At 71.7% G+C, this 57671-nt stretch carries 34 protein-coding genes and 31 pseudogenes (1 of these 65 cut by a window edge); 28 read left to right on the top strand and 37 right to left on the bottom strand.

Going from position 1 to position 57671, the window contains the following annotated elements:
• Positions 1 to 335, top strand: the 3' end of a protein-coding gene (locus FF86_RS16180) for an ABC transporter ATP-binding protein (RefSeq protein WP_052680868.1). The gene continues 844 nt to the left of window position 1, outside the view; the window shows 335 of its 1179 coding nt (coding positions 845–1179); the start codon falls outside the window, past its left edge; it ends in the stop codon at positions 333 to 335.
• Complete coding sequence (locus tag FF86_RS16175; protein ID WP_044882898.1) at positions 332 to 1117, top strand: ABC transporter permease subunit; 786 nt, start codon at positions 332 to 334, stop codon at positions 1115 to 1117. Before FF86_RS16180 ends, FF86_RS16175 begins: the two co-directional genes overlap by 4 nt.
• 20 nt (positions 1118 to 1137) lie before the next feature.
• On the opposite strand, the gene FF86_RS16170 is transcribed toward FF86_RS16175, so the two are convergent.
• Complete coding sequence (locus FF86_RS16170; protein ID WP_044882897.1) at positions 1138 to 1983, bottom strand: aldo/keto reductase; 846 nt, start codon at positions 1981 to 1983, stop codon at positions 1138 to 1140.
• Positions 1984 to 2058: 75 nt separating this feature from the next.
• Between FF86_RS16170 and FF86_RS16165 the strand changes: the two genes are divergently transcribed.
• Positions 2059 to 2328: a DUF1778 domain-containing protein gene (locus FF86_RS16165; protein WP_044882896.1), complete on the top strand. Its 270-nt coding sequence runs from the start codon at positions 2059 to 2061 to the stop codon at positions 2326 to 2328.
• Between the two features lie 60 nt (positions 2329 to 2388).
• Complete coding sequence (locus tag FF86_RS16160) at positions 2389 to 2877, top strand: GNAT family N-acetyltransferase (RefSeq protein WP_173667257.1); 489 nt, start codon at positions 2389 to 2391, stop codon at positions 2875 to 2877.
• 2745 nt (positions 2878 to 5622) lie between these two features.
• Here FF86_RS16160 and FF86_RS16150 read toward each other — a convergent pair.
• Positions 5623 to 7071 carry a lipopolysaccharide biosynthesis protein gene (locus tag FF86_RS16150; protein WP_044882894.1) on the bottom strand — a complete coding sequence of 483 codons (1449 nt, stop codon included), beginning with the start codon at positions 7069 to 7071 and terminating at the stop codon, positions 5623 to 5625.
• A 143-nt stretch (positions 7072 to 7214) separates the two neighbouring features.
• On the opposite strand from FF86_RS16150, the gene FF86_RS16145 reads away from it, so the two are divergent.
• Entirely contained in the window at positions 7215 to 8948 is a 1734-nt protein-coding gene (locus tag FF86_RS16145; RefSeq protein ID WP_044882893.1) for a glycosyltransferase family 4 protein, read from the top strand.
• Between the two features lie 56 nt (positions 8949 to 9004).
• Here FF86_RS16145 and FF86_RS16140 read toward each other — a convergent pair whose 3' ends face one another.
• Positions 9005 to 10450, bottom strand: coding sequence for a condensation domain-containing protein (locus FF86_RS16140; RefSeq protein ID WP_242418861.1), 1446 nt, complete (start codon positions 10448 to 10450; stop codon positions 9005 to 9007).
• 539 nt (positions 10451 to 10989) lie between these two features.
• Here FF86_RS16140 and FF86_RS16135 point away from each other — a divergent pair.
• Complete coding sequence (locus tag FF86_RS16135; protein WP_236705696.1) at positions 10990 to 11637, top strand: hypothetical protein; 648 nt, start codon at positions 10990 to 10992, stop codon at positions 11635 to 11637.
• 12 nt (positions 11638 to 11649) lie between these two features.
• On the opposite strand, the gene FF86_RS16130 is transcribed toward FF86_RS16135, so the two are convergent.
• The 7 genes and pseudogenes from FF86_RS16130 to FF86_RS49955 all read right to left on the bottom strand — a co-directional run.
• Complete coding sequence (locus FF86_RS16130; RefSeq protein WP_055867241.1) at positions 11650 to 12216, bottom strand: RyR domain-containing protein; 567 nt, start codon at positions 12214 to 12216, stop codon at positions 11650 to 11652.
• A gap of 1674 nt (positions 12217 to 13890) precedes the next feature.
• A pseudogene (locus FF86_RS49980) lies at positions 13891 to 14501 on the bottom strand (alpha-(1->3)-arabinofuranosyltransferase family protein); the annotation flags it as partial.
• Between the two features lies 1 nt (position 14502).
• Positions 14503 to 15442, bottom strand: a pseudogene (locus FF86_RS49975) (alpha-(1->3)-arabinofuranosyltransferase family protein); the annotation flags it as partial.
• A 1-nt stretch (position 15443) separates the two neighbouring features.
• Positions 15444 to 16002 (bottom strand): annotated as a pseudogene (locus FF86_RS49970) (alpha-(1->3)-arabinofuranosyltransferase family protein); the annotation flags it as partial.
• A 1-nt stretch (position 16003) separates the two neighbouring features.
• A pseudogene (locus FF86_RS49965) lies at positions 16004 to 16065 on the bottom strand (hypothetical protein); the annotation flags it as partial.
• 1 nt (position 16066) lies between these two features.
• Positions 16067 to 16152 (bottom strand): annotated as a pseudogene (locus tag FF86_RS49960) (alpha-(1->3)-arabinofuranosyltransferase family protein); the annotation flags it as partial.
• A 1-nt stretch (position 16153) separates the two neighbouring features.
• A partial coding sequence (locus FF86_RS49955) for an alpha-(1->3)-arabinofuranosyltransferase family protein (protein ID WP_242418875.1) occupies positions 16154 to 16240 on the bottom strand: 87 nt, incomplete at its 3' end.
• A 1-nt stretch (position 16241) separates the two neighbouring features.
• On the opposite strand from FF86_RS49955, the gene FF86_RS35990 reads away from it, so the two are divergent.
• Positions 16242 to 16472: hypothetical protein (locus FF86_RS35990; protein ID WP_206778958.1), on the top strand; the 231-nt coding region annotated here is incomplete at its 5' end.
• Between the two features lie 985 nt (positions 16473 to 17457).
• Here the strand turns inward: FF86_RS35990 and FF86_RS49950 are convergent.
• The 5 genes and pseudogenes from FF86_RS49950 to FF86_RS16100 form a co-directional block, all read right to left on the bottom strand.
• A partial coding sequence (locus FF86_RS49950) for a glycosyltransferase family 2 protein (RefSeq protein ID WP_396229909.1) occupies positions 17458 to 17934 on the bottom strand: 477 nt, incomplete at its 3' end.
• Between the two features lie 1376 nt (positions 17935 to 19310).
• A pseudogene (locus tag FF86_RS49945) lies at positions 19311 to 19381 on the bottom strand (ribose-5-phosphate isomerase); the annotation flags it as partial.
• Position 19382: 1 nt separating this feature from the next.
• On the bottom strand, positions 19383 to 19799 hold a 417-nt coding region (locus tag FF86_RS16110), incomplete at its 3' end, for a ribose-5-phosphate isomerase (protein WP_242418860.1).
• Between the two features lie 19 nt (positions 19800 to 19818).
• A complete protein-coding gene (locus FF86_RS16105; RefSeq protein ID WP_044882886.1) occupies positions 19819 to 20469 on the bottom strand; it encodes a DsbA family protein in 651 nt (216 codons plus the stop codon).
• A gap of 46 nt (positions 20470 to 20515) precedes the next feature.
• Positions 20516 to 21673, bottom strand: coding sequence for an AI-2E family transporter (locus FF86_RS16100; RefSeq protein ID WP_370657225.1), 1158 nt, complete (start codon positions 21671 to 21673; stop codon positions 20516 to 20518).
• Between the two features lie 1084 nt (positions 21674 to 22757).
• On the opposite strand from FF86_RS16100, the pseudogene FF86_RS49940 reads away from it, so the two are divergent.
• The 4 genes and pseudogenes from FF86_RS49940 to FF86_RS49925 form a co-directional block, all read left to right on the top strand.
• Positions 22758 to 23152: pseudogene (locus FF86_RS49940) on the top strand (aminopeptidase N); the annotation flags it as partial.
• A gap of 1 nt (position 23153) precedes the next feature.
• A pseudogene (locus FF86_RS49935) lies at positions 23154 to 23897 on the top strand (M1 family aminopeptidase); the annotation flags it as partial.
• Between the two features lies 1 nt (position 23898).
• A pseudogene (locus tag FF86_RS49930) lies at positions 23899 to 25049 on the top strand (ERAP1-like C-terminal domain-containing protein); the annotation flags it as partial.
• 1 nt (position 25050) lies between these two features.
• Positions 25051 to 25307: ERAP1-like C-terminal domain-containing protein (locus FF86_RS49925; protein ID WP_242418859.1), on the top strand; the 257-nt coding region annotated here is incomplete at its 5' end.
• Between the two features lie 326 nt (positions 25308 to 25633).
• Here the strand turns inward: FF86_RS49925 and FF86_RS16090 are convergent.
• The 11 genes and pseudogenes from FF86_RS16090 to FF86_RS49875 all read right to left on the bottom strand — a co-directional run.
• Positions 25634 to 26008: pseudogene (locus FF86_RS16090) on the bottom strand (DUF5130 family protein); the annotation flags it as partial.
• Between the two features lies 1 nt (position 26009).
• Positions 26010 to 26080, bottom strand: a pseudogene (locus FF86_RS49920) (DUF5130 domain-containing protein); the annotation flags it as partial.
• 437 nt (positions 26081 to 26517) lie between these two features.
• Positions 26518 to 28989, bottom strand: a complete 2472-nt coding sequence (gene malQ / locus FF86_RS16080) for a 4-alpha-glucanotransferase (protein ID WP_082121573.1) — start codon at positions 28987 to 28989, stop codon at positions 26518 to 26520.
• Positions 28986 to 29345, bottom strand: a pseudogene (locus FF86_RS49910) (sensor histidine kinase); the annotation flags it as partial. The gene malQ and the pseudogene FF86_RS49910, both read right to left, overlap by 4 nt.
• 1 nt (position 29346) lies before the next feature.
• A pseudogene (locus FF86_RS49905) lies at positions 29347 to 29688 on the bottom strand (sensor histidine kinase); the annotation flags it as partial.
• Between the two features lies 1 nt (position 29689).
• Positions 29690 to 29953, bottom strand: a pseudogene (locus tag FF86_RS49900) (histidine kinase dimerization/phospho-acceptor domain-containing protein); the annotation flags it as partial.
• Positions 29954 to 30095: 142 nt separating this feature from the next.
• Positions 30096 to 30734 (bottom strand): annotated as a pseudogene (locus FF86_RS49895) (sensor histidine kinase); the annotation flags it as partial.
• A gap of 59 nt (positions 30735 to 30793) precedes the next feature.
• Positions 30794 to 31525: a response regulator transcription factor gene (locus FF86_RS16070; RefSeq protein WP_044882882.1), complete on the bottom strand. Its 732-nt coding sequence runs from the start codon at positions 31523 to 31525 to the stop codon at positions 30794 to 30796.
• A 179-nt stretch (positions 31526 to 31704) separates the two neighbouring features.
• Positions 31705 to 32082, bottom strand: a pseudogene (locus FF86_RS49890) (mechanosensitive ion channel family protein); the annotation flags it as partial.
• Positions 32083 to 32203: 121 nt separating this feature from the next.
• Positions 32204 to 32369: pseudogene (locus FF86_RS49880) on the bottom strand (mechanosensitive ion channel domain-containing protein); the annotation flags it as partial.
• 1 nt (position 32370) lies between these two features.
• Positions 32371 to 32994: pseudogene (locus FF86_RS49875) on the bottom strand (mechanosensitive ion channel family protein); the annotation flags it as partial.
• Between the two features lie 402 nt (positions 32995 to 33396).
• Here FF86_RS49875 and FF86_RS32070 point away from each other — a divergent pair.
• From FF86_RS32070 to FF86_RS49865, 4 genes and pseudogenes are all read left to right on the top strand, one after another.
• A complete protein-coding gene (locus FF86_RS32070; RefSeq protein WP_009739884.1) occupies positions 33397 to 33912 on the top strand; it encodes an HNH endonuclease in 516 nt (171 codons plus the stop codon).
• A gap of 53 nt (positions 33913 to 33965) precedes the next feature.
• Positions 33966 to 34134 (top strand): annotated as a pseudogene (locus FF86_RS49870) (NAD(P)H-binding protein); the annotation flags it as partial.
• A 1-nt stretch (position 34135) separates the two neighbouring features.
• A pseudogene (locus tag FF86_RS16060) lies at positions 34136 to 35443 on the top strand (DUF2867 domain-containing protein); the annotation flags it as partial.
• Position 35444: 1 nt separating this feature from the next.
• Positions 35445 to 35612: DUF2867 domain-containing protein (locus FF86_RS49865; RefSeq protein WP_242418873.1), on the top strand; the 168-nt coding region annotated here is incomplete at its 5' end.
• 79 nt (positions 35613 to 35691) lie between these two features.
• Here FF86_RS49865 and FF86_RS49860 read toward each other — a convergent pair.
• Both FF86_RS49860 and FF86_RS49850 read right to left on the bottom strand, forming a co-directional pair.
• Positions 35692 to 36981, bottom strand: a complete 1290-nt coding sequence (locus FF86_RS49860; RefSeq protein WP_313954343.1) for an ATP-binding SpoIIE family protein phosphatase — start codon at positions 36979 to 36981, stop codon at positions 35692 to 35694.
• Positions 36982 to 37021: 40 nt separating this feature from the next.
• The coding region (locus FF86_RS49850) for a GAF domain-containing protein (RefSeq protein WP_313954346.1) at positions 37022 to 37593 on the bottom strand (572 nt) is incomplete at its 3' end.
• Positions 37594 to 38441: 848 nt separating this feature from the next.
• On the opposite strand from FF86_RS49850, the pseudogene FF86_RS49845 reads away from it, so the two are divergent.
• The 5 pseudogenes from FF86_RS49845 to FF86_RS49825 form a co-directional block, all read left to right on the top strand.
• Positions 38442 to 39283: pseudogene (locus FF86_RS49845) on the top strand (alpha-amylase family glycosyl hydrolase); the annotation flags it as partial.
• 1 nt (position 39284) lies between these two features.
• A pseudogene (locus tag FF86_RS49840) lies at positions 39285 to 40197 on the top strand (alpha-amylase family glycosyl hydrolase); the annotation flags it as partial.
• Between the two features lie 24 nt (positions 40198 to 40221).
• Positions 40222 to 40357: pseudogene (locus tag FF86_RS49835) on the top strand (globin); the annotation flags it as partial.
• A gap of 1 nt (position 40358) precedes the next feature.
• Positions 40359 to 40402: pseudogene (locus tag FF86_RS49830) on the top strand (globin); the annotation flags it as partial.
• A 1-nt stretch (position 40403) separates the two neighbouring features.
• Positions 40404 to 40637, top strand: a pseudogene (locus tag FF86_RS49825) (globin); the annotation flags it as partial.
• Between the two features lie 129 nt (positions 40638 to 40766).
• Here FF86_RS49825 and FF86_RS49820 read toward each other — a convergent pair.
• From FF86_RS49820 to FF86_RS49810, 3 genes and pseudogenes are all read right to left on the bottom strand, one after another.
• Positions 40767 to 41082: pseudogene (locus FF86_RS49820) on the bottom strand (energy-dependent translational throttle protein EttA); the annotation flags it as partial.
• 1 nt (position 41083) lies between these two features.
• Positions 41084 to 41303, bottom strand: a pseudogene (locus tag FF86_RS49815) (energy-dependent translational throttle protein EttA); the annotation flags it as partial.
• A gap of 1 nt (position 41304) precedes the next feature.
• Positions 41305 to 42449, bottom strand: a 1145-nt coding sequence (locus FF86_RS49810; RefSeq protein WP_242418857.1) for an ATP-binding cassette domain-containing protein, incomplete at its 3' end; no start/stop codon positions are given.
• Positions 42450 to 42644: 195 nt separating this feature from the next.
• On the opposite strand from FF86_RS49810, the pseudogene FF86_RS49805 reads away from it, so the two are divergent.
• Both FF86_RS49805 and FF86_RS49800 read left to right on the top strand, forming a co-directional pair.
• A pseudogene (locus FF86_RS49805) lies at positions 42645 to 43173 on the top strand (DUF1254 domain-containing protein); the annotation flags it as partial.
• Between the two features lie 353 nt (positions 43174 to 43526).
• Positions 43527 to 43979, top strand: a complete 453-nt coding sequence (locus FF86_RS49800) for a DUF1214 domain-containing protein (RefSeq protein ID WP_313954345.1) — start codon at positions 43527 to 43529, stop codon at positions 43977 to 43979.
• On the opposite strand, the gene FF86_RS16030 is transcribed toward FF86_RS49800, so the two are convergent.
• Entirely contained in the window at positions 43913 to 46264 is a 2352-nt protein-coding gene (locus FF86_RS16030) for a hypothetical protein (protein WP_206778957.1), read from the bottom strand. The genes FF86_RS49800 and FF86_RS16030 overlap by 67 nt on opposite strands.
• A 423-nt stretch (positions 46265 to 46687) precedes the next feature.
• Positions 46688 to 46854 (bottom strand): single-stranded DNA-binding protein (locus tag FF86_RS49795; RefSeq protein WP_396229908.1); only part of this gene is annotated, 167 nt, incomplete at its 3' end.
• Between the two features lie 48 nt (positions 46855 to 46902).
• Between FF86_RS49795 and FF86_RS16020 the strand changes: the two genes are divergently transcribed.
• From FF86_RS16020 to FF86_RS16010, 5 genes and pseudogenes are all read left to right on the top strand, one after another.
• Positions 46903 to 48372 carry a recombinase family protein gene (locus FF86_RS16020; RefSeq protein ID WP_199865291.1) on the top strand — a complete coding sequence of 490 codons (1470 nt, stop codon included), beginning with the start codon at positions 46903 to 46905 and terminating at the stop codon, positions 48370 to 48372.
• A gap of 868 nt (positions 48373 to 49240) precedes the next feature.
• Positions 49241 to 49537: a hypothetical protein gene (locus tag FF86_RS33360; RefSeq protein ID WP_128423232.1), complete on the top strand. Its 297-nt coding sequence runs from the start codon at positions 49241 to 49243 to the stop codon at positions 49535 to 49537.
• Between the two features lie 575 nt (positions 49538 to 50112).
• Positions 50113 to 50692: pseudogene (locus FF86_RS66625) on the top strand (DNA-primase RepB domain-containing protein); the annotation flags it as partial.
• Between the two features lie 470 nt (positions 50693 to 51162).
• Positions 51163 to 51716 (top strand): annotated as a pseudogene (locus tag FF86_RS66620) (DUF3987 domain-containing protein); the annotation flags it as partial.
• Positions 51717 to 52770: 1054 nt separating this feature from the next.
• A complete protein-coding gene (locus FF86_RS16010; protein WP_044882873.1) occupies positions 52771 to 53253 on the top strand; it encodes a hypothetical protein in 483 nt (160 codons plus the stop codon).
• A 69-nt stretch (positions 53254 to 53322) separates the two neighbouring features.
• Here FF86_RS16010 and FF86_RS35975 read toward each other — a convergent pair.
• Positions 53323 to 53508 (bottom strand): hypothetical protein (locus FF86_RS35975; RefSeq protein ID WP_206778956.1); only part of this gene is annotated, 186 nt, incomplete at its 3' end.
• 454 nt (positions 53509 to 53962) lie between these two features.
• A pseudogene (locus FF86_RS66615) lies at positions 53963 to 54206 on the bottom strand (PadR family transcriptional regulator); the annotation flags it as partial.
• Between the two features lie 238 nt (positions 54207 to 54444).
• Between FF86_RS66615 and FF86_RS34260 the strand changes: the two are divergent.
• On the top strand, positions 54445 to 54729 hold the full coding sequence (locus tag FF86_RS34260) for a hypothetical protein (protein WP_157866953.1): 285 nt from the start codon (positions 54445 to 54447) through the stop codon (positions 54727 to 54729).
• Positions 54730 to 56539: 1810 nt separating this feature from the next.
• Here the strand turns inward: FF86_RS34260 and FF86_RS33355 are convergent.
• On the bottom strand, positions 56540 to 57163 hold the full coding sequence (locus FF86_RS33355) for an endonuclease VII domain-containing protein (RefSeq protein WP_082121553.1): 624 nt from the start codon (positions 57161 to 57163) through the stop codon (positions 56540 to 56542).
• A gap of 118 nt (positions 57164 to 57281) precedes the next feature.
• On the bottom strand, positions 57282 to 57671 hold a 390-nt coding region (locus tag FF86_RS32060), incomplete at its 5' end, for a pentapeptide repeat-containing protein (protein WP_199865743.1).

Here is a 57671-nt window from a genome sequence, read left to right as displayed (position 1 = left end):
GGCTGCTCGGCGACGAGGGACTGCGCGTCGAGATCGATCTGCGCAACGGTCCTCCGGACGCCTCGGCCACCCGGGGCCGCCGGCCGGTCGTCACCGCGCACGCCCCGGAGGGACTGGCCGCCCACCTCAACCGGCTCGCGATGCGCGCCGGCATCACCCTGCGCTCGCTGCGCACCCACCGACCCAACCTGGAGGAGACTTTTCTGCGCGTCACCGGAGAGATCGACGGCGACCTGGTCCGTACCGCCCAGGCCGGGCAGGAGCCGGATGGGAGCGTGCCGCCGCCCGTGGGCGCCGGGCTCGACCCGGCCCACAGCCGCGGGGGTGCCACATGATCGCGGCATTTCGGGCCGAATGGGTGCCCCTGCTGCGGCCCCGGTTCCTGCTGGGCACGCTCGGTGCCGTGGTCGCGTGCGCCCTCCTCGGCACCGTGCTGACCTTCTTCTCGGTCGGGCACCGGGACTTCGACGGCGATCCGGTCACCGCCGCCGCCCTGTCCCGGCCGGACGGCCTGCTCCAGGGCGTGCAGGCCGTCAGCATCCTGCTGGGGGTGGTGGCGCTGTCGGTCGTCGCCGCCTCGCTGGCCGGTGACCACAGTCACGGCACCCTGCGCAACCAGCTCGTCGCCCGGCCCCACCGGGCCCGGCTGCTCGCCGGGAAGCTGCTCGCCCTGGCGGCCTTCGTCGTCCTGATCGTCGCAGCGGCCACGGCCGTCTCGGTGGGGCTGTCGTTCCTGCTCGCGCCGACCCGGGGGGTGTCCACCGCCGCCTGGAGCAGTGGGGCGGGACTGGTCGAGCTCGGCACCGGCTTCGTCAACCTGTGCCTCGGCTCGCTGGGGTACGCGGCGATCGGGGCGTTGGCCGCGATCCTGCTACGCGGGCCGGCGGCCGCGATCGCCGTCGCGCTCGCCTACGCGCTTCCGGTGGAGATGCTGATCGCGCGCATCTACCGCCCGGCGCGCTCGTGGCTGCCGGTGCAGCTCATGCAGGAGATAGCCACCGGCGGCGCCGCCGACCCCATGCCCTACGCCGACGCCCTGCTGCGCGGGGTGGTCTACGCCGGCGTCATGGTGCTGCTCGCCCTGATGGTCTTCCGGCGGCGAGACATGACCGCCTGAGACGTCAGGGGCCGAAGACGTCAGTGGCCGAAGACGTCGGAGTCCAGGGCGTCGGCCTCGCCGGCGGCCCCGCGGTCCAGGCCGGAGATGGCCGCGATCTCCTCCGCGGTCAGGCTGAAGCCGAACACGTCGATGTTCTCGGCCAGCCGGGCCGGGCTGGCCGACTTCGGCACCGCCACCACGCCGAGCTCGACGTGCCAACGCAGCACGATCTGCGCGGGTGTGCGGCCGTGCGCGGCGGCGATCCGGGTGATGACGGGTTCGTCGAGCAGGCCGGTGCCGGCACCCAGCGGACTCCAGGCCTCGGTGACGATGCCGTGCTCGGCGTGGTAGGCGCGGACCGCGCCCCGACCCAGCCGCGGATCGAGCTGGATCTGGTTGACGTCCGGGGCCACCCCGGTCTCGGCCAGCAGCCGGTCCAGGTGGGTCGTCTTGAAGTTCGACACGCCGATGGCCCGCACCTGACCATCCTTCACCAGGTCGACGAGGCCCTTCCAGGCAGCGACGTACCGGTCCCGCCACGGGTTGGGCCAGTGGATGAGCAACAGGTCGACGTAGTCGAGGCCCATCCGCCGGGTGCTCTCCGCGGCCGCCCGGCGCACTCCCCGCACGCTGTGTGAGCGCTTGTTGAACTTCGTGGTGACGAACAGCTCCTCGCGGGCCACCCCGGCGGCGCGCAGGCCGGCGCCGACCCCCTTCTCGTTGCCGTAGTTGTGGGCGGTGTCGATCAGCCGGTAGCCCAGCCCGATCGCCTGTTCCACGACGCCCTGGACCGCGCGGTCGTCCAGCGGCCAGGTCCCGAGCCCGAGCTGGGGCATCCGGGCGCCGTGCGCGAGGGGGACGGTGGGAACGGGCGAAGGCGGCACGGCGCGCAGACCTTTCTGTCACGATGAGGCAGACCCAGCGAGCGGGCCCGGACGCGCGGGGAGCAGACTGCCAGCATGAGTGCCGCCAGGGACGACAGACTCGCCGTACAGCTACCCGAGGACTCGGCGGGCGTCATCCGTTCCGCCGCGGAGGGTGAGGGCCTGTCCCTCGAGGACTTCGCCGTCGAGGCGATGAAGCGGTACGCCCAGGAGGTGCTGGCCGACCGGCGGCTGTTCCGCGTGCCGGACACGGACTGGGGCGCGTTCGAGGCGCTGCTCAACGAGCCGCCGGCCGACACCCCGAGGCTGCGCCGGCTGCTGGACGACGAGCCGGGCGCGGAGTAGTCCGCCACCGCCCACCGCCTCCCGACCGCGTCCCCGACCCGGCAAGAAGGATGTCACGCAGTGCCCCTGACCAAACCCGCGGCCCTGACCGAGGCCATGGATCGCACGACCTTCAACAGCGGGGACGACCTGCTTGACGGTTGGCTGCGGCATCGCGCCCTCGAACATCAGCAGGATCGGACCACGAACACGTTCGTGATCCTCGATGCCGACCGGATCGCCGGCTACTACTGCCTGGCGACGGCCGCCGTGGAACGCATCCCCGGCTCGCGCCGACGCTCGCGGCGGCCGACCGAGCCGGTCGCGGCGATGTTCGTCGGCCGGCTCGCCGTCGATCTGCGCTACCAGGGCCGTGGGATCGGCGCCCGGCTCGTCCGCGACGCGGTGATGCGCTCACTCACCGTACACCGGATGGTCGGGCTACCCCTGCTGCTCGCCCATGCGATGCGGGAACCCGGGCGCGCCTTCTACCGCCATGTCGGCTTCCGCGACGCCCGGTTCGATCCCTACCTGCTGGCGCTGCCGCTGCGCGCTGTGGCCGGCGGCTGAACCCTTGGCCGTCGCCCTCAGTCGTCGCCCAGCAGGACGTCCAGGTCGACCCGCATCAGCCACTGGTCGAGCTTGAACGGCGGGTACGGCCAGGGCAGACCGTCGAGCACCATCTGGTTGACGGGCAGCCACAGGCTGCGCCGCAGCGGGTCGACCGCGCCGCGGCGCACCCCGACGTAGCGGGTCGACGGACCGCGCAGCATGTTCAGGCCCACGTCGATGGGCGGCTCGGTGCGGAAGGTCATCCGTGCGCCGCGCCCCGCCGGCCGCACGACCTGCACCAGGCCGTCGAGGCCGGCGAGCAGGACGGCGCCGGTCCGCGGGTCGAGGGTGATGCTGCGGACCAGCCCGCCCTGGTCGGTGCCGGCCACCAGATAGTCGGGCTGGTTCGCGATGCCCCAGGTGTCCGTCGGCCAGTTGCCGGTCGCCGGCGCGCGGGTCACCAGGCCGCGCTCGCGGCCGAGCTTCGGGTAGACGGCCACGGTCTCGGCGTGCAGGCCGTCACTCTTCGTCCGCGCCACGTAGAGCGTGCCGTCCGCGCCGAAGACGGCGGATTCCATCCGGGAACCGTCCTGCACGGCGCGCACCGCGGTGCTGCACGGGGTGATGGTGCCGCGGGACGCCGAGTAGGAGAACTCCTGGATCGGGAACGGCTGCGTGCTGTAGTCCAGGCCCCGCACATCGCTGATCAGGACGAACCGCTCGTCGTCCGGTTCGCTGGTCGGATCTGCGACGACCTCCCGCGGGTTGACGACCAGCGCGATGCCCAACGGCCGGACCTGCGGATACTGCCAGTGCGCCAGGACCCGGCCGGCCGAGTCGACGACGAGCAGCGCCCCGTTGTCGGTTCCGCCGCCGCCGGCGCCCAGGTACTGGGCGATGACCAGGTGCCCGCTGCGTGGCAGGCGGGCGATGGACGCCGGCCCGCGCGAGGAACGCGGCTGCAACGGCGTGAGCGGCGGAAAGGCCTGTGCGGCGAGGGACGGCGAGGCCGTCGTGGCGAGCTGCTCCGCCGTCCAGGACACCTGCGGGTCATAGACCCACCGCGCGGTCGGCTGGTCCCGGCGGAGCTGGCCCACGCTCGGCAGCTCCCCGTCCACGGCCGTGTTCCAGCCGTAGTACGGCATCAGCGAGGTGAACAGCACCCGTTGGGCGCCGTCCGGGCCGGGCACGACGATCACGTCGGAGGTGTCCCCGCCGCCGACGCCGCGGTAGTTCGGATCGAGCCGGGGCAGGCTCAGGCGGCCCTTCGTCGAGGGGATCACCAGCCGGGTGAACCGCTCGATGTCCGGCTCGAAGATCTCGATCTCCATGTCGGTACCGGTCAGCTTCGACTGGTCGTCGGAGAACGGCGTGGTCGTCATGAACACGGTGCCGTCGGCCGACACCGCAGAATTGAACGCGGCCTGGCCGGGGCCGAAGCCCCACCCGGGCACCTCGGTGACCCGGACGGTCGTCTGGCCGCCGTCGAAGTTGCCGAAGCTGCCGGGCGCGCCGTAGATGGTCAGCAGGTTCTCGGGCAGCTTCGTCACCGAGCCGGCCTGCACGGAGGGGCCGGCGGTGACCCCGCCGACCGGGGTGGACGGCTGGCCCTGGGGCAGGCCGCCGGGCACCGACCCCTCCGACGACAGCAGCCGCCCGGCGATGAGCCCGCCACCCGCGGCCGCGCCCAGTCCCACGGCGGTCACGAGCAGCCGGCGGCGACTGAGCCGGGTGTGCTGCGCACCCGCGGCCCTGTCGTCCTCCGCGGCCGGCTTGGGGGGGGTCTCCGGCTGGTCGGCGCCGGGCAGGTCCGCGGCCCCGATCCAGGTGGCCTCGGCGGCACGGTCACGCCGGCCGGCGCGGTCCCGGCGGCGGGCACGGCGACCGCGTTCGGTCTGGTCGGTGTCCCCGCCGAGGAAGGCACCGGCACGACCCGGCAGGGTGTCGTGGTCGTCGCTGCTGGGGCCGCCGTCATCACCGTCGTTGGCGGTGTGGCTGCCGCGGGGGGCATGGCTGTCTCGGGGGGCATGGTTGTCGCGGGGGGCATGGCCGCCGTCGGGGGCATGGCCCTTTCCGAAGCGGACCTGCCTGCCGATCCGGACCTGCTTGCTGCGGCCAGGCAGAGTTTCATGATCATCAGTGCCGTCGCCGAGGGCACCGCCCCGACCGGTGAGGTCACCATCCCGGGTCGCGCCATCCCGGGTCGCGGGGTCCGGGGCCGCGCCGTCCCGGGTCGAGGGGTCCCGGGTCGCGGGGTCCGGGACGCCGGTGTCCNAGGCGCGCCTGTCCGGGGCCGCGGCACCCGCAAGAGTGGCACCNGAAACGGTGGCGTGCGAAACGGTGGCGCCTGGGGCAGCGGCGGCCGGGTCGTCAGATGCGTCCGGGTCAGATGCGTCCGGGTCAGGGGTGCCCGGGTCAGGGGTGCCCGGGTCGGGGGTGTACGGGTCAGGGGTGTACAAAGCGGCGGCGTCCGGGTCAGGGGCGTCCGGAGAAGCGGCGTCGGGACGGCTTGCTCGGTCATGACCGTCGGGGGTGTCCCTGCCGCGACGACGGCCATGTCTGCCGACTGTGGTGCGCCCGCGCTCACCGCCGTCGGCATCCGAACGGATCTTGGCTGGCATGTGCGGTGGCCTCGCCTCTCAACGCCGGTGGGCCCTCTCGAGGCCGGAGGGTGGGGGGCCCCGGCCGAGTAGGACGACCGTACCCGACGGATTAGAACGACATATCGGACAAGGCCTTTGGACCACGCCCGTCCGGGGGCGCCTAGACCGGCGCGGGGAAGCCCTCCTCGGGCCGCGCGTCGCTGATCGACGCGGCGCCGAGCGGCGGCGCGTCCCCGCCGCCGCGCCCGTCGTCCCTGACCCTCCTGCCCGCCGCCTGCCGGTCGGCGTGGTGGAGTTGGACCACGAGCAGCCCGACCGCGAGCGCGGTCACCGACTCGGCGGCGAGCGCCGCCGTGGCCGTCGCCATCGAGCCGCCGCCCGCCGAGACCAGCGCCGCCGCCGTCGCCACCGTGGCGACCGCCAGCACCCCGACCACCCGGCGGACCCCCGCGCCGAGCAGGTAGGTGGTGAACATGAGGGTGACGGCCAGCAGCGTCATGCTCAGCGCCAGCACCCACAGGGCGGGGGCCGCACCGGTCAGGTGGGGCCCGAATACCAGGCCCAGCAGCCACTTGGCCCCGACCAGGCCGATCGCGGCGAGAAACAGGCCGGGCGCGACGACGAACGCGAGGGCCACCGCCAGGGTCGCCCCGGCCGAGCGGCCCTCCTTGCGCCGCCGCGCCGCCTCGGGCAGCAGGAAGTTGGCCACCGCCAGCCCGATGAAGACCGGCACCTTGCAGGCTGTCGAGATCGCCGCGTAGCCGCCCACCCCGTCCGTGCCCAGCCAGCCGACGATGACGACGTCCATGTTCTGCAGCAGGGCCAGCGGGATGAGCGCACCGAGCGCCACGGTGGTGTCGGCGATGACACTCTGGCGGGCGCTGGCGCGCGGGGCCGGGATCGGAATCGGGATCGGGCCGGTGGCCGGCGGAGTGCCGTCGTCGGGCAGCGGCGCCGACCACGTGCGGACGGCGGCCGGACGGGGTAGCCGCGGGGTGCGGGCGACCGCCCAACGGGCATGCTCGGCGCCCACGATCACGCCGATGACGATGCCGAGCCCCGCGCCGTTGACCCCCATGCCCGAGACCACAAAGACGATCACCAGGCCGATCCGGACGAAGCCCTCGACCACGAAGTTCACGGCCAGCCGCTGATAGGCGCCACGGGCCTGCATCAGGCCGCGTTCCACGCACAGCAGCGTCCACAGCGCGGCCCCGATCGTGGCCTCGGCGATCGCCACCGGGTGAGGGTAGGACATCAGCGCCGCCGCCGGGCGGGACAGCGCCAGGGCGGCGACGGTGGCGACGACGATTCCGACGCCGCAGGCCCCGCGCAGCCGACGGATCCAGGACCACTGCTCGCGGCGGGTGTCCCCGGTCCCGGACGTCTCGTGCTGCACGACGGCGATGAGCAGGGCGTTCCCGGCGACCGACAGGATCAGAAAGATGCTCACCTGAACGGACACGGCGCCGTAGGAATCGGAATCGAGAGCGCGCGCGACGATCAGGTTCATCAGCAGGTTACAGCCGTTGACGAGCATGCCGGCGACCGCCAGGGCTGCCGGGCCGGCCAGCAGGCCGGACACAGCCTCTCGCGAGGGCTTCGCCATCAGTCTCCCCATCGGGAACGGAACACGTCGATCNCCCGTGGCGGAACACCGGCCATGGTATGTGCCCGCCGATTTTTCCGACATCTGTAGGTTGCAGGCGAACATGCTAAGCCCTGTCGATCGAACCGAGAGGAACGCCACCGGTGATCGGAAGCCCCAGCACGCCGCACCCCGCCGGGCTCGGGGAGCACCGGTACCTGCCCACCCTCGCCGGCCGGCACGTGGTGTTCCTCAACTGGCGTGATCAGGACCACCCGCAAGCCGGGGGGGCCGAGCTGTTCTGCCAGTCGATCGCCGAGCGGTTCGCCGCAGCCGGCGCGCGGGTGACGCTGCTGACCTCCCGGCCGGCCGGGGACGGGGGACAGGCGCTGCCGGTGGCCGAGCACGTGGCCGGGGTGGACGTCCGCCGTGGCGGTGGCACCTTCGGGGTCTATCCGTCCGTGCTGGGCCGGCTGGCGGGCCTCGGGCGGGGTGGACACCGCGTCGACGCGGTCGTCGACTGCCAGAACGGGATCCCGTTCTTCAGCCCGCTGGTGCTGCCGGCGTCCACACCGATCGTCCAGGTGCTGCACCATGTCCACCAGAAGCAGTTCCCGCTGTACTTCCCGGGTCCGGTGGCCAAGGTGGGGCAGTTGCTCGAGGCACCGGGCAGCCGGCTGGTCTACCGGCGCCGCCCGGTGGTCGTCGTCTCCCCCTCGACCCGGGCGCAGGCACGCGAGGTGCTGAGCCTGCCCGGCCCGCGCTTCCTCGTCCCCAACGGCGTGACCGCCGCCGTCCCCTCCCCCGCAACCACCGCCGTCCCCTCCCCCGCAACCGCCGCCGTCTCCTCCCCCATGACCGCCGCCGGCATGGCGTCCTCGGGGGATGCGGCGGACCCGGCGGCGGGGCGTCCGGCCGCGGCGCCGACGATCGTGTGCGTCGGTCGGCTCGTGCCGCACAAGCGGCTGCACCTGCTCCTGGACGCGCTGCCGACGCTGGTCGCCGCTCATCCAGGTCTCACCGTCCATGTCGTCGGCGACGGCCCCGATCGGCAGCGGCTGGTCGCCCGCGCGGTCGCGCTCGGCCTGACGACCGTCTCCGGGGACGGCCCCCTCGGGGAGGGCGGCCACGCCCGTGGCGGCGACTCCCGTGGCGGCGACGTGGTTCGGTGGCATGGTTACACCGACGCGGCCACCCGCGACCGGCTGCTCGCCTCGGCCTGGCTGACGGTGAACCCCTCGCACGGGGAGGGGTGGGGGCTGTCGGTGCTGGAGGCGGCCGCCCTCGGGGTGCCGGCGGTGGCGTTCCGGGTGCCGGGGCTGCGCGACGCGGTCCGGGACGGGACGACGGGCTGGCTCGTCGACGAGGGCGTGCCGCTGGCGGGAACGATCGGCAAGGCGCTGCGGACGCTGGCCGATCCGCCCGCCGCGGCCCGGCTGCGCGCGGCCGCGCGCGCCTGGGCGGCCGGATTCACCTGGGACGCCAGCGCCGAGCTGCTCGCCCGGGTGGTCACCGCCGAGATCGACCGGCTGGCGCGGCCGGTCGGCTCGGGCCGCGGAGGGAGGGCGGCGCGCGATCGCCGCCGAGTCGACGACGCGCTCACCCACGCCACGTTCACGCTGCCGGCCGGCGCGCCCCGCCCCGCCCTGCGCCGCACCGACCTGGTGTACCGGCCGGATCCCCACGGGGGCGAGGTGGTCGCCGTCCTCTACGGCGCCGGCGAGGCCGCCGCGCGGGCGGCGTTGGCTCGAGCGGGCGTGTCCGCCGAGCCTCGGCTGCGTCCCGGCACCGGAGAGGACCTGCTGCTCGCCACGAGCCGCGAGCTGGTGTCGGGGGCCGACGCGCCGCCGGCCCCCGGCTTCTCGCGGGTGGCCGCCGGGGTGCCCGCCCGCGGGTGAGGGCCCCGGGCGGGCGGTGCCTGCGGCGGCCCACCGGCGCGCCGCCCAGCCTCGCGTCAACGCGACGGAACGGCCCCGCCGCGGCGGGTGGTCACCGCGGGCGACGCCGCGCGGTCCGGCCGCGGGGCCCTGGCCACGGCGGGCGTGGGCACGGCGGGCGTGGGCACGGTCACCGGCGTCGGCACGGTGGCACCGGGGGCGCCGGTGGCGCCCAGCTCGACGAAGGCGGCTCGGAACAGATCCGCGAAGGCCGGCACCGAGCCGGGCCCGAGGAGATGGCGGTGGTAACCGAACGTGACGTTCAGGCTGTCGCCCATCCCGAGCACGCCGATGAACAGCCCCTGCGGCATCCCGGCCGTCCCGGTGAAGTACACGGCGCTGATCGGCAGCCCAGCGGCCCCGGCCAGGTCGTCGAAGCGACCGAGGTTGCTCACCGCGGCGGTCGGGGCGAGCACCGGGCGCCCCGCGGCCACTCCGCAGCGCAGCAGCGTGCTGCGCCACGGGCCGGGCACGAACCGCGCCGCAGCGACCCCGAGCGCCCCGGAGAGCCCCGGCACCACCGGCGGGATGGCCTGCTTGGCCAGGTCGGTCTGCTCCACCACGCGGACGGCGAGCTGTAGTGCGTCGACCCGGTCCGCGACCTCACTCGAGATGATCGTCAGACCGGTGCGGTTGCCGCCGATCTCGCCCGGCGCGGGGACCGACGGCGCCGCGGCCGACGACGGCGAGGACGCCAGGGCGATCGGCATCCGGATCCGCAGCCGGCTGGACCCCCCGCCCCGGCGGGAGTTCCACCGGTCGACCGCCAGATGCGCCGCGCCGATCAGCAGATCGTTGATGGTCATCGGCCGGCCGTCCGGCAGCGTCCGCCGGCCGGTGGGCGCCGGCAGCGTCAGCGGATGGAAGCCGTAGCCGTCGCCCCCCGCCGCCAGCGGCGTGATGTAGCGCCCGGAGTGGCGGACGAGCGTGGCCCAGCCGGGCGCGCCGGCCCGGGCGAGCGGCTGCACGCCCGCCGGCACGCCGCGGTGTCCCTCGCCCGGTGCGACGGCACCGTCGCGGTCGGCGGCGTAAGCCGTCGCGCGATAGTGGTCGAGGATCTCGGCGACGAGCGCGGCGAGCCGCAGCCCGTCGAAGGCGAGGTGATGGGCCACCACGCTGAGTTGGTCGCCGTCGGCCCGACGGATCAGCGCCACCCGGATCGGCGGGTAGCGGTGCAGGTCGAACGGCGCCGAGGACAGGATCTCGTGGATGCGCCACCCGTCGGTTCCGTCGTCGACGAAGCCGACCGGATCCGCCGTGGGTTCGGCGGGGAACCGCCAGGCGTGCTGGCGGGATCCGTAGAGCACAGCGCGGGCCATCGGATGACGACGGATCGCTGTCCACACCGCGGCCCGCAGCCGCGCCGGGTCCAGCCGCCCCGTCGTCTGGACGAATAGCCCGCAGGTCAGCGGCGCACTCGCCCGGTCCGACGCGGCGAGAATCTGCTCACCCGGAGTCAACACCCGATCGGGTATCGGCGGTGCCGGAGCCCCGCCGTCCTGCGCCAATCCCATTGTCGTAGGCCGGCCTCTCTGCAGGGGATTTCGCGTTTTCACGGCGATGGCGCGCGTCGCCGTCGAGGAGCAGGTCCAGCGTAACCAGGGAAAATCGCTTGCTCGGGAGAGAGGTCACCCGCCGCCGGCCCGTCCGGACCCNCCCCCGCAAGGTCACCCCGAACAGGGATATGGCAGGCAGAGGCCATAAAAACGGTGTCTGTCGGGGCATACGACCCACCCGGACACCGGGCCGCTACTCACGCAAAGTAGCCAATTTGTGGGCGTAACGAATCCCAAAGGTCGCCCGCGCCCCGCACCGTCGTCCTACCCCCCGTCCCGAAACGGGCACCCTGTCACCCAGTGTTACCCACTGGTCGGCATCGTCGGGACCTGAGAGGATGCCCCCATGATCCTCCCGGTCATCGTGACGACACTCTGCGCGATCGGGGCGCTCGGCCACGGCGCCAGAGGACTGCGCCGACCGGCCAGTTTCGGAGAGGAGCGCCATGACCGGCAACGAGAGGTGCCCGTCGGGCCGGATTGAACTCGCGGACCTCGTCTGCCTCACGGGCGAATCATCAATACACTACACCGATCAAACGATTCCCCATGAACGCGACCTTGCCATCGTCGAACTGTTGGGTAAGGCGCGGCGCGGCGGCGGTCTCGAACAGCTACTGGACCTGATCCGCCCGGAGGTGGAGGCGGAGACCCTGCGGGCCTTCGGGTTCCGGATGGCCGCACTGGCCGTTCGCCGAACCGACCCCGACCTGCTGCGCCTGGGGCTGCTCGCCGTCGCCCTCGCCAGCCTGCGCAGCATGGACCGCCGCGACGACTTAGGCGCGCTCGCCCCGCTCTGGCGGACGGCGAGCCTGCTGCGCCTTGACCCATCCCACGAGTTCACCGCCGCGGCGGCGGAACTCCCCGCCGCCGCCGAGTTCCTGCTGGGCTGGGTGGACCGCACCCCGGACCTGCAGGATCTGGTCGAGATGGGGTTTCGCGAGTCGGCGGACGAGGACGGCTTCCGCTACGTCAGGGACGCGACCGTCCGTCGCCGCATCCTCGAGGAGGACTACGCCCGCCGGCCCCGCATCATCCGGCTTCTGTCCGCCCGCCAGCGGCGCCGGTGGCTGCGCGAGAACGGCTTCGACTGACGCGGGCGCGGCTCAGCTCGCGTCGGCGGCCTGCCTGCGGGTGACCCTCAGCCGCGCCTGCGCCAGCACGGCGGGCATGTTGCGGATGACGTCGCGGTCGCGGTCGCGGTCCTCCTCGGTGAGCTCCTCCCAGTCCACCATCGACGGGTGCCGCTTGTCCGGCTCGGCGTCGCTGCGCAGCGGTCCGTAGGAGTAGCCCTGGCGCTCCTTGTGCCGGCGCCACCGGACGTGCTCGTCGCGGGCGAGTTTCTCGATCTCGGCGTCGGTGAAGGCGAACGGGTCACCGTCCGGCCCGGCGGAGACGATCGACCAGTCGCGGGCCTGCACGATCGCCGCGTACTGGGCGGCCTGCGCACGGTTGGCCTCCCGCAGCGGCTCGGCCAGCTCCGCCCACGGCCGCAGCCCCGGGCGTGACCCCGCCTCGTGCCGCTTGCCGAGCTCGTGGTCGAGGTAGCGGCGGTGGATCGCCTGCGCCATCCGCTCGACGCACCCCGGGTCGAGCAGCGGCGCGGTGCCCGCCGCGGCTGCGGGGGCCGTTCCGGACTGCCGGGTCGAGGATCCGCTCACAACCATTGTCATGGCCCGGTGACTCCTTCTGAAACGGATGGCGGCCAAGGATCGAACTGCCGGTGTCGCGGCGCCGCTAGTCGAGTCTCTTGCTTGCGGTCCGCATGCCGCCACCGGAAGTCCGCCGCCCGACACGGGAATCAGGACCGCCGGAACCACGACCNTCGGCTTCAGGAATCTCCGGATCCGCGGGCCGTTCCCAGACCCAGACGGCCAGCGCGGCGAGCACCGCGGCGAACGCCAGCGAACCGAGCACCTGCACGGGCACCCCGAACGCCCCGTGCCCCGACCCGGGCTGACTGTTCGGTTCCACCGCGACCCCGATGCCGGCGCCGAGCATCGCGATCGCGGCGAGCCATCCCAGCACCTGCGGCCGCGACCGCCCGAGCCAGACGAACACCGGCACCACCAGGGCGACCGGGCCGGCCACCAGGACCAGCGCGACCGTCGCCAGCCCGGTCCACAGCACCCGCACGGCACGGCCCGACGGCGGTGCCCCCGGCCGCGCCACCCCGGGCGACCGGTTCGCCCGCGGCAGCCGCGGGAAGACCGGGTACCCGTTCTCGTCGGAGCGGCGCCGCAGCCGGAAGCGCTCCGGCAGCACAGCCAGCCCGACGAGCACGAGCACCAGCAGCAGCCCGACGATCAGGCCGCGGCGGTACTCGGCGCCGGGAATGTTGTCGATGACGACGGTGCCGCCGGCGCCGGCCGGCACGATCCAGCCCTGCTGCCAGCCGTCGAGGCGCACCGGCGTCAGCGTGGTGCCGCCGAGCTTCGCGGTCCACGAGGAGTTCGCGTTCTCCCGGACGGCGAGGAACGCCCGCTCGCCCGCGCCGATCTGGACGGTCCGACGCTCAGCACCCCACTGGCCCACCACCGTCGCGCGCGCCGCCGGCGCGGCCGGCTGACGCCCGGCACCCATCAGCGCCAGTGAGTCGACGAGGATCGAGGTCGGGCCCTGGTCGACGCGAAGCAGGTGCGTCCCGGCCGGCAGCGTCAGGCGGCTGCCCTCGGAGCACAGCAACGCCTGCACCGGCAGCACCGAGGTGACGTCGCTGTTGCGCCCGATGATCCGCAATGGGTAGCGCTCGCCGTCGACGACCAGGGTGNGACCGCTGCCGCAGGGCACGACCAGCGGCGCGTCGTCCGCCGGCGGGGTACCCCGGGGAGGCGGCAGGAAGCTCGCCGTGCCGTTGACGGTGAACGTCATCTCCCGGGGCACGTCGAAGCGGCGGGACAGCGCCAGCTCCTCCGAGCCGCCGAACGGCTGCGCCGGGTCGACCCGCTCCCGCGCCAGCGAGAATGCGACGTCTCCCTGGTCGGCTCCGGCGAACAGCCGGCCGACGTCGTCGGGGAGCTGCGCGTAGTGCTGGAACGCGACGCCCGGGATGGTGATCTCCCGGATGCCGGCACCGAGGGTGTCGTCGTTCTCCCGGTCGACCCGTTCGAACGTGAGCCGGTACCAGCGGCTCTCCCCCGGTGGGACGGCGAGGCGCTGGATGTCCTCCACCGGGGACACCTCGGTCACGACCGCACCGGTCTCGCTGGTCACCCGCATCGCCCGCACGGCCGGTCGCCAGGAGCCCTCCGACAGCAGGCTGATGTCGATGTAGGGCACGGTCATCCGGCGGCCGACGTCGAGCTGGATCCACTGGCCGGNGGAGGTGGTGCCCTTCTTGCGCATGNCCGTCCAGGCCGTCGCGGCGAACCCGTCGACGGCGGCCGGGGGCGCGAGGTCCGGCGCGGCGAGCAGGTCGTAGCCGTAGGAGGAGGCGGTGACCGACATGCCGCCGACGAAGCCGGCGACGGTCTGGTGACCGGCCACGTCGTCCTCGGCCCACTGGTTGGGCTCCCCGGTCCTGCCCACCGCGTTGCCGGTCGGCCCGAGCAGGTAGGAGTTGGCGTCGTGGACGATGCCGAAGGTGCTGTCCCGGCGGGTGAAGGTGTCCGTGTCGACCCAGGCGGTCGACGGGCCGATCACCTCCCGCGGCGCGGCCTTGATCGCGTTCGGGCTCGTCGACGCCGCCGTCGCCGAGGCCGACGGGTCGGCGAGGTCGCTGGCGAGCACGACGGGCCGGTCCGCGCCGAGCAGGCCCTGCGCGGCGAGCTGCACCGTCGCCTCGGGCCCGCCGGAGACGACGACAGCCCTGTCGGCGGCGTAGGACTGGACCAGCTTCGCGCCTGTCGGCACCGTCCAGATCTCCAGCGCCGGCACCTTCTGCTTCGGGTTGCGCAGCTCCGCGACGAGCCGTTCCTTCGCCGAGGCGCGCGCGGGCACCTGCGGGCCGAAGGACGCGNCCAGCGTCAGCCCGGAGGATCGCAGCGCCCGGTGCAGCTCGTCGGTGGACGGGGGAATGTCCCAGTCCTTCTGCTCCAGGTCGTTGCGCAGCAGAATCTGGCCGATGCCGGCCCGGGCCAGCGCGTCACCGAGCCCCGGCGCGGAGCCCGTGGCCAGCTCGCGTTCGATGCCGTCCATCAGCCGGGTCACCCCGGTTCCGCCGAGCGGGATGAGGCTACGCACCCCCCAGGGCGTCTTCGCCAGCCACTGCAACGGCTCGTCGAGTGGACGGCCCCAGTCGTACTCGGCGAACGGTGAACCGGGCAGGACCAGCGCCCGGCCGCCCTGCGGGTTCCCGCCGAGCCAGTCGGCGGCCTGCACCCAATAGTCGGGCACCTGCGTGAACGGGCGGGGCTGCAACGCGCGGCCGGACAGCGCGGGAGTCATGCCGCAGACGAGCGCGACCGCCGTCACGGCGGCGGCCGCCGTCGTCACGCCGACCCGAGGGCGCGCCCAGCCCCGTCGGCCTGCGGCGCGGCGGAGCCGCGAGGGCGCGCGGCGGACCCGGACGGGCAGGGCGACCACCGCATGCCCGACGCCCAGCGCGATCGGCAGCCGCACCACCGGCTGGAACTTGTAGACGTTGCGCAGGAAGCCGAGCTGGTTGCGGAGCAGATCGCGCGCCACGCCCGACAACGGGCTGCCCGGATCGCCCGGGTAGGCCGCAGCGATGGAGACGGTCCCGACGGCGAGCGTCACCAGCAGGAACCGGCGGGCGGGCAGGTCCGGCCGGGACAGCCCCCACAGCCCGATCGCGGCGACGGCCGCGGAGCCGACGATCGGCACCGGCCGGGAGACGTACTCGGTCGCCGCCGGCAGCCAGGGGCGCGGAAGTTGGAGGTAGGCCATCCAGTCCGTCGCGCCGCGCAGCGCCTCGGCGACCGACGTGGTGGCCGTCGTNGTCTGGACGGTCTCGGTGTACGGGAGGAAGTTCAGCCCGTAGCGACCCTGCACCATCAGCGCGAGCAGCCACCAGGTCGAGGCGAGGATGACCGCCACCACCCACCAGGCCCGCAGCGCCCACGCCCGGCGGGTCCCGCCCGCGAACACAAGCACCACCGCCGGGCACAGCAGCACGCAGAGCGTGACAGTGGCGTTGATGCCGCCGGTCCCCAGGACGGCGAGGCCCGACAGCGCGGCAGCGCGGCGCGGGGACAGCCGCCGCGCCGGATCGGCGGCCGGGTCGTGCGCCTCGCGCCAACCAAAGTCGTCCGGCGGGCCGGGGGACGCCGCCGTGCCGGTGTCCGCGCCGAGGGCACCGTCGGGGCGCAACGCGAGGATGAGCGGCAGGGTGATCCAGGGCAGCATCGCCGCGCCGGCGAGCGCGACGGAGGTCGCCCCGACCTTGCCGAGGAACATCGGCGACAGGGTGTAGGCGAGCCCCGCCAGTACCCGGGTGACAGGCACGCCGAGGCGCAGCGCGTCGGCGAGGCGCACGACGCCCCACGAGGAGACGGTCANCAGCAACGCCATCCACAGCCGCTGCGTCGCCCAGGGCGGCAGGCCGACCAGCTTGGCCAGGCNGAAGAAGGGCCCCATCGGGAACAGGTAGCCGACGTACTGGTTCGGCACGTAACCGAACTCGGCGAGGGAGTTCCACAGATGGGTGGNGCGACCCATGAAGCCCCACGGGTCGAGCGGGACGTCGAGCTTGGTGTCCGCGGTCAGCCGGCCGGGCGCCTGGAGCAGGTAGAGCACNGCGAACCCCACCGCCATCCCGAGCAACGGCCACCGCGAGGTCCGGCGGGTACGCAGTGAGGAGGCGGGGGCGGAGGTGAATGCGGCGGATGACCGGGCCACACGCGGGCCGGTCGCCGTCGCGACGGGACCGCGGGCGGGGGAGAAGATCGCTGGCTCCAGGGTCGAGAACAGGTACGCCAGACCTTACCTAGAGTGCCGGAACCGGGATGTCTCACCCCTCCCCGGCTGATAGCACCCCATGCGTCCCCTCCCGCCCGTCCCACCGCCGGAGGAGGCCACACCGGTCCGGTCACGAGCCGCCGACCGACGTGGCGGCCGGGCGGCCGGGCGGCCGGGCGGCCGGGCGGCCCATGGTCCGCGGGCCGGGAGGGCGAGCGCTACGACGAGCGGGCTGCGCCGTCCCGCTCGGGTGCGGGGCGCGCCGGCACCTCGGCGCCGCCCACCGCCGTCGCCAGCACCGCGGCGAGCGCGGCCGTGGCCGTCGGCGTCGGTTCCCCACCCGGCGACGGGATGGTCACGACGGCTTCGTCGGCGGTCCCCCCGGGCTGCGCGCGGGCGACCCCCGGGCTCGCGAGCCGGCTCACACCCGGGTTCGGGAGGCTGATCGTGGCACCCGGAAGGATCAACCCCGCACCCCCGGCGTCCGAGGTGCGGCCCGCGCTGGTGGCCGCCGCGGCCGGCCCGCGCACGACCGGGTCCGCCAGGGAGCGCCCGGCGCCCGAGGCGCCCGGAACCGGGTCCATCCGGCGGGCCGCGGCGGGCTGGACCGCCTCGGGCCGTGGGCGGCGCGGCGGCGACAGCGGAGTCCGCGGGACTGCGCCGACAACCGACCGGACAGGCCCTCCGGCGCGGTCGGGGCTGCCCGCCGGACCCCCTCGCGTCGGCGAAGCGGACGAGTCGGACGGGAGCGCCGTATCGGGTGAAACAGCCAGGTCAGGCGGGGCAGCGGCGTCAGACGGGGCAAGCGGGTCAGACGGGGCAAGCGGGTCAGACGAGACGGCGGACACCGCCTGGACGGACGGCACCGGGCTGGCGGGCACCACGAGGCCGGGCGCGGCGCGGCCCAGGTAGCGACGGGCCCGCACCACGTCGACGATCATCGCCGGCGTGTGCCGGGTCACCCGGAACGTGCCGCCGGGGATCTCCGCCCAGTGGATCGGGACCTCGGCGATGCGGTATCCGATCGAGCGGGCGATCGAGAGCACCTCGACGTNGAAGCCGAATCCCGATGAGCGGGCGAGGCTGAACAGCAGCTTCGCCTCCTGGCCCCGGAACGCCTTGAATCCGCACTGGGTGTCCGCGACGTCCAGGCTGGCCAGCGATCGGGTGATCTGGTTGAACGCCCAGCTACCGACCCGGCGACTGCTGCTACGCACCGCACCGCCACCGATGCGGCGCGAGCCGAGCGCCACCTCGGCATGTTCCAGCGCGGCCAGCAACAACGGCAGATCGTTGACGTCCGAGGCGCCGTCGGCGTCCATGAAGACGATCGAGGCACCGTGCGCGACCGACACACCGGCACGCACCGCCGCGCCCTTGCCCGAGTTCCACGGCAACCGCAGCACACGGCCGCCCGGCAACCCGGCGAGATGCTCCTCCGCGACGGCGGCGGTGCCGTCGGTACTCCCATCATCAACCAAGATCACTTCGGCGTCGGGAATCTTGCGCATCATCGACACCAGCGGGGGCAGCGAACCGGGCAGGCNCATCGCCTCGTTGTAGGCCGGGATGATGACGCTCACGGGCACGCTGTCCAAGACTCAACTCCTAGGCTGCGACGGCGNGACCGGTGACAGACNCCAACGAGGGCGCAGCGGTTGGTGACGGCTGGACGAGATCAGCATGNAGTTTCAGGCGATTCACCAGGAGTGTCAATGTAAGTGCACCAAAGTCCGCCATCCCGACCTTCGTCCCCTTACTCCGCGGCAGGCACTTATTGGCCATACATTGGCTTATCGGACGTTCTCCCGGCGGGCCCAGCATACGGACACCGAGGAACAGATCGGACAGCGGGTGGACGGCGACCGGCCGGGCGGACGGGAATGATCAACCACGGAAAGCGACGGGCTCCCGACGGTCAGATATCCGCCCGGTCTCGCGAACAACAAGGAAAGACCACCAGGAGCACTATGCGGGCATTCCTCCGGCCCCGATTCGCCACGGCGACGGGGCTTGTGGAATCCGCCGCTCCCACGTCCACCCCCCGCAGCAGCGGGGCGCCCCGTTTGCCGGCAGACCGGCGCGGCCAGCGTCGACGCCGGCCGCGGACGGCCGTTCCACCGACGCCACTCGGCCCGATCGCGCCGGCTGCACCCGACTGCGGCGCGGTCTCCTGCGCGGGCATCCGGACACCCACGAGGTAAGCCGGGACTCCCGCAAAGGGACGCAATACGGCGGGTGCAATCGCGCTGCGTCATCAATTCGGGTCACCAGATCGGACCCCGATCCGGCACATGTGACCGGTGTATCAACCCGCCACGGGCTACGATCGCGACGCCGACGGCGGACGACGCTTGTCGACTCCGCCGCGCCCGGCTGGCGGCGCCGCAGGAACGGCAGCCGAAGGAGGGCACATGCCGCGATCCGAACGCGCCGCCCGCCCGCGGATGCGACCACCCCAGGCCGGCGATCCCGATGCTCAGCTACGCGGCCTGGTCGGCGCCGGACGCTCGCGGCTGCCTCCGGCGACGGCGATGCGGGCGCGCGACGCCGCCCGGCCCAGCGCGGACGACCTCGCCGAGGCGGAACGGGTGATGGTGCTGCGTCGCGGCCAGCGCATCACCCCGGCCGCCGACCCCGATCTCCCTACGACGCGGTACGGCCGGGCGACGGACCTGGGTTCGGCCCCGGAACACCGACAGGCTCCGGAACACCGACAGGCTCCGGAACACCGACAGGCGACGGAACAGGGACAGGCGACGACAGACGGACGGACGACGGCGGACGGACGGGGCGAAGGCGGCCGGCCGCGGCCACCGCGGCGACCCGATGGGCGGTCCGCCGGACCTCGCCGACCCGCGCCCGCGCCCCGCCTGTCAGCCCCCGCCCCGCCGGACCGNCCGGCCGGTCAGGACGCCGGGGACGCCGTGCCGGACGCCGAGGGGACCTCGCCGGTCCGCTCGTAGGCGGAGAGCATCCNCAGCCGGCGCACGTGCCGCTGCTCGCCGCTGAACGGCGTCGTGAGGAAGACCTCCGCGAACGCCAGCGCCTCGGAGACGGTGTGCATGCGGGCACCGAGGCTGAGCACGTTGGCATCGTTGTGCTGACGGGCCAGCGTGGCGGTCTGCTCGCTCCAGGCCAACGCCGCGCGCACCCCCACGACCTTGTTCGCCGCGATCGCCTCGCCGTTGCCGGAACCGCCGATGACGATGCCGAGGCTGTCCGGCTCGGCCGCGGTGGCCCGCGCCGCCGCCAGGACGAACGGCGGGTAGTCGTCGTCGGGGTCGTACTCGACGGGACCATGGTCGACGGGCGCATGGCCCAGCTCCACCAGGCGCTCGGCGAGCGCCGCCTTCAGGTGGAAGCCTGCATGGTCAGAACCTAGATGGACGCGCATGATGCGTCATCATGCCTGATCACGTGAAGATCGGTTCCACATCCCGGGAGCGCTTGAGCTCGAAGAAGCCGGGTGTGCCGGCGACCAGCAGCACTCCGTCCCACAGCCGGCCGGCGTCTTCGCCCTTGGGTGCCGGGGTGATGACCGGCCCGAAGAACGCGTTCTCGCCGACCGCGATCACCGGGGTGCCGACGTCCATGCCCACGCGGCCGATGCCGTCTGCGTGGCTGGCCCGCAGCTTCGCGTCCCACTCGGTCGAGGTCGCCGCGGCCGCGAGCGCGGGATCGGCGCCCGCCTCTGTCAGGGCGGCGGTGAGGGTCGCCTCGTCGAACTCGGCCTTTTCCAGGTGCCGGCGGCGACCGAGTGCGGTGTACAGCGCGGCGAGGACGCCCTCACCGTGCCGCTCGGCGGCGGCGATGCAGATCCGCACCGGGCCCCAGGCCTTCGCCATCATGGCCGCGTACTGCTCGGGCAGGTCGCGCCCCTCGTTGAGCACGGCGAGGCTCATCACGTGCCAGCGGACCCGGACCGGGCGGACCTTCTCCACCTCCAGCAGCCAGCGCGACGTCAGCCACGCCCACGGGCACAGCGGGTCGAACCAGAGGTCGGCGACGACCGTGCCGGGGTCGTCCTCGGCCACCGCCGGGGTGGACAGGGTCTCGGTGCTCATGCACGGCCTCCTCGAACGACAGCTCCGTTTGCCCAGCTAGAACCGATCAGGGTGGTGGACGCTTCCCGGTCGCCGCGAGATATCCGGCCACCCGGTTCACCACGGCGACGAACGGCACGGCGGCGATCGCCCCGGGGATGCCGGCGAGCACACCGCCGGCGGACAGCGCGATCACGATCGCGAGCGGGTGCAGCCGCACGGCCCGACGCATGACCAGCGGCTGCAGCAGGTGCCCCTCGATCTGCTGCACGGCCAGCACGACCGCCAGAATGATCAGCGCGTCGGTCACCCCGCCCGAAACGAGCGTGACCAGGACCGCCGCCACGCCGGCCACCGTCGCCCCGATGATCGGCACGAATCCGCCGAAGAAGGTCAGCAACGCCAGTGGCGCGACGAGCGGCACGCCGACACCGACCAGCCCCATCGCGATGCCGAAGGCGTCGACGGCGGCGACGAAGACGGTCCCCCGGATGTAGCCGGTGATCGTGAGCCAGGCCTCCCGGCCGGCGCCGCGCACCCGCTCCTCCGCACCCTCGGGGAAGCGGGTGACTATCCAGTCCCAGATCCGGTCGCCGTCGTAGAGGAAGAAGAACGTCGAGAACAGCGCGACGAGCAGACCGGTGATCACTTCGGCCGCGACCGACGCGCCGGAGATCACCCCGGAGACCAGCCGCCCCCGGTTGTTCGCCAGGTTGCGGCGGATGTCGTCGACGAGATTGTCGATCTGGCTCTGCGACAGGTGGAACGGCCCGTTGGTCAGGTAGCCGCGGATCTGCTCGACACCCGCGCTCACCTGGTCGCTGACCGTCGGGATCTCGTTGGCGGCGTTGAACCCGACGGCGACGGCGGCCCCCGCGAGCACGGCGAAGAAGACGAACAGCGCGGCGAACGCCGCACCGAGGCGCGGCAGGCCCAGCCGCTGGAACCGGTGGGCCAGCGGGTGGATGAGCGCGGAGATGAGCAGCCCGGCGATGATCGGGATGACCACGACCCGGACCCGGCCGATCGCCATCAGCAGGATGTAGATCGCCGCGCCGATGATGATCAGGCGCCAGGACCAGCCGGCCGACACCCGCAACGAGACCGGGATGTGCTCCTCGGCGCGGGCCGCGGGCGACTGCCCCGGGTCGGAGGCGTCGCGGGCGGGCGGCGGTACGGTCTCGCCCGGCTCATCCAGCCCGGCCGCCCGCGCGGCCCGCAGCATCCGCAGCCGGCGCGGGACGATCCCCTGCCGCGGGCCCCTGCCCACCCCGGCCACGGTGGCCCCGGACCCGGGGTCGCCCGCAGCTTCGATCGCCGGGTGCGTCGTGGTGCTCGCCGGGTGCGTCCCGGGGCTCGCCGGGTGCGTCCCAGGGCTCGCCGGGTGCGTCCCAGGGCCCGCCGGGTGCGTCGTGGGATGGGCGGGATGCGCCGAGGAACGGCCCGGCTCATCGTCCGGGTGCGCCGCCGCCCCGCCGCCGGTACCAGGACCGCCGTCCTTGCCGACGCCTGCGCTCCCACCCGGGTCCGGTGGCGCACCGCCGGCGCCCAGGTCCGGCCGGCCGGCCGGCGCTCCCCCGGCACCCGTCCCGGACCCGCCCGAACGCCGGCGCACGGGCACGCGGCCCAACCCGGCCACCCGCCTCACCCGCGCCCCCTCCGGCTCCGACACCCAGACGTCCCAGACACCCACGGCGTCCCGGACACCCACGGCGTCCCGACTGCCGACACGTCGGACGCCGGCACATCCCGACGCCCCCACACCCCACCGCGGCCAACATCGACCACGGCCAACGCGGCCTGACGGCCACGACGCCGCGCCGGACTGTCCGGACGTCGCCGCCCGCGCCGCCCGCGCGTGCGGGACATGTCGCCATCGTGCCGCACCGGCCCCGCGGACGGAGGACCTACCCCGCGCGAATCGCCACAATCCGGAGCTTGCCTCGGTGAACCGCCGCCCGGTCTGGCCCGGGCGGACCACCTCCACCGACGGCGTCCGGACCCGCCCGTCACGTGGGAGACCCCGCCCGTCACGTGGGAGACTGGGCCGACGGCAACGACCGTGCCGCGGCCACCCGGGCCGACCGGCGCCGACGAGTCCGACCGGCGCCGATGAGTCCGTGCGGCGGTGGGTTCCGCGCGGCGGCGCATCGCGGGGGTGCGGGCCCCGGGCTGCGGGCGGCCGCGTCGGGCCGGCCCAGGCCAGCGCGGTCGCGTGCCCGACAACACGCCGAACGCACCCGTTCCCGGGTACGTTTCGCGGGAATGCAGTGCCAGCCGAGAAGTCCGTGCCTGCCGAGAGGAACCGGGTGCCCAACAACCTCACCCGCGACGAGGCGCGCGAGCGCGCCCGCCTGCTCAACGTGGCGTCCTACGACGTCGAACTCGACCTGACGACCGGCCCCGGGACCTTCCGCACGTCGACCGCGGTCACGTTCACCGCCCGCGAGCCGGGGGCGTCGACGTTCATCGAGCTCGCCGCCGCCAAGGTCGACGAGGTCGTGCTCAACGGCAGGTCGCTGGACCCCGCCGCCGTGTTCGACGGCGAGCGCATCCGGCTCGACGACCTCGCCGAGTCCAACCGGCTCACCGTGGTGGGCGACGGCGTGTACTCGCGCACCGGCGAGGGGCTGCACCGCTTCGTCGACCCGGTCGACGAGGCCGTCTACCTGTACACCCAGTTCGAGACGTACGACGCGCACCGNATGTACGCCTGCTTCGACCAGCCCGATCTGAAGGCGACGTTCACGCTGACGGTGACGGTGCCGGCGGAGTGGTCGGCCATCTCCAACGGTGCGGTCGCGGCGGTCGCCGAGGCCGCGATCGGCGTGCGCATCATCCGGTTCCTCCCGACGCCGGTGATCTCGACCTACATCACCGCGCTCGTCGCCGGTCCCTACCACGAGGTCCGTGACCAGCACGACGGGATCGACCTGGGGCTGTACTGCCGGCGTTCGCTGGCCGAGTTCCTCGACCCGGCGGAGATCTTCGAGATCACCAAGGCGGGGTTCGACTTCTACCATCGCGTGTTCGACTACCGGTACCCGTTCGGCAAGTACGACCAGCTCTTCGTGCCGGAGTTCAACGCCGGCGCCATGGAGAACGCCGGCTGCGTGACCTTCCTGGAGGAGTACGTCTTCCGGGCCAAGGTCACCGAGGCCCGCCGCGAGCGCCGCGCCGAGACGATCCTGCACGAGATGGCGCACATGTGGTTCGGCGACCTGGTCACCATGCGCTGGTGGGACGACCTGTGGCTCAACGAGTCGTTCGCCACCTACATGTCGGTGCTGGCGCAGGTGAGCTCCACCCGGTTCACCAACGGCTGGACGACCTTCGCCAACGCGGAGAAGGGCTGGGCCTACCGTCAGGACCAGCTCTCCTCCACCCACCCGATCGTCGCCGACGCCCCCGACATGGACGCGGTGCGCACGAACTTCGACGGCATCACGNACGCCAAGGGCGCGTCGGTACTCAAGCAGCTTGTCGCCTGGGTCGGGCAGGAGGAGTTCCTGTCCGGGCTGCGGACCTACTTCCGCCGCTACGAGTACGCGAACACCTCCCTGCGCGACCTGCTCGACGAGCTGGAGAACGCCAGCGGCCGGGATCTGACGACCTGGTCCGCCGAGTGGCTGGAGACCACGGGCGTCAACACTCTGCGCCCGCGCTTCTTCACCGACTCCTCCGGCCTGTTCACCTCGTTCGACGTGGTGCAGGAGCCGCCGAGCGCCCCGCCGACCGCGTCGAAGGCGCTGCGCCCGCACCGGCTCGCGATCGGCCTGTACGACCGCGACACCACCGGCGCGCTGGTCCGCCGCGAGCGGGTCGAGCTGGACGTGACCGGCGAGCTCACCGAGGTGCCGAAGCTCGTCGGCGCCCGCCAGCCGGACCTCGTCCTGCTCAACGACGACGACCTCACCTACGCCAAGGTCCGCCTGGACGAACGGTCGCTGGCCACCCTGGTCGAGTCGATCGGCGCGATCTCCCAGTCGCTGCCGCGGACGCTGTGCTGGGCGGCGGCGTGGGACATGACCCGCGACGCGGAGCTCGCCGCGCGGGAGTACGTCCGGCTCGTGCTGTCCGGGGTGACCGCCGAGGACGACATCGGCGTGGTGCAGTCGCTGCTGGCCAAGGCCGACCTCACCATCGACGCCTACGGCGAGCCGGCGAACCGCACCCCGGCGCTGCGGGCGCTGACCGAGCGCGCCGAGGAGCTGGCCCGGTCCGCGCCGCCCGGCAGCGACGTGCAGCTCGTCTACACGACCACGTTCGCCCGGGCCGAGGACGCCGACCAGGTGGCCCGGGTGCGGGCGCTGTTCGAGGGCACCGACGTCATCGAGGGTCTCGTCCTGGACACCGAGCTGCGCTGGACGCTGCTGACCCAGCTCGTGGCGCGGGGCGTCTACGGCGACGCCGAGATCAACGCCGAGCTCGCCCGCGACCGCACCGCCACCGGCGAGAAGCGCGCGGCCACCGCGCGGGCCGCCCGCCCGAGCGCCGAGGCGAAGTCCGCCGCGTGGTCCGCGGTGATGGACTCCGACGAGCTGTCCAACCACCTGGCCGTCGCGACGATGAGCGGCTTCTGGATCTCCGACCAGATCGAGNTGACCCGGCCCTACGTCGCCCGCTACTTCGACGAGATCGGCGGGATCTGGGAGACCCGCAGCTTCGACACGGCCTCGACCATCACCCAGATGCTCTTCCCGTCCTCCGTCATCGAGCCGGAGACGGTGGCCAGGGTCGACGCGTACCTCGCCGACCGCAACCCGACGCCGCCGCTGCGCCGCGCCCTGCTCGAGGGCCGCGACGGGCTCGTCCGGGCGCTGGCCGCCCGCACCAAGGACGCCGCCGCAGCCGCGTAGGCTCCGGGCTCGGCGCTACGACCGGCACGTCCGAATCGAGGGCGTGCCGGTCGGTCGTCAAGATGAGTCGTCACGGTGAATCGCCGGCACGGCCGCCACGAGCCGCCTCGCCAACCTGTCAACCCCGCTCCGACCGGCGTGGGCCAGTGACAGGAGGTTGATGACGGTTTTCGCCGCTGCGGATGGCACCCACCTCCTGCAGTTCCCCGTGCCCNCCGGATCGCAGAAGACGGCGTCATCCGGCAATGCGGGAATCCGCGTACGCGAGTTGCGGACCGGCGGTTGCCGGCCGACTCTCGAGACTCGCCCGCCGAAGGTGCGCCGCGTCAGTGGGTCGCGTGGCTGCCTGCGGAGCTGGGGCTGGCCGGAGCACCACTGCCGAGGGCGGCGGTGCCGGGGGCGGCCGGGCCGGCCGCCTCGCCGAGCTGGCGGATGCCGGTCGTAAGTCCGCCGACCAGATCGCCCAGGGAGAAGCTGGAGGTCATCGTGAGCGCGGCGAGCCCGGACGCGGAGTCACTGATCCGTTTGCGGGCGGCCGGCGTGGTGGCTACCCGCACGAAGCACTGCCCCGGCGAGACGAGGATGAGCACGGCGGGATCCCGGGCCGGGTCCTCGACGAGGGTCGACAGGATCCGCTCCGCGGCGAGCCGCACGTCGCCGCGCACCGACCCGAGCCGGACGCCGAAGCGGACGCCGCTGTGNTTCTGGGCGAGTTCCAACGCCCGGTTCAGCCGCTCAAGCTGCTCCGAGGTGAACGCCTCACCAGTTGCCACTGGCACCACCCGCGCCGGGGACGGCCTTCTGCGCCCGCTCGCCCTCGATCTCCTCCGGCTTGGTGCCGATCCAGACCTCGTCGTGCTCCCANGGCTGACCCGGCCGGTAGCGCGCCGGCCCGCTCTTGCGGCTGGACCAGGCGGCGAGCAGGATCGCGATCAGGAACCCACCGACGATCGTGCCACCGTAGATCCCCCAGGTCTGCAGGGCCGAGAGCGGATCGGGGTTGTACTTGGTCCCGATCTCCCCTGCGGAGGCGGCCGCCGCGAACACCGGCAGCGTGAAGAGCGTGAGGCCGCCGACGGTCAGCGCCCGGCGCAGGAAGGTGCCGCGCCGCGACGCCGGGCGCCCGCCCGGCCCTCGCGACGAATGGATCATACCGGCGAGAGGCAGCCAGCGGGACCAGCGCGGTTGACGAGGAGTCACGCAGCGAAGGTTACCGGGAAGTGGGTCTAGGGTCCTCTTTCAGGGGTGCCAACGGTCCCCGCGAGGGGGTGAGAAAGACCCCACCGGCAACGGATGCACCACGCACCTCGTCGACGCCACGCACCTCGTCGAGCAGCGCGCCGAGGCGCGCCACCGCGGGGTCGGTGCGCAGGCGTTCCACCGTGACCTCCCCGCCGTCGGCGTCGCGCACCGGCAGGCGCCAGTTGGGATAGGCGTCGACCGTGCCCGGCAGGTTCGGCTGATGCAGGTCGCCGAGGGCGTCACCGGGGGCGGCCAGCACGATGCGGCACGGTGAGCGCACCAGCAGCCGGTGCAGGGCGAAGGCGAGCTCGGTGCGGGCCGCCGGCGTGAACTGCACGCCGCCGCCCTCGGTGGCGCCCACCGGCCCGGCCAGCAGTCCCTCGGCTCGCAGCAGGTCGAGCAGCGCGTCCCGCTCGGCGCGCCAGCCGGCGGTCTCCGCCTGCTCGGACCGCCCGAGAAGGCCCAGCCCGGCCCGCAGCCGCACGTGCTCGCCTTCGAGATAACCCGCCGCGGTGGGCAGGTCATGCGTGGTGACGCTGGCCATCGTCGCCGCCCGGTACCGCGCCGGCGGCAGCGGACGGCCGGAGTCGTCCTGCTCGAACCACAGCACCGTGGACCCGAGCACCCCCGTACGCGCCAGCGTCGTCGCCACGGACGGCTCGACGGTGCCCAGGTCCTCGCCCACGACGACGGCACCGGTCCGCGCGGCCTCCAGGGCGACGAGCCCGAGCATCGCCTCGGCGTCGTAGCGGACGTAGGTCCCATTCGCCGCCCCGGCACCCTGCGGGATCCACCACAGCCGGAACAGGCCGAGGATGTGGTCGACCCGCAGCCCCCCGCCGCGGCGCAGCACTGCGGCCACCATCTGCCGGAACGGCGCGTACCCGATGTCGGCCAGCGCCTGCGGTCGCCACGGCGGCAGTCCCCAGTCCTGGCCCTGCTGGTTGAACGTGTCGGGTGGGGCCCCCACCGTGGCGTCGACGGCGAGGACGTCCTGCAAGGCCCACGCGTCCGCCCCGCCCGGATCGACCCCGACCGCGAGATCGTGCACGATCCCCGCGGCCATCCCGGCGCCTCGGGCGGCGGCCTGTGCCGCGGTGAGCTGGTCGTCGCAGCGCCGCTGCAGCCAGGTGTGAAAGGCGATCCGGTCGGCCAGCTCGACGCGGGCGGCCGCGACGGCGGGTGTGCCGGGATGCGCGAGCTGCGCGGGCCACGCCCGCCAGTCCGGCCCGTGCCGCTCGGCCAGCGCGCACCAGGTCGCGAAGTCGACCAGCCCCGGGGTGGCCGTGTCCTCGTCACCGCCAGGCCCGCCGGCACCGCCAGGCCCGCCGGCACCGCCAGGCCCGCCGGCACCGCCATCCGGGTCGCCGACCTCGGGGCCGCTGGCGCCGCGTGCGGCCCGGAACAGCAGCTCCAGCGCGGCGGACTTCGCCCGCCACACAGCGTCGCGGTCGAGCAGGCCGTCCGGCCGGCCGTCCCGGCGGGCCTCGCGGGCGAGCTCGTCGACGGCGGCCCGGGTCCGCTCGTCGGCCCGCGCGTACTCGGGCGTCGCCTCGGGCCGCAGGTAGAGCGGCGCGGCAAAGCGGCGGCTGACGGGCGAGTAGGGCGACGCGGCGACCGGGAGCGTCGGGGCGGCGGCATGCAGGGGATTGACGAGCAGCACATCCGCACCCGCCCGGCCGGACCAGTCCGCGAGATCGGCGAGGTCGGCGTAGTCGCCCATGCCCCACGAGGACGCCGACCGCAGCGCATAAAGCTGGATCATCCAGCCCCAGGCCCGCGCCGGTTCGGCGAGCGCCGGGGGCCCGGGCACCGCGTCCGGTACGGCGACGAGCGCGCAGCGAAAGCGCTGTGCCCCCACCGCGACGTGCAGCACGTGGTCGCCCAGCGGCAGCCCGGTGGGCAGGGCGAGCGGCCGGGCCTCCCACGGCTCGCCGTCGAGGGTCCGGCGTTCGGCGGGCTCGCCCGGCGGGTCGAGGAGGATCCGCCGGCCGGTGTCGAGTTCCAGTTCGGCCTGCACCACGGCACCCGCCGGCAGGTGCACGATGATCGGGCGCGGCGCGGCGGCCGAAACCACGGCGCAGGCCGGCAGCCGACGCCGCCAGGGCGCCTCCCGGGCCGCGGTGAGGGCCGCCGCGGGGTCGCTCGGGTCGATCCCCAGCAGGCGCAGGACCGCCCGCACGGTCTGCGGCGCGACCCGCACCAGCGCCCCTTCGGCGTCGCGGTACGCGGTCGCGACTCCGGACGCCTCGGCAAGCTCGGCGAGCTCCCGGGCGGGCGGCGCCGTCCAATCCCCGGCCGGGTCCGCAGGCTCCGCGACAGCCGCAGCGACGCCGATGACCGCGGCACCAGGCGCCACGGCACCAGGCACCGCCGTGCCAGGCACCGCGCTGACGGAATGCTGGGACGGCTCGGACCGGGCGGGATCGTCTGGGCTCACGGACCAGGATTCTCCGCCGCGAGACCCGGCCGGGACACACCGTCCGCCGGCGTGGGGGCCGGAGAGCCTGTGGTAGGAGAGGCGCCGGCCGGCGGCGGGCGCCACACCAGGTCGGCGTCCGTGCCCGGGGCGCCGCCCGCCAGGGTCAGCGCATCCCGGGGGTCCGAGGGGTCGGGGGTCGCCAGCGGCAGCCGCATCCGCAGCAGGGCCCCGCCGCTCGGCGAGCCCTCCGCGGTCACGGTGCCGCCGTGGGTCTTCACGGCGTCGGCGACGATCGCGAGGCCGAGCCCGGATCCCGGCAGCCCACGCGCCGAGGTGGCCCGGTAGAACCGATCGAAGACCTGGGCCCGCTCCTGNGGAGCGATGCCCGGCCCGTCGTCGGCGACGGTGACCTCGCCGTCGCGGGTGCGCACCCGCACGACCGACGCCGGCGGGGAGAACTTCACCGCGTTGTCGAGCAGATTGGTGACGGCTCGTTCGAGCATGTTCGCCCGGCCGTCGACCGGGGAGCCCGCGGCGTCGACCTCGATCCGGATGCCCTTGCCGGTGGCTCGTCGACGCACGCGTTCCGCGGCGGCGGCAACAATCTCGGCCAGGTCGAGCCGCTCCACGTCCTCGGTGGGCAGCTCGTCCCGGGCGAGCTCGACGAGCTCGCTGACCAGCCCGGACAGCTCGCGCATCTGGGCGTCCACGTCGCGCNGCAGGGCCTCGCGGTCGGCCGCGGGCAGTGCGCGGTGCGGGTTCGCCTCGGCGCGCAGCAACAGCTCGATGTTGGTCCGCAGGCTGGTCAGGGGGGTGCGCAGCTCGTGGCTGGCGTCGTCGACGAGCTGGCGCTGACGGGCTCTGGAGGCTTCCAGCGCGCGCAGCATGCTGTTGAGGCTCTCCGCGAGCCGAGTGATCTCGTCGGCCCCGGTGACGGGGATCAGCGCCGAGAGGTCCTGGGTGCGGGCCACCTCCTCGGCGGNCGCGGCGGCGGCGTCGACGGGTTTCAGTGCCGCCCGGGCCACGATCCGGCCAGCGAGCGCCGAGCCGACGACCCCGGCGACCCCGACGACGAGCAGCACCAGCCCGAGGTCGCGCAGAGTCCGGTCGACGTCGGTGGTCGNCCGGGCGAGCTGGAGCGCCCCGCCGGACGCCGGACGCTGCAGCGGGACCGTGACCAGTCGGTAGGACTGGCCGTCGACGGTGATCGTGCGCAGGTTCTGGGTCCGTTCCCGGCGGGCGACCTCGGCGTCGGCGGCGTCGACCGGGATCCGCACGCTGTTCCAGGACGACACGGCGTTCTGCAGCGGGTTGCCGGTGGCATCCAGGAACTGACCCTCCAGGCCGAAGCTGAAGGCCTGCAGGCCGAGTCCCAGGCCCAGCGAGTTGGTCTGGATGGTGTCCGCGGACGCCTCCGCCTGCTCGATGAGCTGGTCGTCGATGGCCTGGTTGAGAACGATGCTGGTGGCGCCGAGGGAGACCCCGGCGACCACCGCAACGGCGGCGGCCACCGCCATGCCGACGAGCAGCGCGAGCCGCGCCCGCAGAGTGAGCCGGCCCAGCGGCGAGGAGAACCTGAGCCGGGACCGCTGCCTCGACCCGACCCGCCGGGCGAAACCGTCGCGCCGGACGGCGCCCCTCGGCGGGCCGGACTCGCCGCCGGCGGGGGCGCCGGCACCACCACCGGCACCACCACCGGCAGCGCCGGCGGCACCGGCGGCACCGGCGGCACCGGCACCGGCGGGCACCGGATAGGCCGGCATCGGCCGCCCCCAGGACGGCGGCGCCGCACCGCTTGCCGGCGGTCCTGCGCCGGCTCGCGTCACCCGCGGTCCCCCGCCGGCTCACGCAGCACGTAGCCGACGCCGCGCACGGTGTGCAGCAGCCGGGGTTCGCCGCCCGCTTCGAGCTTGCGTCGCAGGTAGCTCACGAAGACCTCCAGCGAGTTGGAGGTGGGGCCGAAGTCGTAGCCCCAGACCCTTTCCATGATCATTGAGCGGGACAGCACCTGCCGCGGATGGCTGAGGAACAGCTCCAGCAGTTCGAACTCGGTCTTCGTCAGGGTCAGTTCGCGCTCGCCCCGGGTCACCTGGCGGCTGGCCTGATCCAGGCTCACGCCGCCGTAGCGCAGCACCGAGTCGGCGACCGCGCCCGACCCGCCGGCGCCGCCCGCCCCGGCGGCCCGGGCTGCGAGCGCCGCCCGGCGGGTCAGCGCCCGCAGCCGGGCGAACAGCTCCTCCAGGGCGAACGGTTTGACCAGGTAATCGTCGGCGCCGACGTCGAGGCCGCTGACTCGATCGGCCAGACCGTCACGCGCGGTCAGCATGAGCACCGGCACGTCGTCGCCACGGGCCCGCAACTGGCGGCAGGTCTCCAGCCCGTCGATGCGGGGCATCATCACGTCGAGGACCACGATGTCCGGTTGGTTGCGGCACACCGCGTCGAGAGCTTCCACGCCGTCGATCGCGGTCGTCACCTCGTAGCCCTCGAACCGGAGCGAGCGCTCCAGGGACTCCCGGACAGCCGCGTCGTCGTCCACCACCAGTACCCGCACGGCTCCAGTCTGCCTGTGCGCAGTGGACAGGTGGATGGTCGCCGGGCCGTCTCAGGAACACCTACCGCGATCTTCAGGCCAGCTTCAGCCAGGCCGCCGGCCCCGGATCCCCGGCTGCGACGGGGTTCCGCCTGGTGGCGCGGCGGGCCGGCGGCGCACGGCGAGCACCCCGGACGGGCTCACCCGGAGCGCGACGGGCTCGGCGGGTCCAGCCGCGGCCGCGGCAGGTCCTCGGTGATCGAGCCGCCCGGCAGTCCCGTCCCCGAGCCGTCGTCCTCGGCCTCGTCGTCGTTGCGCTCCTCCTCGTCGTCGTCGACCACGGTCACCTCGCTGCGCTGGACGGTGCCGAGGGCGATGCCGGCGTCGCTGAGTGCCGTGCGCACCCGCTCCCGCAGCTCGCGGGCCACCTCCCACTGCTTCAGCGGCTGGGTCTTGACCGCGAGACGCAGGGAGTAGCCGTCGGCGGTCATGGTCTCCATACCCCACACCTCCGGCTCGGCGAGGATGAGGCTGCTCCACCGGGGGTCCGCCCACAGCTCGTCGGCGGTGCGGCCGAGNACCCGCTTGGCCTCGCCGACCTCGGTGTCGTAGTCGAGCGGGACGTCGAGCACGGTCCTTGCCCATTGCTGGCTCTTGTTGCCGATCCGGGTGATCTCGCCATTACGGACGTACCAGACNGTCCCCTCGACATCGCGCAGCCTCGTCATCCGCAGGCTCACCGCCTCGACGGTGCCCGAGACGGCGCCGACATCGATGACGTCACCCACGCCGTACTGGTCTTCGAGCAGCATGAACATCCCGGACAGGAAGTCGCGGACGAGGTTCTGCGCCCCGAAACCGACGGNGATTCCCAGTACGCCCGCACTGGCGACGATGGGCGCGAGATTGATGCCCAGCTCGCCCAGGATGCTCAGGAATGCCAACCCGAAGACGAAGATGGAGGTCACGCTGCGCAGCAGCGAACCGACCGTCGCCGCCCGCTGCCGGCGCCTTTCCATCAGCACCGTCGGATCCCCGAACGCGCCCAGCAGCGTCCCGGCGCGGGAACCGCGGAAGAGCCCACCGCCGCCGGAACCAGCTCGTTCCGTGGTTCGCCGGATGAACCTGTGCAGCAGCGCCCGCACCACGAGGGCGATCAGCAGGATGAGGATGATCCTGATCGGGGTGCCCAGGAACACCTCCGCGCCGGAGGCAAGATAGTTACTGTGCGTAGCGTTATAGACGGTGCGACAGAGCAGCCCGGGGCTGGTCCCGCAGGCGTCGCGCAGCGCGTTCGCGACCCCCTCGAGCGAGACCAGCGGATCGGTGGTCACCGATGGACTCGGCGAGGGTGGCGGGGTGGCCGCCGCGGCGGCGGACAGCGGGCCCGGCGACGCGGTGGGCGACGGCGAGGCGGACAGCAGCATCCCCAGGCCGGGGATGAGCGGTTGGGCCAGCAGGGACGGGGCGGGCGTCACGACGTCGGTCATCCTTCCTGTCGATTCCGTCGGTCATGGCGGTCGCGACACCCCCGAGGCGGCCGTTTCGCGGCGTGGCGCGCCCACGACCCCGGGGGGGCGACGATCAGAGATCAGTCTCGCCCATGGGGACGGCCCATCGGTGCCCGCCCCCGGACGTGGCCGGCGGGCGACCACGCGCCGCCATGATGACCCCGCTCACATTGGATCGACGGAGAGTGACTAAAAGTTCACCGATTGATGGGCGGAGAGTGACAAAGGCCACCAGATATGTGCAGCGCCACGGCACGAAAGCCGATGACCATGCAAACAGGCTCGCGTTCTGCCGCCGAAGACGGTTGACTGTCCATTGTCACCGGAGACGCTTGGGCAGAACGGCCCGCAAAGGGCCCTCGGTGGGCAGGAGGTCGGCGCGTGGCAGAGGCGCTGGTTCTCAATGCCACGTACGAGCCTCTGTGCGTGGTGTCGCAAAGGCGCGCGCTCGTCCTGGTCCTGACCGACAAGGCTGTGATGGTCGAATCGGCGGGCCAGGTTCTTCGGTCCTCGACGACGTCTGTCGACGTCCCGATCGTGGTCCGGTTAGCGCGTTTCGTCCGGGTGCCATACCGCTCGCAGGTCCCACTGACCCGCAAGGGGGTGCTGGCGCGCGATCATCACCGGTGCGTGTACTGCAATGCGCCAGCAACATCGCTGGACCACGTCATTCCGCGCTCCCGTGGGGGCGCTCACGTATGGGAGAACGTCGTGGCGGCCTGCGGTCGCTGCAACCATGTCAAAGCCGACCGCGCCGTGGCTGATCTTGGCTGGCGGCTCCGCACGGCTCCCCGAGCGCCGAGCGGAGCCGCTTGGCGCATTCTGGGGTCCCGGCGGATGGATCCGCGCTGGTCGGCCTACCTGAGCACGGACGTGACCGAGGCCGCCTCGGCCTGAGGCACCCGACCCGGTCCCGGGTACGCGTTGTCGGCGCTGGGCAGGTAGCCGGTGTGCGCATCCTCGTGACCGGGGCGACCGGCTACATCGGCGGCCGGCTGGCCCCCCGCCTGCTCGACCAGGGGCACGACGTGCGGGCGATGACCCGCGACCCGGCGCGGTTGCGCGGCGTCCCCTGGGCGGCCCGGGCGCAGGTGGTCCAGGCCGACGCCCGCGACCCGGNCTCCCTGCCGGCGGCGATGGCCGGTGTCGCCGTCGCCTACTACCTCATCCACTCCATCGACTCGGGCGGCGACTTCTCCGCGGTGGACCGCCAGGCGGCGAGCGCCTTCGCCGCCGCCGCCCGCATGGCCGGGGTACGGCGCATCGTCTACCTCGGCGGGCTGAGCCCGGCGGGCGGCGAGGAGGGCCTGTCCGCGCACCTGAGCTCCCGCCAGGAGGTCGCGAGGATCCTGCTGGACTCCGGGATCCCCACCATCGTGCTACGGGCGGCGGTCATCATCGGCAGCGGCAGCGCGTCGTTCGAGATGCTGCGCTACCTCACCGAACGGCTGCCGGTGATGCTGACCCCCCGCTGGGTGCGCACCCGCATCCAGCCGATCGCGGTCCGGGACGTGCTGTACTACCTGATCGGCGCGCTCAGGGTGCCTCCGGAGGTCAACCAGTCCTTCGACGTGGGTGGCCCGGACATCCTGACCTATGCGGAGATGATGCAACGTTTCGCGGCGGTGGAGGGGCTGCGCAGACGGATCATCATTCCGGTACCGGTGCTGTCCCCCGGGCTGTCCTCGCTGTGGGTCGGCGTGGTGACCCCGGTACCCAAGGCCATCGCGAAGCCCCTGGTCCGGTCGCTGCGTACCGAGGTCGTCGTCCGCGACGAGCACGCGGTCCGCCGGTGGATCCCGGACCCGCCGGACGGGCTGATGCCCTTCGACACCGCGGCCGCCTACGCTCTCGCCCGCGTCCGCGAACGCGGCGTCGAGACCCGCTGGTCGACGGCGGTCTGGCCGACCCGCTCACCCGCCCGAACCAGGCGGCGGGCCGGCTCGCCGAAGCCGGCAGGGACCGCAGTGACGGCAGGGACCGCAGTGACGGCAGGGACCCTGCCGCCGTCGGTCCTGGGGACCGCGGCGGGACGCGGCGGCGTGGCCTGCGCTCCCCGGCCGCCCGGCGAGCCGACCTTCACGGACCCGCACTGGACGGGCGGGGCGCTCTACGTCGACGAGCGCAGCATGCCGGTGGCCGCCCCACCGAATCGGCTCTGGCGGGTCATCGAGGGCATCGGCGGCGAGAACGGCTGGTACTCGTGGCCGCTGGCCTGGTCGGCTCGCGGCTGGCTGGACATCGTGCTGGGCGGCGTCGGCCTGCGCCGCGGCCGGCGGGACCCGCAGCGGGTGCACGTCGGGGAGGCGCTGGACTTCTGGCGCGTCGAGGAGATCGAGCCCGGCCGGCTGCTGCGGTTGCGCGCGGAGATGAAGATGCCCGGCGACGGCTGGCTGGAGCTGCGTGCCGCCGTCGGCGACGACGGCGGNACGGTCTACCGGCAGCGGGCGATCTTCCTGCCCCGCGGGCTGCCCGGCCAGCTCTACTGGTGGGCGATCAGTCCCTTCCATGCGGCCGTGTTCGGCGGCATGCTGCGCAACATCGTGCGCACCGCCGAGGCGACGCAGGTGTCCCCCGCAGCGTCTGCCCGCCGCTGAGAGCCCGGACAGNAGCGAGAGCCCGGACAGCAGCGAGGGCCCGGGGGCAGGCGGGCCCGGGGGCAGGCGGGCCCGGGGGTCAGGTCCAGCCCCGGCCCTGGGCCGGCGGGTCGGGGGGAAACGGTCCGTGCCCCGGGGGATCCATCAGCGGCGGCGGTTCGGATCCGGCTGGCAGCCGGCCCCCGACGCCACGTCCCGGCACGTCGGGGATCTCGATGTCGAACCAGACCCGCTTGCCGCCCGGGGTCGTCTCGACTCCCCAGGCCAGCGACAGCGCCTCCACCAGCAGCAGGCCCCAGCCCGACTCGGGGTCGGGCTTGTTCGCCGCCGCCGCGCCCGGACGCGGCAGGTGGCCGCCCTCGCGGTCCTCGACGCTGATCCGCAGCCGGCCCGGCTCCAGCGACGCCCGCAGCACCAGGTCGCTGCGCGCGTGCAGGACCGCGTTCGTCACCACCTCGCTGACCAGCAGGGTCGCGTCCTCGACCGAGGTGATGCCGTAGTCGAGCATGACGTCGCGCATCGCCATCCGGGCCTGCCCGGCCGAGGCGGCCACCGCGGGCAGCGCCAGTTCGAGCAGCGGCGGGTTCACCGCCTGGGTGGTCAGCACCACCATGGCTGTGTCGTCGTCGGTGCGGGCCGGCAGGTCGGCGGCGATCAGGCACCGTTCGAGCAGCGACCGGGCCGTCTCCTCGGCCGGGCCCTCGCCGGTACCGGCAACCGTGTCCGGGCCGAACCAGCTCCGCGCGGCGAAGCTGTCACCGCGGGCCCGGCGGCGCCGATCGGCCCCCCCGGCGCGACGTTCGCCCCCGGCGCGGCGGTCCGGGCCGGTGCGCCGGTCCCGGCCGCTGCGCCGGTCGGCCATGCCCCGCGGCGGGCCGAGGGAGGGCCCGGGCGCCCGCCGGTCGACCCACGCGCCGGTCGACGCCTCGCCGGGCCTGTCAGAGCCGCCGGCCGGGTCGCCCTCCGCCGCACCCCCCCGCGCAGCGTCGCCGGGGTTGCCGTTTGCCGCGGCCTGGCCGGCCCGCGCGGCGGCCACCCGGGCACGCTGCTCGGTCAATCCGCGCCGCAGGTTCTCCAGGCCGTCGACCAGCGGCCGGCGCCGCGACTCCACCAGGCCGTCGGTGAACATCACCAACGCCGAGCCCGGCGGCAGCGTCACCGTCGTCTCGCTGAAGCCGCCGCCCTCGCCGACGCCGAGCGGCAGGCCGGGGTCGAGCACGAGGTAGTCCGGGTCCTCGTCGGGCAGGATCACCAGCGGGGCGGGGTGCCCGGCGTTGGCGATGGTCGCCCGGCCGGTATGCCGGTCGTAGACCGCATAGATGCAGGTGGCGAGCTGCAGGCCGGGCAGCAGGCCGACGACCCGATCCAGNCGGGTGAGGACCTCCGCGGGGCACCAGTCCTCCAGCGCNTAGGCCCGCAGCGCCGCGCGAAGCTGGCCCATCACCGCGGCGGCCCGCAGCCCGCGGCCCATCACGTCGCCGATGGCTACTCCCACCCTGCCACCGGACAGCGGGATCACGTCGTAGAGGTCGCCGCCGACCTCGGTGCCCGCCGTCCCCGGCCGGTACTCCATGGCGATCTCGACGCCCTCGAGAGCGGGCGGATGGGCCGGCAGCAGCGAGCGCTGCAGGGTCAACGCGGACTCCTGGGCCTCCTTGAAGCGCAGGGCGTTCTCCAACGCGAGGGCGCCGCGGCGGGCCAGGTCCTCCAGCAGAGTGACCTCGGCGTTGGTGTAGAAGCCCTCGCGGCGGCCGACGGTGATGGCGCCGAGGATCCGCCCGTGCACCGACAGCGGCACGTTCGCCGTCGGGCCGCCCTGGATGCGGCGGAACTGCTGGTAGGCGAGCTCGTGCGGGAACGACAGCGTGGCTCGCAGGCTGTCGAAGTCGGGCAGGCAGTAGGTCTGCCCGTTGCGCAGCACGACGCCGGGCGGGAAGTCGTCGGCGAGCGTGGGCGGGCGGGTGGCGACGATCGCCCGCATGATCTTGTCGACCTTCGGGTCGATGAAGACGGTGGCGCCCAGCCGCACGTCGTCGCCGTCGCGCACCCAGACCATCGCGCCGGTGCCGAAGCGGGGCACCGCCAGCCCGGCCAACAGGTCGGGGACGTGCTCAGGATCGAGGGTGCCACCGAGGACGAGCCCGGCGTCGGCCAGGAACGACGCCGGCGAGCCGTCCGGGCCGCCCCGGCCGTCGCCGCCCGGGCCGCCCCACAGCACGCGGGCGATCCCCCGGGCACCGCGCAGCCCCGCTGACGCCGAGCGGCGCACCTGCTGCGACATCCGGGCTGCCGCCTGCGAACTCAGGGCGATCCCGGCGTCCGCCGCGGCAGCGATAGCGGACATGCCGGACGAAGCCCCGGTGGCGGGTTCGGGCGTCGGGGCTGGATCCCCCCGCCCCCGATCGAATCCGACTACCGGGACCGAGCCGTAACGGCCAGTCACCTGGTCCACCCGCGGAAGTCTAGTTCGGTAACCGGATATCGCGCATCGCGAGAACGTCGACCCGAGCCGGGAGCGGTACCCCATCGCCATCCCTTCGCNCACTCGAGCCGGGTTTGCCGCCACCGAGCCGTCGCCGGAGGAGCATGTGTCGCACCAGCGNGGCCGTCCGACCGCCCGCGTCCGGAAGGCCGCGACGGTGGGGCAGCCCGGGGCATCGAGTCCCGGCGGGGCGGTAGGTCCGGACGGGACAGACCGGGCGGGGCCGAGGTGCTAGGTACGCCGCCGGAGGCCGGGACGGCCGGCAGATCTGTCAACGTCCCGACGTCGGCGACGGCGCCCTGGTGGGTATCGGTCACTGCGGGACCAGGGGCCTTAGAAAGGATCACATGGGGATACATCATTCCAGCACTGACTATTCCACGATTGGATCGAGTTCTGGTAACAGGGGGGAAACCCCCCGTTCGTCTCCGGCCCGCGTTGGCAACCGGGATGCCGGATGGTGGCGGCGGGCCGTGTTGTACGAGGTGTATCTGCGCAGCTTCGCCGACTCCGACGGCGACGGCGTCGGCGACCTCACCGGTCTGCGCCAGCACCTGCCGGCCCTCGCCGAGCTGGGCGTGGACGCCCTGTGGATCACACCCTTCTACCCGTCCCCGATGGCCGACCACGGCTACGACGTCGCCGACCACCGCGAGGTCGACCCGCTGTTCGGCAGCCTCGCCGACGTCGATGCGCTGCTCACCGACGCCGCCGACGCCGGTCTCGCCGTCCTCGTCGATCTGGTTCCGAACCATTCCAGCTCGGCGCACCCGGCCTTCCAGGCGGCGCTGGCGGCCCCGGCGGGCGGACCCGAGCGGGAGCTGTACATCTTCCGGGACGGGCGGGGACCGGACGGCGGCGAGCCCCCGAACAACTGGATGTCCGTCTTCGGCGGTCCGGCCTGGACCCGGGTTGCCGACGGCCAGTGGTACCTGCACCTGTTCGACGCCGAGCAACCCGACTGGAACTGGGACCATCCCGCGGTGCGGGCCGATCATGAGGCGACCCTGCGTTTCTGGCTCGACCGGGGCGTCGACGGTTTCCGCATCGACGTCAGCCACGGCCTGGTCAAGGACGGCGAGCTGCGCGACAACCCACCCGGCCGGATGATCGACGACAGCGGGTTTCGGGAGGAGGGCGAACCGCGGGTCTGGGACCAGGACGGCGTGCACGAGATCTACCGGAGCTGNCGGGCGATCACTGACGAGTACACCCGCCGGGACGGCCGGCCCCGGGTGCTGATCGGGGAGACCTGGGTACGCGACCCGGCGCGCCTGGCCCGGTACGTCCGCCCCGACGAGCTGCACCTGACGTTCTCGTTCTCCCTGCTGACCATCCCGTGGTCGGCGCCGGACTGGCGGACGGTGATCGACGCCGAACGCGCGGCGCTCACGGCGGTCGGCGCGCCGGCCACCTGGGTGCTGGCCAACCACGACGTGGTGCGTCCGGTGACCCGCTACGGGGGCGGGGAGGTCGGCACCCGCCGCGCCCGGGCGGCTCTGCTGACCCTGCTCGCGCTGCCCGGCGTCGCCGTGCTCTACCAGGGCGACGAGCTGGCGCTGCCGCAGGCCGACGTGCCGCCGGCGGCGCGCCAGGACCCGGCGTGGACCCGTTCGGGGGGCACGGTGGCGGGCCGGGACGGCGCCCGCGTGCCGCTGCCCTGGTCCGGCGACGCGCCGCCGTACGGATTCACCGCGGACGGCGTCGAGCCGTGGCTGCCGCAGCCGGCCGACTGGGCCGGGTTCGCGATCCTCGCCCAGGCCGAAGATCCGATGTCGACGTGGCTGCTCATCCGCGGGGCGCTCGCGCTGCGCCGGGCCCTGCCGCACCTGCGCGGCGACGAGCTGCACTGGCGCGACGACGCACCCGCGGGCTGTCTTGCCTTCGACCGGACGACCGCGGACCCGACGACCGCCGAACGGGCGACCCCGGGGGCGCCCACCTCGGTGGGGCCGGCACGTATGACGTGCGTGACGACGATGGGACGGGAGGTGACAATCGACCTGAGCGGCCGACTGGTGCTCGCGAGCGGACCTGTGGGTTACGACGGCGCGACGCTGACCCTGCCACCGGACACCACGGCGTGGGTCGCACCCCGTACGGNCTGAGAGNGCATCGGCGGCCCGGATGCAGGCGAATGTGACGCACAATGGAGGCGTGAGCCAGCCCCGCACACCGGCCCAGCCCACGACGACCTTCTTCGATGCGGTCGGCGGAGAGCCGACGTTCCGCAGGCTGGTCGCGCGGTTCTACCAGGGGGTGGNGAACGATCCGGTGTTGCGTCCGCTGTACCCGGAGGAGGATCTGGNGGGGGCGGAGGATCGCCTGCGCCTGTTCCTCATCCAGTACTGGGGCGGCCCGAGCGATTATCAGGAGCTGCGGGGCCACCCGCGGCTGCGGATGCGGCACGTGCCGTTCGCGATCGGCCCGGTACAGCGCGACGCCTGGCTCGTCGTGATGCGCGCGGCGGTCGACTCCCTGAACCTGCCGCCCGATCAGTACAAGACGCTCTGGGACTACCTGCAGATGGCGGCGAACTCGCTNCAGAACCGCGCCGACTGAGCTCGCCGCCTGAGTTCGCCGCCTGAGTTCGCCGACAAGGCCGTCCGACGACAAGGCCGTCCCGACGCCGCCGCCCGTGCTGGTCTCCCAGCCCGGGCGGCGGCGGAACGTCAGTCGCGCGTGAGCTTGCGGTAGGTGACGCGGTGTGGGCGGGCGGCCTCCTGGCCAAGCCGCTCGATCTTGTTGGCCTCGTAGTCGGCGAAGTTGCCCTCGAACCAGAACCAGCGGGCCGGGTCCTCGTCGGTGCCCTCCCAGGCGAGGATGTGGGTGGCGACCCGGTCGAGAAACCAGCGGTCGTGGGAGACGACCACGGCGCAGCCGGCGAACTCCAGCAGCGCGTCCTCCAGCGACCGCAGGGTCTCCACGTCGAGGTCGTTGGTGGGCTCGTCGAGGAGCAGCACGTTGCCGCCGCGCTTGAGGGTCAGGNCGAGGTTGAGCCGGTTGCGCTCACCGCCGGACAGCACGCCGACGGGCTTCTGCTGGTCCGGGCCCTTGAACCCGAACGACGACACGTACGCCCGGCTGGGGAAGTCGACCTTGCCGACGACGATGTGGTCGAGGCCGTCGGAGACGACCTGCCAGACGTTCTTCTTCGGGTCGAGGCCGGCCCGGGACTGATCGACGTAGGCGATGTCGACGGTGTCACCNATGACAAGGCTGCCCGCGTCGGGAGTCGCCTGCCCGGTGAGCATCGTGAACAGCGTGGTCTTGCCGACCCCGTTGGGGCCGATCACACCGACGATGCCGCCACGCGGCAGGGTGAACGACAGGTCGTCGATGAGCAGACGGCCGTCGAACCCCTTGGCTAGCCCCTTGGCCTCGATGACCTGGTTGCCCAGCCGTGGGCCGGGCGGGATCTGGATGTCCTCGAAGTCGCGCGGGCGAGCCCGGTCCGCCTCGGCGGCCAACTCCTCGTAGCGGGACAGGCGTGACTTGCTCTTGGTCTGGCGGGCCTTCGGGTTGGAGCGGACCCACTCGAGTTCCTGGGCGAGGACCCGGCGCCGCTTGGCGTCCTTCTGGCCCTCGACCTTGAGCCGGGCCGCCTTGGCCTCCAGGTAGGTCGTGTAGTTGCCCTCGTAGGCGTGCGCGCGGCCCCGGTCGAGCTCGAGAATCCAGCCGGCGACGTTGTCGAGGAAGTACCGGTCGTGGGTGACGGCGAGCACGGCGCCGGCGTAGCGGGCCAGGTGCTGCTCGAGCCAGGCGACGCTCTCCGCGTCGAGGTGGTTGGTCGGCTCGTCGAGCAGCAGCAGGTCGGGCGCCTCGAGCAGCAGCTTGCACAGGGCGACCCGGCGCCGCTCACCGCCGGACAGCAGCGACACGTCGGCGTCACCCGGGGGCAGCCGCAGCGCGTCCATCGCCTGATCGAGCTGACTGTCGAGCTCCCAGGCGTTGCCGGCCTCGATCTTGTCGATGAGCTCGGCCTGTTCGGCGAGCAGCGAGTCGAAGTCCGCGTCGGGCGCGGTCATCTTCTCGTTGATCTCCTCGTAGCGGGCGAGCACCCGGCGGATCTCGCGCACCCCGTCCTCGACGTTGCCGCGGACGTCCTTGGTCTCGTCGAGCGCCGGCTCCTGGGCGAGCATGCCCACGGAGTAGCCGGGGCTCAGGATCGCCTCACCGTTACTCGGCTGGTCGAGCCCAGCCATGATCTTGAGCAGGGACGACTTCCCCGCCCCGTTGGGACCGACCACCCCGATCTTCGCTCCGGGCAGGAAAGCCAGGGTCACGTCATCGAGGATGACCTTGTCACCGTGGGCCTTGCGCGCTTTGCGCAACTGGAAGACGTACTGCGCCATGTCGTCAACCCTAGGGCATCGCGGCGACCACCCTCGCGGCGGTGATCGGTGGCGTGACCGTCCACCACCGTTTCGCGGTCTGTTCCCGCCGGCCGCACCGGCCCTCACGGCCTCGGTGGGATACCTCCACCGGATCGCGGGCACGGACGGTACGAGAGCCGTCACCAGACGGCGAGAGGTGGCGGGCGGGCAGGTATGCGGGCGAATGACCACCGGTTCGGGCTGGCGGCCGAGGCGTACGTCTTCGGCTACCCGCTGGTGAGCAACGTCCGGCTGAGCGGGCGGTTCGCGGGCGAGGGGATCGGGCTGCTCGCACCCGCCGGGTTCAACGCCTTCGCCCACATGCGTGATCTTCCGGGCCCACGCTCGCCGTTCGTCAGCGTCAACGCGGACGTGCTGCACTCGGTGGCGCAGGTCGACCTCGCACCGGGCCCGCTGGTCCTGTCCGTCCCGGACTGCGGTGACCGGTACAGCCTGCTGCTGTTCGTCGACGCCTGGCGCAACAACTTCGCCTACGCGGGGCGACGGACCGGCACCGGGCGCGGCGGGTCGTACGTGCTCGTGCCACCCGGCTGGACGGAGCCGACGCCGTCGGACCTGATCCGCATCGAGGTCCCGACCCGACTGCTGACCGTGATCGGCCGTTTCGGCCTCGACGACCCGGCCGACGCCCGCCCGGTCCACCGGCTTCAGGACGAGCTCCGGTTGCATCCCCTGGATCCGGNCGCGCGCCGAGCGGAGGGACCGCCGGAGCATTCGAAGAGCGTCTGCGACGACCTGCGGTTCTGGGAGGAGCTGCGGATCTGGCAGCGGGCCTGCCCCCCGCCGCCGGCCGAGGCCGACTATGCCCGCCGCTTCGCCCCGCTCGGGATCTTCGACGATCCCTCGCCNTACGTCGATCCCGATCCGGNGCTCACCTGGTCGCTGCGCGGCGGGTTGCGCGCCGGCCGCGACGGGCTCGAACGCGTCGCCCACGCCGGGCGGGCACTGAGCAACGGCTGGTCCAGCACCCCGCACGCCCTCGACTTCAACCTCGACCGCCTGGGGCCGGGAACCCGCGACGAGCCGGCCTGGCGGATGACCGACCGCGACCAGGCCCGGCTGGCTCGGGCGATGGCGGCCCGTCAGCCGATCGGCGCGACCCACGGCTACGAGAGCATCGAGGCGACCTGCCTGGTGGACGTTGAGGGCCGCCGCCTGACGGGCGCCCACCGCTACATCTTTGACCTGGCGCCGCCGCCCCCCGCGGCGGAATGGTCGGTGACGATGTACGACGCTCCCGAGTACTACCTGGTGGACAATTCCCTGCACCGGTTCTCCCTGGGCAGTCGAACCCGCGACCTGCGCCGCGGCCCGGACGGCTCGGTCCGTGTCCTCATCCAGAGCGATCCCCCGTCCGACGAGGTCGAGCAGGCCAACTGGCTGCCCGCGGCGACCGGCGACTTCCGTCCCACGCTGCGGATCTACGGCCCTGGCGAGGACGTGCTCGACGGCACGTACGCACCGCCACCGATCCGCCGCGTCGACTGAGTCACCTCGCCCCCTCGCCTGTCCGTGACGTCGCCCCCCCGGGCGGCACCGGCGTCCGCGAGGCTGACCCGCAGCGGCGGCCGGGCACCCGTGCCGACCTCGTCGACCTGCCCCACCGACCCGAGCACCGTGACCGCGGGCCCGCCCCGATCCGGCGCAGCGCGGCCCGCGGCGAGCCGCACGGGGAGGATCTGCTGGTCGACGGCGTGCTCGTGCCCCCGGCGGTCCGTCGCATACAGCGTCACGGCGACGGAGGTGCCGCGGCCGCCGCGGACCACGGTCGCCGTCGGGCGGACGGCCGGCTTACGCGCCGCGCCCGGGCGAGCCGACCCCGTGTCGTCATCGAGGGCGAGATCGTCCACGCCGAGGCCGTCGTCGTCGACGGTGAACGTCAGCGACGTCGCCGCCCGCGGGTCGACCGGGATGGAAAGCCGGTCGCGGCCGGCGGTGAGCACGAGCCGGGCGGACCGGCTCCGAGGCGGCGTGGCGCCGGCCGGGACGGCGACCGTCGCCGCCACCCGGTCCCCGGCGCGGACCGCGAGTCGCTCGACCCGCGCCGTGGACGGCGACCCGGGCGACCGGTCGTACGCCGGGGCGAGGCGCAGCAGGTAGGCAGGCCGGTCGGGATGGTCCGCGACCACGGTGAGGTCGTCGACGCCGCGGGCGACCGCATACAGCACCGGGTCGTCGAGATCCGGGCCGTTGGCCGTCACGGGGGTGGGATGGCCGAGGAACGCCGGGTTCGCCGCGACGAACACCAGCGGGCGATCCGGCAGCCGGCGCAGCATGGCGCGCAGCTCCCGGTCGTTGCCGGTCAACACGAGGTTGTCGCGCACCGCACCGGTGAGGACCACGACCGTGAGGGTGACGACGGCCGCCACGACCGGGACGAGCACGGCGAACCCGAGCCGGCGTCCACGGGCGACCAGGGCAGCCGCGCCCCACGCGCATCCGGTCGCGCCGAGGTGCACGAGCGGGATGAGGACGGCGACCATGTAGAAGGGGCCGAGGTAGCGGATGCCGCCCCACAGCTCGGCGGCGTTCCACGCTCCCCAGAAGCAGACATACCCAATCAGGAACAGCAGTCCGCCGAGGCCCAGCATCGCGGCGGGCGCGGACAGTCGCCGCCGCACTCCGGCGGCGAGCGACGCCGCCGCAAGCACGACGCCGCCGAAGGCCCAGCCGCCGAGCAGCCAGAGATGGTCCCCGACGGAGCTCAGTCCGTCGGTGAGGCCGAAGTCGTGCCGCCCGTCGGCCGGGTAGAGCTTGCGCAGCCCGAAGCCGATCCGATCGTCGGGTTCGAGCAGCGCGAACGGCAGACGCAGCGGGCTCCCGGTCGCCGCCGCGTTGGTGAGCAGCACGATCACCGCCGGCGCGGCCAGGCCGCACACCAGCCAGCGCACCAGCCACCAGCACCGCCCGGCCGAGGTCACCAGCAGCCAGACCGCGAGGGGTGCCAGCAACAGCACGACGTCGTACGGCCGCACCGCCGCGGCGACGCCGAGCGCGACCCCGGCACCCAGCACGGGCGGCGCGCGGTGTAACCGCCGGCCTCGCAGCACCCCGAGCATGGTCGCCTGGAGCAGGACCAGTGCCGGCAGGTAGCTGAGCACCATGGCGCTCTGCAGAAGCACCAGCGGGGAAAGGGCGAGCAGGGTCGCGGCCAGCGCCGCGACCCTGCGGCTGCCCGACAGTTCGACGCCGAGCAGGTAGGTGACGACGACCGCCGCCGCCGCAATGACGGCGAGCGCCGGATCGATGCTGCCGGCGACGAACAGGCTGGCCGCGAAGACCGCGGGCACGAAGGGCGTGTACTTCAGGACGTAATGGTCGTCGACGACGGTGCCGAGCCACGGCAGGTAGGACTGCGCGGGATGCGGCGCGGGCGGGAACAGCCTGCCCTCGGCCAGCGTCCGAGCGTGCAACAGGTAGATGCCCTCGTCGTTGTTGACCGACAGCAGGGGAAAGACGGTGTGTCTCAGCACGACGGCAGCGGCGGCGCTCAGCATGGCGAGCACCGCGACGTACCGCGCTGCCGCCGGAGCAGCGGCGAGGCGCCCCCTCAGGCGCCGACCGAGGGCGTCCTCACCCGGCCCCGCGGGACTGCCTGTGGGGGCCCTTCCCCAAACTGCCCGCTGCGCCGGGACGGCCGGCAGCACCGGACCGGAGTCCGGCTCGGCGGGCGCGGGTGCGCGCCGCCTGCTCTCGTGCCGGCTACTCACCCCCGGCACGCTACCCAGCGCCGCCGACGGCGTCGGCGGCAGGTCCACCCCACCTTTACGCATTGCCGTCATCGTTGGCCATGAGATGATCAGTGCTGCTCGGCGGCGGCAGAGAACGCGCGCCAGGGCGAGCCGTCCACGCCCGAGCCGGACGGGAAGGGCGTCGCCCCCGCTCCCCCTCCGCCCAGGGCGTCGGCCCGCGGTGCCGCCGTAGCCAGCGGCGCCGACACCCCCGGCACCAGGCCGGCCGCTGTCGACCCGATCGCGGCGACGCCGATCGGCTGCATGTCCCTCGTCAGGGCGTGCGCCAGCTCCTCCCTTCCGCCGGTGACCGCGACCGACGCGACGTGCTCCGGCTGCGGTGGACCGACCTCGGCCGACTCTCGCAGGTCGACCAGCGGCCCGCCGCCGGGCAGGTTGAGCCCGGTGGCCTCGACCGGTGCGGCTGCGGGCCGCCGGGTAAGCCGCTGGGAGCGCGCCGCGTGNCAGGTCAGCTCCGTGCCGACGGCATCGGCGTCGATCTCGTAGCTGACGCGCCGCTCCCCCTCGCTCGTCTCGAACGAGCGCTGCCGCAGCCGGCCGTAGACCAGCGCCCGGTCCCCGCGCACGAGGCTCGCGGCGACGTTGTCGGCAAGCTGCCGCCAGCAGGACACGCGAAGAAACAGGGTCGCGACGTCGCATCGCTTATGTCATTATTGAGCATGAGCGAGCAAGATGCCCAGGTCATCCGGGTTGGCGTGGCTGCGTACGGGAGGATCAGCCGTGACCCGGGGAATGATCAGAAAGGCGTCACGAGGCAGATCCAGGACGCGCGGAACGAGGTCGCCCGTCATCCGAGCTGGCTCATGGTGGGCGAGTTCGTTGACAACGACCTAAGCGCCACCACGGGCAAGGTGAAGCGGCCCCGGTTCGAGGCCCTTCTAGCAGCCGTGCGCGCGGGTCACATCCAGGTGATCGTCTGCTACATGACTGGTCGCCTGGTGCGGAACCGTCGTGAGCGGTTGGAGACTTACGAGCTGCTCGCGACGCACCGGGTAAAGATCGTTTGCACCGGGGGTACCGACCTCGATCTCTCCACACCCGCAGGTCGACTAGTCGCCAACATCCTGGGCGAGACGGATACCTACGAGGTCGAGCAAGCAGGTACCCGAGTATCCGACTCGCACAAGCAGGCAGCCGAGGAGGGACGCCCCTCGGGCGGTCGACCGTACGGCTACGTTTCCGATCCCCTCGCTCCCAAGCACCACAAGCAACGACTCATGCACCCGGAGGAGTCGGCCGTGGTGTGCGGCATGGTGTACCGCGTCATGCGGGGCGACTCGTACCGCTCGATCGTCCTGGAGCTCAACGAGCGAGGCATCCGCACACAGCACGGGGGGGTGTGGACGACGGCGGCACTCAGGGCTGTCCTGAGGAACCCAGGCATCGCGGGACAGCGACGGTACAAGGGCAAGGTCGTGGGCACCGCGACGTGGGAACCGATCATCGACCCCGGCAAGTGGGCGATCTTGATCACCCTCATGGACGCGAGGTCGAGACCTCACGGGTGGTCGAACCGGCACGTTCACCTGCTCTCCGGGATCATGCTGTGCGGGAGGTGCCTCGCAGATGGCAAGGACATCCCGGTCGTCTGCCGGAACGACTCGAAGATCAAGAAACGCATCTACCTCTGCCCCGGCAAGCTGGGCGGCGGATGTAATCGCCTGAGCAGACACGGCGACCCAGTGGACGCCTACGTCGAAGAGACCGTGGTCCGCATGCTGGGCGAGGCAGGGGTTATCGAAGATCTTTTGATGGCGGATACACCCGACGCCAACGAGGTACTCAAGATCGCCCAGGGCATCGAAGCCTGCAAAGCCCGAGCGGCCCGCATCGGTGAGCAGATGGCAGATGACGACCCGGACGACGAGATCCTTGCCATCGCACGGAAGTCTGCACTCGACAAGATCCGGGGCGAGCTCGACGCGCTGCGGCAGCGCCAGACGGCTATGAGTAACGCCACAGCTGCTGCGGGCCTGCTCGGCGTTGAAGACATCGCCTACCACTGGCAGTACGTCATGACCCTGGCTCAGAAGCGCGCTGTGGTCGCAGCACTCCTGAGGGTCGTCCTACTGCCGGTCGGCAAGGGGCGGACCGCTACGACCGACCACATCCTGATCGAGCGCAGGTAGGNCACCCCCCGGCGGATGTGGGCTGGGTCACTTTGACGATGTCCGGGCCGGACACGTACGTTCATCGCGATCGGGTAACCGATACAACTGATCGGGAGACCGATCGACCNCCACACCTCGGGGCTTATCGAGGGCCGCATCCCCTACGGAGGGCTGCGGATCATCTTTGGCCGACCTCGCGGCATATCGGGGCGCACGTTCCGCCATCGGAACGGGTAGAGATCGCTCACGCCAGGAGCGCTATCAAAACGGGCCGGTACACCGCACGTAGCGGTGGACCATTTGCGCGCCCTGGAGAGCGCTCCCCGTGTCTCTATCCACACCCCCCGATCAGCCGGTCGATATTCGACCTCTCATCGCGTCCCGCATGGTCGCGCCATCCCTCGCGGCTGAAATTGCCGAGGCTGCCGCGCGTCGTGCTCGTGAGCTGGTAGCTGAGAAGCCCATCGCCACTGGCACCGTTGACCTCCTGCGGTCAGTGGTGGGGCCTATCAACGTCCACGGTCGAGCGTCCCAGATCGACCCACGGCGACCAGCGATAACGCCTCGACGTGATGACGTCACCCCATCGCGCGAGGCACCCGCAGCGTAACGAGCGCTTGAGATCGCCGCCGGCGTTCCATAGTCACTCGCACGTCGAATGACATTCGGGGCGTGATTCGGCTCGTCAGCGTCGACCCTGGCACGCCCTAATGCACCGCCCCGCGCGTCGTGAGTGACGTGACGCGCGGGGTTGGAGGGCGGATGAAAGCAATGCCGCAGACCCAACTACATCGACGCCGGAAAATTCGACATCGGCATTTCTGAACAATATATTTGTAATGCGCATTCGCGCACGTCATATCAGTCGCAGAGAAGGAAGATTCTCATGCCCGCAGGAGGACCGAACCTCGTGCCAAAAGCAGTACACGACTTGGAAGCGATGGGCGGAAAGGATCAGTGGTTCGACGTTCCCTCCATCCAGCTTTGGAGGATCAAGAATCGGGGAATGTCGTGCACAGCCAGCCCCCACGGGGTGAAGCGGCAACTTCGTGTCGGCGTTGAGAACGGCTACGCCGAGGAGCACATGGGTAAGTACCGCATCCCCGTGGAGGGTGTGGACGGGGCGACACTGCCCGGCTACGTGCCCTGCCCGGCTAGGGACACTGACGAGGACGAGGCATGACCCCCCTACCGAACCACGTTGAGGATCAGCGTCGGGCAGCCGCAGCGGAGATGCGGGAACGGNTGAACCGGGCTCCGGGCTTCAGAAGCGGGGAGATCACGGAGCCGATCCGTCGGCTTATCAGGTCGATCGAGACAGCGATGCCCACCCGGCCGCTTCGGGGCTGCTCCCATCTTCGAGGCGATGCACCACAGCCGGTCTTCCTGGCTGCCTGGGATCCCACGCTGATCGTCTGCGGTCGCTGCACATGGCGTATCCCCGTCCCGGAAGGGGCTGAGGCGCATACGTGCGATGTCTGCCGGAAGCACCGACCCGGTCAGCTTGTAGCCGGGCTATTCAACGGTGGCGGACCCATGACTGTGGTCATCGGGACGTGCGAATCGTGCCGAGGAGAGCCAGCGAGTCCAAAAGAATGACCTCGCGCCGGGGCAGACACGAGGTCATTCAACTACCAGGTGGAACCAGAGTGAAGGAATCATATCACAATGACGCGACCGACACCGACCTACCTTGACTTTTCTAAGTCTTGGCTTGGTACGCTCGATTCCCGCGCTCAGGCTCGAATCCTCCTCNGGATCTGGAGTAATCATCCGATCGCGGGAGAAGCTTATCTATATATCCCATGGCATGAAAAGGGTGAAGCCGGCACCGGTGCTTCGCCAACTCAAGAGTTCCTACCCTTTCCGCCCACCACGCAGGAGCTAGAATTTCGGCTAAGCAGCCGGACGCGGGATAGGTTCTTTACGCCCAATCTCTTTGGTCGAGCGAGCGCGAGGGACGTTGACGTCCTACCATCCCGCGTCCTTTTTCAAGATCTCGATACAGTCAAGCCCTGGCGTATTTCTGCAAAACTCAAGCCTACGATCGCATGGCAGACGTCCCCGGGCTCATATCAGGCGGTCTGGTTGCTCGAAGGTGATGCCCTTTCGGTCGACGAGCACCGGAGGTGGAACACGCGGCTACAAAAGCACCTCCGGGTTAAAGATGCGCGATCTCCGTGCCATTTCATCCGGGTACCGGGGCGACGGAACCGGAAGGGCAAGTACGGACCGGGCGGCGCCGAGGGGATCTTGCTGTGGGACGACGGTCCGACACACGACCTGACCTCACCGGCCTGGGCTGGGCTCCCTCTACCCACACCCCCCTCTGAGGTCGNCCCCTGGAACCCGTCCGAGGTGGATGCAGACATCGTCTGGGNCCGGCTGAACGGGAAGCTGCCTGCGAACGTCGTGCGGTGGCTCCGGCTGCCCGTGCGCCAGGTAGACGAAGAGGACTTCGAAGGCATCGGGCGCCACAAGGCCCTATGGGCGGCTGAGAAGGAGTTGCTCAAGNCCGGATGCACCAAGGAAGAAGTCTTCGCCGTCGTCTGGGCCTCGGGCCTCGGCATCTCGAAGTTCGGCGGCGGCGACGGCAAGAGCGTACGGCCCGCGGCACTTCAAGATCAGATCGCCGACGCGGTTCGCAGCGTCAACGAGGACCGCGCGATAATCCGAGCCCGGGTGGCTGCGGTGTCCGACGAGCCCACACTCACCGAGGCTGTGCCCTCCGGCGAGTTCTGGGACGCGCGGCCAGTGCTCTCCCACATCCGCGACTTCGCCAGGGCCCGGGTCGTATCGCCGTGGGCGATGTTCGGCGTCGTCCTGGCGCGCGTCGCGACCGCCATTCCCCCAACCATCACTCTCCCCCCGCTCATCGGCAGCAAAGCCAGCCTGAACATGTACATCAACATCGTCGACCCATCCGGGGGCGGAAAGGGCTCGGCGATGTCGTCCGCCCGAGACTGTCTTGATCTTCCAGTCGAGATCAAGACAGTGAACCTGGGCTCTGGTGAAGGCGTCACCCACCAGTACATGGAGCGGACGAACGGCGGGGTCCAGCAGTACGAGTCCGCCGTGATGTTCGTCGTGAGCGAGGTCGACAGCTTGACCGCGCTACAGACCCGCTCCGGGTCGACGATCGTCCCGACGCTGTGCTCCGCCTGGGTGGGGGAGCCCCTCGGCTTCGCCTACGTCGATAAGTCGAAGCGGCTACCGATGGAGGCCCACACCTACCGCCTCACGCTCGTCTGTGGCGTCCAGCCCGAGCGGGCCCGGTCGTTGCTCGACACGGCCGGTAGCGGCCTCGCTCAGCGCTTCCTGTGGCTGCCCGCGACGGACCCCGACGCACTGCCGTTCGACCCNTCCACACCCACCACGATCCCGGCGTTGTCCTGGAGAACGCCGTTCGACCGGGACGACCTGACCCTCACACTCGGCGTGGCCCACCCCATCGAGATCGAGATCCGGCGGACCCACCATGACCGGGTCGCGGGTCGGCGCACCGTCTCCCCGCTCGATGCCCACCGGAACCTGTCCCGCCTCAAGATCGCGGCGATCCTGGGTCTCCTCGACAAGCGCACCGAGGTCGACGAAGAAGACTGGCAGCTCGCCGGCCGGGTCCTCGACATGTCCGACCACACCCGCCAAGGGGTAATCCAAGTGCTGGCGTCCACAGAGACCAGCGTGGCGCAGGNACGAGGCAAAAGCCGCGCGATCGAGCGCGTGGCCGAGTCTAACGAGCTGGCCGCCTTCGAGGCCACGATGGAGTGGATCAAAGCCAAGCTGGCCGACGAAGAGATCACCGACGGTGAAATCAAGAGAAGGCTACCGAGCCGAATGAAGCACCACCGCGAGGCGGCGTTGCAGAAGCTCGCAGGCTTGGGGCAGATCGAACGCAAGCCGGGCAGCCGTAAAGACAGCCTGATCTGGACGCTGACCGAGCCACGGTAAGACGCAAGACGCAAGACGCAACGCGCGACACGCAACGCGCAAGAATGATCAGAATTACAGAATGTGACGAAAAAGCCAAAAGGCATATACGCACAGTAAAAAAGAAAGAATTGATCATTCGTACGTAGGAACATTTCGACGTTGCGTGTCGCGCGCTGTCTTGCGTCTTGCGTCTTGNGACTCGTGTTGCGACTCGCGATTCGGGTTGCGTCTTGAGATCAAAAGGGGGGTNTGGAACGAGGATTCAGATGTTGCGCCCCGTCCGGAGTGTACACCGTGCAAGGGGCAGCCCTTGTGTGCGCGACCCGAAGGACCGATACGGCCACGTGATGGATTGACCAGGCCGAACGTAGAAGAGCTGAACCGGCAACACAGCCGGCGGGTGTGGAGGTAGTAATGGAAGACGACGGCCAGAACCGAAAGAACCTGCGAGGGGTCGGCCGACGTGCCGCAGCACGAGGTGACGTGGACCGGGCGGCCGAGGTTGCCGCCGAGCTCTATAAGCCGGTCGAACAGTGGGACTGGGAGGAGCTGACCCGAGGGAGGCCCAGGACCCGAGACGGCGGCTTCGATGCCATGGTGCCGACCTGGCTCACCCCGGTGGTTCAGCGTGAGGCCGAGCGTCGACTGATTACACTGGGTAAGCAGAAGCTCGCCGGCTACCTGGGCCAGGCGATCGAGACCTTCGCCAAGCTCATGACCAACGAGGAGACCGACGCCCACGGTAAGCCGATCGTCCCGCCCTCGGTGAAGCTGGACGCGGCGAAGTTCATCTTCGAGAACATCGTCGGCAAGGCCACGACCCGGGTCGAGGTAGATGCCACCGAGGGCGCCTTCGGGCTTCTCGCCGGCGCCATGGTGATGTCTGACGGGACCGACGCTCACCCGGTCGTGATACAGGAGGCTGACCCGGACCCCGAAGACCCTGCGGGAAGCGGGTCAGGCTGATGCCGACGAGTGTCCTCGTGCCTGGCGTCGAGCACGACGACGGGGCGGCGAGGGGTCGGGTGGAGCCTNCGCGGAGTGCCCCGTGACAGTGGTCATGATCGCGGCCACCTGATCGCTTTCGGCCTTGTCCAGGGCCTTGCCTGCGAGGCGGTATAGCCCGTGGAGCCTATATATGTAGGCAACGGGTCCGGAGAGACCGAGGAGCAGGTACGCCCACCAGGGGGCGCCCCCCGCGAGCGCGAGGGCGGTACTCACGGAGAATCCGCCTTACCGCCACGGCCTCGGTGAGCACGCATCTCGGAACGCAAGCCTAGGACGAAGCCGAGCATGAAGATCGGGGCACCGACACTGCCGCAGAGGACACCGAGGCCGAAACTGAGGCCGGGGTGGAAGACCCAGAGAAGGACGGTTAGGCCGATGAGTCCGAGAATGGCGTCGCCGGCGAGGATGGCGAGGACGGCGCGACTTTGGCTGGCGGCAACGAGGATAATGAAGACCCGGCCCGAAGGGATGCCGCGGTGCTGATCGGCGGCAAAGAGCAGGACGCGAAGTGCACGGCGAGAAGCTGAGCGGATGTCGGGGTCGTGGAGNATCGCCGGGAGTTCGGCCGTCCACTCTCGGTAGCGCTCATCGCGAGCGTCCTCGGGTAGACGCCGGCAGGCAAGGCGGATCATCCGCTCGGCTAGGCCCAGGATCAGGGAGCCGGGGGTCACTGGGCGCTACCCGTGGCGGGGCGGCCCGTGGTGCGTCGAGTTCCCGGGGCGGTGGAGTGGTCGAGGGACGCTTGGGCGAGTTCGAGCCGGGCGACGCGGACGCCCTCGCCGGTGAGCCGGTAGTACTTGCGGGGTGGTCGACCGCCGGCGTCCGGACGAGCCTGCTCCCACGCGGAGGTGACCAGGCCCTCGTCTTGCAGTCGGGCGAGCATCGGGTACAGCGTCCCGCTGGCGACCTTGNCCGCCTTCATCAGGTCGTAGCCGTAGCGGTCGGCTTGNGGGTCCTCCAGGAACACCCGCAGCACCCGCTCCAGGACATTGGTCAACTTCACGTAGCCCAGACTACATATGTCGCCTACATATGTCGAGCAATCCGGCTAGGTCCTCGGAGCTGGAGGCCGGGAGCGCTCCGTGTCGCCCCTCGGGGGTGTGGGAACTACTCCAGTCGGCCGCGGATGACCTCAAGGTCCGGGGCACGGTGACGCTTGAGCCGGCCGCGGGCGTCAGCAACAAGGTCCGCCGGACGCAGGATGACCAGCCGAAGACCCTGGGCTGGTACGAGCTCCTCGCGGCGGCGGTCATAGATGGCCCGCTGCTTGCCGCGATGGACACCGCTCACCGTCAACCTGTCGGGCTTGTCGAAGTGGGGAGTCGGCCGGTCGTGCTGGATCTCGCGGTACTCGACCACGAGGCCGTGGTCCGGCCAGTAGGCATCGACCGGCAGACGGACTCTCCGGCCCGACTTGCCTGGGTCGCCGAGTAGCCAGGCGAAGCGGTGCTGACGCTGGCCGGCCTCTCCGATCACTTCGCCGCAGAGGTCGAGGACGTACGCTTCATCGCTGTCGGACCTCGACCTGCGAGGAGCCTTCCGTGGGCGAGCATCGCCGGTTGGTGACATGGCGCGAGCATTCACCACGGGTCCGACGATTCCGGGCGTCGGGAAGTGGTCCTGTCTGCGGGTGTGGGGTAGATCTCACCGTCCCGCCACTCTCACGCGACCCGTCGGCCGCACTGCTCGTCCGGGGAGCCCCTTCGCCGGTCACGTCGAACGTGCACGACGTCGCACGTGTCGAGTCGAGGGGCAGCGTTAGAGCACTCTAGCGGCGCCGTAGGGCGCTTGTCATATCGCAGACGATGAATCAGATGCAGCGCGTTGCGGGAACGTCAGGGACGCGCTCAGCGCTTCTCGTTCCGGGCCAGGCTCGCCCACTATTCGTGAGGTGTGGGAATCGTTACGGAGTGTTACGATAAAGCCATCGCGACAAAGTCGCGTTCGGACTTTACCTTTGCGCCCACAGAGTGCGCGCGACCCTACAGAGCGAGGGCTCATGAGTATCGAGCTGCCCCTTACCGATCCCACACACCCACATTGGTCAACCCCTATTGGCTGGGTGGGTGTGGGAAAGGCCCGTCGCCCGGTCTTCCCCATCGGAGGCGGAGCACCCGAGGACGTCGACCACAATGCCGTCAATTCCGACGACGACGAGGACGACCGTCCCGCGACCAGGGCTGAACTTGAGCTGATGAGGTCTCGGATGCGTGCCGCGGATAAGCGGGCTGGATCAGCCGAACGGGCGCTAAAGAACCTACAGGACGAGGTCGAGTCCCGGAAACAGCAGCTCGCCGACGAGTTGGCCGACCGGGGAACAAAGCTCGCCGATCTGAACGCCAGAATTCGAGCGGGAGCGTTCCGCCTGGCGATCTTCGAGACCGGCGGCTACGAGTGGCACGATACGGAAGACGTGCTCGGCGCTATCGGGTCTGCGGGGGGTGTGGAGTTCGACCCCGAGACCGGCACCGTTACCGGCGTGAAAGAAGCCCTAGCTGACCTGGCGAAGCGGAAACCTCACTGGGTTAAGAGCCAGGGGACGACGCACTACGTTAAGCCGGGTGTGGAGGACGAGGACGACACCGACCCGGAGAAGNCGCTGACCGAGGCTGAGCTACACAAGCGGTATCCGAATCTCAGGGGTTACGTCGAAGATCCCCGTCACATGGGGAAGATGCCCAAGCGTCCGGTTTACGAGGTGAAGCCGTGGGTGGAGCCCAGCCCGGTCAACCTGACCGCCGAAGAGCGGGCCAAGCTCATGCAGAGGTACCAGGGGCTATGGAAGACCCCGTCTCCCAGGTGACCCCAGGCTGTGCCGGACACGCACCTTAGTCGACACACGCGGGGCGTTGTCCACTCACCGAGGGACGNCGCTGGACACCTCTGATTCACGCCTGACGTGCACACGACGCGCGACGCATAGCGACAACCCCAATAGGAGGATCCCATGGAACGACCGAAGCCCGATATCAGCCCTGGACCGCAGGTTAGCAACAAGNGGGAGATGGAACCGTCCGAGTATGGTGGTCGAGGCGGACTGACTCAACGGTCCACCGATGGGCACTACCTCACCGCATCGGAACAGGCGCTTCTTATCCGCCGCGAGGGCCTAGCGGAGGCTCCCTTTGACCCTGACGCGCCCTGGGCTCGGGGCTCCCACGATGCATAGAGCCAACTTTAAATCTGGGCTTTAACGCACGATAACGTTTGATTACACTGCGTCAGAAAGCCACCTCTCGGCATTTTAATCGGCGATTTCGACGATTCCCCGCGTGCGATGGCGGAGCACATAGGCCGTTACTCCTCGCCGGAATTCCGCGTCTTCGAAGAACCCCAAGCCTTGGTTGCACCGCCGGCAGAGCAGCTCCCGAACCATTCCCGTCTTGTGGCAATGGTCCACGTGTGGCTCATGGGTGCTGTTCTTGAACGGGCGCAAGCAGATGGTGCACCGTCCCGAGGAACCGAGGAGTAGCCGGTCCCACTCCTCAAGTGTAATTCCGTAGTGACTCATAAGATTCTTCGCCAGGTGAACCCGAGGGTCTGCGGCCTTCTTTGCCTGGTAGACCTGCCTCGCTCTCCGACGCCTGGCGCTATACTCTTTCGGTTCGAACTGGAACACCACCGCATCAGAGTAACCGCGCGTTCGGACGGCGAGGCTCTTTCGGAACGCACGAACCCTCAGCATGTCGCGGAGAGTCTCCACGTCGACACCAAAGTCCTCGCCCCTCTTTGCCAGCCACACACCCCGGTCACACCACTCGGTCCAAGGGTACTTATCGGTAGGCGGCAGTTCCCGACCGGTCGCCACCAACGCTTCTGAGGTGAAGTGCCGGGTGTACGAGAATGAGCAGTCGAGTCGCCGGGACATTTCTAGCCCCTCTCCTTGTTAATGGGCTGGCGTGATAATTCACGCTATGAGCCAGAAGAGGGGAAGCTCAAAGGTCAAGATCTTCAGTCGGGAGCCCGATTTCTTCTTAATAGGTGCACTAAAAGGGAAAGTTTGGCTGATAAGGCGGCCAGAATCCCGGACGCGTGACATGCTTGGGTAGCTGAGTCTTGTAGTCGCCCGAGGCGGCACTAATTTGATCATCGTCCAGATCGATCGCTTTCGAAAGGTTTGCGCCAGCAAATCTGGTGGCAGTAAGATCCGTATTGTGCAGTTGGGTGTGGGTGAGATCTGCGCCGCTCAGATCGGCATGGCTAAAATTCAATCTACACAGATTGGCGCCGAAGATATAGGAGTTGCGGAGGTCTGCTCGACTGACCCCTGGTTGATCTGGAAACTGACCGAGAGCAGTGAGGGCAGCCTGCACGTCAACGCCAATTTCCATTTCTGTATGACCGATTTTGTGTTGACTTCGAATCGTCTCGGTTTG

It is taken from the genome of Frankia sp. CpI1-P (assembly GCF_001421075.1).
GTDB lineage: Bacteria > Actinomycetota > Actinomycetes > Frankiales > Frankiaceae > Frankia > Frankia torreyi.
The sequence above is the reverse complement of the archived record's forward strand: the minus strand, read 5'-3'. Positions and strand labels throughout refer to the sequence as shown.

Excerpts from the sequence above, each read along its gene's own strand:
- FF86_RS16175 (WP_044882898.1), top strand. The coding sequence starts at position 332 with ATGATCGCGGCATTTCGGGCCGAATGGGTGCCCCTGCTGCGGCCCCGG.
- FF86_RS16165 (WP_044882896.1), top strand. The coding sequence starts at position 2,059 with ATGAGTGCCGCCAGGGACGACAGACTCGCCGTACAGCTACCCGAGGAC.
- FF86_RS16150 (WP_044882894.1), bottom strand. The coding sequence starts at position 7,071 with ATGGCGAAGCCCTCGCGAGAGGCTGTGTCCGGCCTGCTGGCCGGCCCG.
- FF86_RS16135 (WP_236705696.1), top strand. The coding sequence starts at position 10,990 with ATGACCGGCAACGAGAGGTGCCCGTCGGGCCGGATTGAACTCGCGGAC.
- FF86_RS16130 (WP_055867241.1), bottom strand. The coding sequence starts at position 12,216 with ATGACAATGGTTGTGAGCGGATCCTCGACCCGGCAGTCCGGAACGGCC.
- FF86_RS16105 (WP_044882886.1), bottom strand. The coding sequence starts at position 20,469 with ATGAGCACCGAGACCCTGTCCACCCCGGCGGTGGCCGAGGACGACCCC.
- FF86_RS16100 (WP_370657225.1), bottom strand. The coding sequence starts at position 21,673 with ATGCTGCGGGCCGCGCGGGCGGCCGGGCTGGATGAGCCGGGCGAGACC.
- FF86_RS49800 (WP_313954345.1), top strand. The coding sequence starts at position 43,527 with ATGACCGACCGCGACCAGGCCCGGCTGGCTCGGGCGATGGCGGCCCGT.
- FF86_RS16030 (WP_206778957.1), bottom strand. The coding sequence starts at position 46,264 with ATGCGTAAAGGTGGGGTGGACCTGCCGCCGACGCCGTCGGCGGCGCTG.
- FF86_RS16020 (WP_199865291.1), top strand. The coding sequence starts at position 46,903 with ATGAGCGAGCAAGATGCCCAGGTCATCCGGGTTGGCGTGGCTGCGTAC.
- FF86_RS33360 (WP_128423232.1), top strand. The coding sequence starts at position 49,241 with ATGCCCGCAGGAGGACCGAACCTCGTGCCAAAAGCAGTACACGACTTG.
- FF86_RS33355 (WP_082121553.1), bottom strand. The coding sequence starts at position 57,163 with ATGTCCCGGCGACTCGACTGCTCATTCTCGTACACCCGGCACTTCACC.